Source organism: Streptomyces sp. NPDC020731 (assembly GCF_044334705.1).
Lineage (GTDB): Bacteria > Actinomycetota > Actinomycetes > Streptomycetales > Streptomycetaceae > Streptomyces.
Genome location: NZ_JBIRTN010000016.1, coordinates 1 through 56,693, shown reverse-complemented (window position 1 = coordinate 56,693; position 56,693 = coordinate 1). Strand labels below are relative to the sequence as shown.

The following is a 56,693-nucleotide window of genomic DNA, read 5'->3' as shown; positions in this document are numbered from 1 at the left end:
TCACAGGAAACACCGGGTTTTCCCTGCACAACGGCCTCTACCGTCCGGGCCATGCATTCCGATCCTGCCATCGAAAGCCGCGCCGCCGCGCGCGGCCGTCGCCGCAAACGCCCCGACGGGCCCGGCGAAGGACCCGTCTTCGTCGACTCCTCCGGACGCCGGGCCAGGCTGCTGCGCCGGATCGGCCTCCTCCTGGGGACCGTCTGCGCCGGGTACGCGGTCGTGCTGGGTCTGGCCTTCATGGGCATCGGCACCTCGGTCACGCCGGCCTCGCTGCTGCCGTTCGGGGGCGGGCAGGGGGAAGCCGGTCCCGGTGGCGGCGCGGGTCCGCGCGGCGGGGTGGCCCCGACCGGCACACCGCCCTCCCCGCCGGCCGGTACCCCGAGCGCCACCGCCGTCCCCACTCCCGCGGCGACCTCATGACCGGCACGTCCCCCGCCCGCGGCAGGCGCCGCGCCCCCACCCGCATGGAGCGCGCCGCCGGCCGGGCCGCCGTGCTGCACCGGCCGCGGGTCCTCCTCGCGCTGCTGCTCCTGCTCGCCCTGACCTGCGCGATGCTGCTCGACGGCTATCTGCGCGCCGAGGTCGGCGACGACCAGCGGGTCCGCTCCGGGGCCTCGTCCTCCGAGGTGCCCGACGACATCCTCGACGGGGGCCCGATCCTCACCTTCCCCGGCGGGCAGGCCGAGACCGTCTCCGTCCCGGACCGGACGATCGTGCTCACCTTCGACGACGGACCGGACCCCACCTGGACGCCGAAGGTCATGGAGGTCCTGGAGGAGTACGACGTACCCGGCACGTTCTTCGTGGTCGGCTCGATGGTGTCGCGCCACCCCGACATCGTGAAGGACCTGATCGAGCAGGGCAACGAGGTCGGCGTCCACACCTTCACGCACGTCGACCTGTCGTACCAGAGCGCCGCCCGCGTCACCCGCGAGATGGAGCAGACCCAGCTCGCGCTCGCGGGCGCGGCCGGGATCACCAGCACGCTGTTCCGGGCGCCGTACTCCTCCAGGACGGACGCCATCGACAACTACAGCTGGCAGGTCTACCAGCAGCTCGGCGAGGACGGGTACACCAGCGTCTTCATCGACACCGACAGCGAGGACTGGAAGGAGCCGGGCGTCGCGAAGATCGTCGAAGGGGCCACTCCGGAGGACGGGGAGGGCACCTCGGTGCTCTTCCACGACTCCGGCGGCGATCGCACCCAGACCCTTCGGGCGCTGCCGAAGTACATCGAGAAGATGCAGGCCAAGGGCTACACCTTCACCACCGTCAGCGGCGCCATGGCCGAGCAGCAGCAGCCCGCCGGCGGATCCGGGACGGGCGGTCCCGCCGCCGGTGCTCCGTCCGGCACCGGCAACGGGCTCCAGGCCTCCCACCACCCCGCCACCGGGACGGTCCTCTACGAGGGCAAGGCGCTCGTCGCGGCCGTCACCGTCGCCGAGTGGACGGTGCCCGCGCTCTCGGCCGGCCTGGTGGTCGTGGGCGTGGCCGTCATGGGGCGGTTCGGGCTGATGCTCGTCCTCGCCCGGCGTCACCACCGGCAGCGCAACAGACGCCGCTTCAGCTGGGGGCCGCCTGTCACCCGGCCGGTCAGTGTGATCGTCCCGGCGTACAACGAGAAGGAGTGCATCGGGAACACCCTGCGGTCGCTGGCCGGGAGCACCCATCCGATCGAGATCGTCGTCGTCGACGACGGCTCCACGGACGGCACGGCGGAGCTCGCCGAAGCGCTCGGACTGCCAGGCGTCCGGGTGGTCCGGCAGGAGAACGCGGGCAAGCCGGCCGCCCTGAACAACGGCATCCGCAGCGCCCGGCACGACATCGTCGTGATGATGGACGGCGACACCGTCTTCGAACCGGACACCGTGGGCCGTCTGGTGCAGCCCTTCGCCGACCCGTCGGTGGGCGCCGTCGCGGGCAACGCCAAGGTCGGCAACCGCTCCACGCTCATCGGCGCCTGGCAGCACATCGAGTACGTGATGGGCTTCAACCTCGACCGGCGCATGTACGACCTGCTGCGCTGCATGCCGACCATCCCCGGCGCGATCGGCGCGTTCCGCCGCGAGGCGGTGCTCCAGGCGGGCGGGATGAGCGAGGACACCCTCGCCGAGGACACCGACATCACCATCGCGCTGCACCGCGCGGGATGGCGGGTCGTCTACGAGGAGCACGCCCGCGCGTGGACCGAGGCCCCCCGGTCGCTGCGGCAGCTGTGGTCGCAGCGCTACCGCTGGTCGTACGGCACCATGCAGGCGTTGTGGAAGCACCGCAAGTCCCTCACCGACAGGGGGCCTTCGGGGAGGTTCGGGCGGGTCGGCATGCCGCTGGTGGTGCTCTTCCAGGTCGTCACGCCGGTGTTCGCGCCGCTCATCGACGTGTTCACCGTGTACTCGATGCTCTTCGTCGACTTCCGGGCGGCCCTGCTGGCCTGGTTCGCCGTCCTGGGCGTGCAGCTGGTGTGCGCCGCGTACGCCTTCCGGCTGGACCGGGAGAAGTACCGGTACCTGCTGATGATGCCGCTGCAGCAGCTCGCGTACCGGCAGATGATGTACCTCGTCCTCATCCACTCCTGTGTCACCGCCCTGACCGGTGGCCGGCTGCGCTGGCAGAAGCTGAAGCGGACGGGCGAGGTCGGGATGCCGTCGGGGACGGGCGGCTGATGGGGGCACACCGCAGGGGGGCCGTACGGGCCGGACGTCCGGAGCCGGCGGCCACACCGGCCCCGGCGGCCCCGGCGGGCCGCGACGGGTACTTCGACCTCCTCCGCGCGGTGGCCCTCGTCCGGGTCGTGGCGTACCACACCTTCGGCTGGGCCTGGGCGGGCATGGTCTTCCCGTCGATGGGGGTGATGTTCGGGCTGGCCGGCACCCTGATGGCCGGATCGCTGCGGCGCCCCGCGCTCACGGTGATCCGGAGCCGCGTCCGACGCCTGCTGCCGCCGTTCTGGTTCTGGGGCTTCTTCGTGGTCACCGCGATGCTGGTGCACGGCTGGATGCCGGGGTGGCAGATCGTGTACTGGATCGTGCCGCTCGGCGATCCGCCGGGCAGCGCCTGGGCCGGGCAGGCCTGGGAGATCGTCTGGTACCTGCGGACGTACCTGTGGTTCGTGCTGCTCTCCCCGCTGCTGCTGCGGGTGTTCCGGCTGTCCCCGGTCGTGGTGCTGGTGCTGTCGCTCGTCCCGGTCGTCGTCCTCACGTACGTGTGGCAGCCGCCGGGGGGCCGGCTCGGCAGCGCCCTCACCGACCTCGCGACGTTCCTGTTCTGCTGGCTCCTCGGTTTCGCCCACCACGAGGGGGTGCTCGGGCGGCTGCGCCCCTTCACCGTCGCCGTGGTGTCGTCCGCCGCGCTCGCCTACGGCGGCTGGTACGCCCTCACCCACCGGTCCGCGTACGGCGGCACGTACGACCTGGACGACAACCCGCTCGCGCAGGCCTTCTGGTCGGCCGGATTCGTGACGCTGTTGATGTACGCCAAGGAGTGCCTCCCCGCCGGCTCGACGAGGGCGTCCCGTTCCCGGCTGGTCACCGTGTTCAACGCGCGCGCCGTGACGATCTACCTCTGGCACGAGGTGGCGCTGATCCTGGCCGTGCCGCTGATCGACCGGTTCTGGGAGGTGCCCGCGTTCGAGGCGCATCTGCCGCTGGAGAGCCAGTGGTTCCTGTTCGGCGTCGGCTGGGTCCTGATCGGGGGCTTCGTGCTCGCGTGCGGCTGGGCCGAGGACGTCGCCGCGCGCCGGAAGCCGACGCTTCTGCCGGGTGGGCGGGCTGCAAGAATGGGCGCGTGACCCGCGCATCCCTGGACAAGCAGCCGCACGAAGTCGCCTCGATGTTCGACGACGTCGCGGAACGATACGACCTGACGAACGATGTGCTGTCCCTCGGCCAGGACCGGCGATGGCGCAAGGAGGTCGCGAGGGCCGTCGACGCGCGGCCCGCGCAGAAGATCCTGGACCTGGCGGCCGGTACGGGCACCTCGTCGATGCCCTTCGCCCGCGCCGGCGCCTACGTCGTGCCCTGCGACTTCTCCCAGGGCATGCTGCGGGTCGGCAAGCGGAACCGGGCCTGGCTCCCGTACACGGCCGGCGACGCGACCCGGCTGCCCTTCAAGGACGACGTCTTCGACGCCGTCACCATCTCCTTCGGGCTGCGCAACGTGCAGGACACGGACGCGGCGCTGCGCGAGATGCACCGGGTGACCCGGCCCGGCGGGCGGATCGTCATCTGCGAGTTCTCGCATCCGACGTGGGCGCCGTTCCGCACCGTCTACACCGAGTACCTGATGCGCGCGCTGCCGCCGGTCGCCCGGTCGGTGTCGTCCAACCCGGACGCGTACGTCTACCTCGCCGAGTCCATCCGCGACTGGCCCGACCAGCTCGCGCTGGCCAAACGGCTGAAGGGCGCGGGCTGGTCGAAGGTGGCGTGGCGCAACCTCACGGGCGGTGTGGTGGCGCTGCACCGGGGCTTCAAGGAGAGCTGAGCATCACCGCGTGGGGGAGGGCGGGCTCCTCCAGTTCCCGCTGGAGCCCGCCCGTGGGCGGCACCGGCCCGCGCGGCTCGCGCACCCCTCCGCCGCCCTCGCCCTCACCGAAGTCGAACCACACGTGGATCACGGAGTCCCGCGGCACCTCCGTGCCGGGCTGCGGATACTGGCGTACGACGTAGTCGACGACGGCGAGCCGGAAGTCCGGCCGGTCCGGCGCGCTGACGGACAGCCCCCGCGCCCGGGCCGACTCGCGCGCGTCCACGGCCATCAGCCCGACCAGGCGCGGTACGCGCACTTCGGGTGTCGGGGTCCTGGGTGTCATACGCACGGACGTCACCCCCCAAGCGGTACCGGCAGAGTAGACCCGGTGCCGTGCCCGCCGGAAGCTTCAAGTGGCTTTCCGTGACAATTGACCACTTTGAGTGACGATCCGGTGTCGGGGTCAGAGGTCCAGCCGGTAGCAGTGGCCCTCGCGCGGGGAGGACGGGATCGTGAACGTCTCGGCGAGGCGCATCCCGAGCCGCCGGGTCACCGCTATCGAGCGGGCGTTGCGGGCGTCCACCATCGCCACCACGCCCTTCAGGCCCGTCACCCGCACCCGCTCCAGTGTCTGCCGGGCCGCCGCGGTGACGTACCCCTTGCCCCAGTGCTCCCGCGCGAGCCGCCAGCCGATCTCGATCTCGCCCGTGGGGCCCCAGTCGCGCTCCCACGGCTGGGCGCCGGTGAAGCCGATGACCCGGCCGGACCTGTCGAGCATGCTCCACAGGCAGAAGCCGAGTTGGGCGTCGTGGCGACGCTGGCGGGCGGTGAGCTCCTCGTAGACGGACAGCTCCGCCGGGGCGCCGCCGTGGAACTCCATGACGTCCGGGTCGTCGAAGATCCGGTGCCAGGCGAAGGCGTCCTCATGGGTGGGGACGCGCAGCCGTACAGCGGGGAGAGCTCGGTTCACGGGGCAGCCCTTCAGCCGGGTGATCAATCGTGCTGAATAGACTGCCCATGTCCAGTGCCGGTCGGCACGCAGATTTCGAACTTGGGGAGATCCCGCCGTGACCGAGCCCCTCTCCGACAACACCGCCGATGTGATCGTCGTGGGCGCGGGGCCAGCCGGCTCCACCACCGCCTACCACCTGGCCCGGTCCGGACTCGACGTGCTCCTGCTGGAGAAGACCGAGTTCCCGCGCGAGAAGGTCTGCGGCGACGGCCTCACCCCGCGCGCCACGAAGCAGCTCGTCGCGATGGGCATCGACATCTCCGAGGAGGCCGGCTGGCTGCGCAACAAGGGTCTGCGCATCATCGGCGGCGGTGTCCGCCTCCAGCTGGACTGGCCGGATCTCGCCTCCTTCCCCGACTACGGCCTGGTCCGCAAGCGCGACGACTTCGACGAGCAGCTCGCCCGGCAGGCCCAGAAGGCGGGCGCCCGGCTGTACGAGCGCTGCAACGTGAGCGCGCCCGTCATCGACGACCGCACCGGGCGCATCACCGGTGTGAAGGCCAAGCTCGGCGAGGAGAAGAGGGAAGTCACCTTCCACGCCCCGCTGGTGGTGGCCGCCGACGGCAACTCCACCCGGCTGTCCCTGGCGATGGGCCTGCACCGCCGCGAGGACCGTCCGATGGGCGTCGCGGTCCGCACGTACTTCACCTCGCCCCGCCACGACGACGACTACCTGGAGTCCTGGCTGGAGCTGTGGGACCGCCGCGGCCCGCAGGACCGTCTGCTGCCCGGCTACGGCTGGATCTTCGGCATGGGTGACGGGACCAGCAACGTCGGCCTCGGCGTGCTCAACACCTCCGACTCCTTCAAGGAACTGGACTGGCGCGAGGTCCTCAAGGCCTGGTGCGCCTCGATGCCGGAGGACTGGGGCTACACCCCGGACAACATGACCGGCCCGATCCGCGGCGCCGCGCTCCCCATGGCCTTCAACCGTCAGCCGCACTACACGCGCGGCCTGCTGCTGGTCGGCGACGCGGGCGGACTGGTGAACCCCTTCAACGGCGAGGGCATCGCCTACGCCATGGAGTCCGGGCAGATCGCCGCCGACGTGATCGTCCAGGCCCACGCGCGTGCCACCCCGGCCCAGCGGGAGATCGCGCTCCAGCGCTATCCGCGCGTGCTGAAGGACACCTACGGCGGCTACTACACGCTCGGCCGGGCCTTCGTGAAGCTCATCGGCAACCCGAAGGTCATGCAGATCGCCGCCCAGCGCGGACTGACGCACCCGATGCTGATGAGGTTCACCCTGAAGCTGCTCGCCAACCTGACGGACCCGACGGGCGGCGACGCGATGGACCGCATCATCAACGGTCTGAGCAAGGTGGCGCCGAAGGCGTGACCGATGTGACGGGGTGTTCGATCGTGATCATCACGTAACACATTCGTGGACAACTGTTCGACTTCGGCCGGTGTCGTACGGGACGTAGCCACTCAGGCACGTCCCGTACGACGAAAGAGCCTTCCATGACACAGCAGGCAATCCGGCGGTTAGGGCCGCTCAGAGCCCTGGGGCTGGTGGCCGCCGCGAGTCTGGTCGCGGCCGGCGCCGCGGGCACCGCCCGGGCGGCCGACGCGCCCCTTCCCGTGACCGTCACCGGCGAGGACCGGGTCGATCTGTCACTGCAGTCCGACAACGGCGACCCCTCGGAACCGCAGGTCATGCTGCGACTGAACGCCCCGGGCGAGGAGTTCGAGGGTGACGGTGTCGTCCCGCCCGTGTTCACCGGCGACTACACGATCCGCATCGACGCCACCGAGCTGGCGGGCGTCGCCTCGGTGGAACTCCCCTGCGACGCCGACGGTCTCGTCGCCGTCTGCACGGGCAGCGAGCTGTACGCAGGGCAGCAGTACAACCGGGTCGGCGGCATCCGGCTCGACATCGACGACGACAGCGAGGCCGGGGACTTCGGCAGCATCACCGTCACCGGTGAGGGCAAGGGGCTGGCCTTCACGCCGCTGAGCATCGACGTGCTCGTCGGCGGCCCCGAGTTCGTGAACCGCGAGCTGCCCCCGCCCGGTGATCTGCGGGCGGGCGACACCTACAAGGCACCCGTGGGCCTGCGCAACACGGGCACCATGGCCGCCGAGGGCGCGGTGCTGCGGTTCCACGGCTCCCGCGGGGTGTCCTTCCCCGACTCCTTCGGCAACTGCGCCTACTCCGAGGTGACCACCGGCCCGCTGCTGCGCCAGGGCACCGACGTCATCTGCACCTTCCCGGACACCATCGACGCCGGCACGGCGTACGCACTGGCCGAGCCGCTGAAGGTGAGCACCGCGGACTTCGCGCTGCACGACATCTTCACCTACTCCTTCACGGCCGTCCCCCCGAGCGAGACGGCCGGCCTGCGCGAGGCCAAGGACTACCGGCAGGGCACCGGAGCGGACCTGAAGCTGAAGAAGCTCGCCGGCGCCGACCCCGCGGACTATTCCCGGTACGCGGAACTGGACCTGCCCACGACGAACACCTACGACCTGGAGCTGACCGGCGCCGCGCTGGATGCCGAGGCCGGCGACACCGTCACGGCGGAGATCGGCTTCCGCAACAACGGCCCGGCCTGGATCAGCGCGCTGCGGTCCGGCGGTGAGCCCTTCTCCTTCACGGTGGAGGCTCCCGAAGGGGCGACCGTCACCAAGGCCCCGGAGAAGTGCCGGGAGATCACCGTCGCCGAGGGCGAGAAGGGCTACCGCTGCTGGGTGAGCACCCCGCTCCTGGAGGACGCCGAGCTCGGCTTCCCGTTCGAGCTGCGTGTCGACCGGGTCGTGGAGAACGCCAAGGGCGAGGTGGCACTGCCGGAGTGGGACGACCCCTTCGACTCGGATCACGCGAACAATTCGGCCTGGATCGTCCTGAACGGCCCGGACGAGCAGACGGACGGCGGAACGGGCCAGAACGGCGGCGGCGCCACGCCGTCCGCCTCGCCCTCGCCCTCGCCCTCGTCCGGTTCCGGGCAGGGGGGCACCTCCGGTTCCGGCACGAACGGCACGTCCGGCGACGTCACGGGGACCGGCGTCCAGGGCGGTCTGGCGTCCACCGGCGCCGGCGGAGTGGCGCTGATCGGCGGGGCGGCGCTGCTGGCGCTGGGCCTCGGGGCGGGCGTGACCGTGCTGCTGCGCCACCGCGCACGGCAGACGGGCGGGACCGTCGCCTGAGAGGTGTGAGTGAGCGCCCGCGCGGCGCGAAGCCGTGAGCGGCGCTGTGGACGGCCGGAGTCCGGAGGACGGGCTCCGGCCGTCGGCGTCCGTGCCGGGGCGCCGTGAGGGGCCGTCACGGGGCTGTACGGCGCTCCATCGGCGCGCACCGGTACCGTCAACCCGCCCGGACGACGGGACGATTCGGGCAATCGGGCGATCTTGGCGCGGTGTGCGGGAACGGCGGAGGGCCGCTGCCCCCGAGCGGCAGCGGCCCTTCGATCCATGACGAGGCGCGGCTCAGAGCACGCGCACGGCACCCGACGCGGGGTAGCCGGAAAGGTCCTGGATGACGACGCCCTTGGAGGGGTTGGCGGCGTCCAGGTACTGGCCACCGCCGATGTAGACACCCACGTGGTACGCGGAACCCTTGCCGCCCCAGTACAGGATGTCGCCGACCTGGAGGTTGGACAGCGAGACATCGGTGCCGACCATCGACTGGTCCTGCGAGACGCGCGGCAGGTCGACGCCGGCCTGGCGGAACGCGGCCTGGACCAGGCTGGAGCAGTCCCAGGCGTTGGGGCCCGAGGCGCCCATGACGTAGGCGTCGCCCACCTGCGCCTGCAGGAAGGCGATGACCGTCGCGACGCTGCCGCTGGCCGGCGCGGAGGCGGTCGTGGCGGTGGTGGCGGTGGTGAGGGAAGGGCGCTCGGCGTTGCGGGTGGCGCGCTCGGCGGCGGCCTTGCGGGCCTCCTCGGCGGCCTCCTTCTTCGCCTCCGCCTTCTTCTTGGCCACGGCGAGGTCGGCCTTGGCCTCCTTGGAGGCCTTCTCCGCGGCCGCGTCACGCTCGGCCTGCAGCTGGTAGTTCGCGGCGGCCTGCTGGGTGGCGTCCGCGGACTGGGCGACCTGAGCGGCCAGGTCTGCCGTCAGGGTGGGCAGTTCGAGGGTCTGCGTCACCGGCTCGGCAGCGTTCGCCGAACCCGCCGCGGCCACTGCCAGGGTGCTGAGGACGCCACCGGCAACTCCGGCCCGCATCGCCATCGTGGACGACGCGGTACGGCGGGGCTTCCGGTGGCTGCGTATGTGAGCGGTGTGGGACATAGGGACAACCGGTACCAGGCGCTGCTTCATATCTTCAAGAAACGTGTGCTGCGCCACAGTTGTTCAACCGGGGCTCCGAATCCCGGGCGTGTCGCTTTTTATTGACGCCCTAACGGACATTGCGGGCGCTCGTGATCGGCCCGTGATCACGTACTTTCATCGTTACGTCCGGATTGCCCCGCACTTACCACTGGTTCGACCGGTTGGCCAACCCCTCTTCTCATGCGCCTCTCATGAATGTGACGCAGGTCACGGAACGATTACCCGCACCGTCGCGTCGGGGAGTGCCGGTCGCGCTCCGGCCGGCCGCCGGGATCGACGCGGGGACCGACGGCCGGGGCGACGGCCGAACCGATGGCCGGGGCGATGGCCGGATCACGTCGCCGGGACTTCGTGAACGCGTGCACACGTCCACATCCCGCCTCCGGTCCCCCTGATGTGTGAACGCGCCTCTATCAAGAGATCAAGTCCAACACCAATTTGCATGCGCGGGAAGCCTCTTGATATGGAGATGGACTCCCTGAGCTGCACCGACGAGGCAAAATGTCACCTTTGGTGATCGCCTGGATGCTTGGCGTGTGAAGATCACCGCTCATCCGACTTCATGATCGTTCGTCAGGTGGTGGAGATCACAAAGCTTGTGCAATACCCCGTGTCGCAGATCACAGACCTACGGGCATAGGATGCGGAGCGGTTGGGCTTGTGACCTGCTTCACATGTTCTCGATCTTCGCCGGGGCGGGCGTGGTTCGTGGGGCTGTCGAGGCGGAACGAGCCCGATGCACCACCTCCCCCAGGGGCTCGGCTTCGCTCACCCCCGGGGGGACCCCATAGCAGTCAGTGCCGACTGAGAGGAGCGAGGAGCGGTGAACGCGTATGCGCCCATCCTCGTACTGGGAGCCCTCGGGGCAGGCTTTGCGATCTTCTCCGTGGTCATGGCCACGCTGATCGGTCCGAAGCGGTACAACCGCGCCAAGCTCGAGGCCTACGAGTGCGGTATCGAACCGACCCCCACGCCGGCCGGCGGCGGGCGTTTCCCCATCAAGTACTACCTGACGGCGATGCTCTTCATCATTTTCGATATCGAGATCGTCTTCCTCTACCCCTGGGCCGTCACCTTCGACGCCCTGGGGATTTTCGGGCTCGTGGAGATGTTGCTCTTCGTGCTCACCGTCTTCGTCGCGTACGCGTACGTATGGCGGCGCGGCGGCCTGGAATGGGACTGAGGGGCCTTTAGCCATGGGACTCGAAGAAAAGCTGCCGAGCGGATTCCTGCTGACCACCGTCGAGCAGGCCGCGGGCTGGGTGCGCAAGTCGTCCGTCTTCCCCGCCACGTTCGGCCTCGCCTGCTGTGCCATCGAGATGATGACCACCGGCGCCGGCCGTTACGACCTGGCGCGCTTCGGCATGGAGGTCTTCCGCGGCTCACCGCGGCAGGCGGACCTCATGATCGTCGCCGGGCGGGTCAGCCAGAAGATGGCGCCGGTGCTGCGGCAGGTCTACGACCAGATGCCGAACCCCAAGTGGGTCATCTCCATGGGGGTCTGCGCCTCCTCGGGCGGCATGTTCAACAACTACGCGATCGTGCAGGGCGTCGACCACATCGTCCCGGTCGACATCTATCTCCCCGGCTGCCCGCCCCGCCCCGAGATGCTGATGGACGCCATCCTCAAGCTCCACCAGAAGATCCAGACCTCCAAGCTCGGCGTGAACGCCGAGGAGGCGGCCCGCGAGGCGGAGGAGGCGGCGCTCAAGGCCCTGCCCACGATCGAGATGAAGGGGCTGCTGCGATGAGCGACGCGAACGGTGCCGACGGGTCGAACGGGGTGAACCCCGAGAAGGACCTGTCCGCCGAGAACCTCCCCGGCCAGCGCGGCCAGGGAGGCGAGGAGATCCGCGTCCAGCGCGGCATGTTCGGCGCCGACAAGGGCGGCGACACCTCCGGCTACGGCGGCCTGGTCCGCTCGGTCCGGCTCCCGGGGCCGGCGTCCCGTCCCTACGGCGGTTGGTTCGACGAGGTCGCCGACGAGCTGGAGGGAGCCCTGGAGGAGCAGGACCTGCTCCCGGAGAACGCCATCGGGAAGACGGTCGTTGACCGCGGCGAACTCACCTTCCACATCGAGCGCGAGCACCTGGTCCGGGTCGCGAAGACCCTGCGCGACGACCCCGCCCTGCGCTTCGAGCTGTGCACCGGCGTCAGCGGCGTGCACTACCCGAACGACAAGGGCCGCGAACTGCACGCCGTCTACCACCTGCGCTCGATCACCCACAACCGGCTGATCCGCCTGGAAGTCAGCGCCCCCGACAGCGACCCGCACATCCCGTCACTGTTCTCCGTGTATCCGACGAACGACTGGCACGAGCGCGAGACGTACGACTTCTACGGCATCGTCTTCGACGGTCACCCGGCCCTCACGCGGATCATGATGCCGGACGACTGGCAGGGCCATCCGCAGCGCAAGGACTATCCCCTCGGCGGCATCCCCGTCGAGTACAAGGGCGCCCAGATCCCGGCTCCGGACCAGCGGAGGTCGTACTCATGAGCACTCCCAACCCGTCGCCCGGCCACCACCCCTCATCGAGTCCCTCCGGGACCACCTCCTCGGTGGCCTCCCCTCGGGAGACCACCGAGGGCACCGTCTACACGGTCACCGGTGGCGACTGGGACGAAGTCGTCGAGACCGCAGCCCGCGCCGACGACGAGCGCATCGTCGTCAACATGGGGCCGCAGCACCCGTCCACCCACGGAGTGCTCCGCCTGATCCTGGAGATCGACGGCGAGACGGTCACCGAGGCCCGCTGCGGCATCGGCTACCTCCACACCGGCATCGAGAAGAACCTCGAGTACCGCACGTGGACCCAGGGCACCACGTTCGTGACGCGCATGGACTACCTGACGTCGTTCTTCAACGAGACGGCGTACTGCCTGGGCGTCGAGAAGCTCCTCGGGATCGAGGACCAGATCCCGGACCGGGCCACCGTCATCAGGGTGCTCCTGATGGAGCTGAACCGGCTCTCCTCCCACCTGGTGTGCATCGCCACCGGCGGCATGGAACTCGGCGCCACCACGATCATGATCTACGGATTCCGTGATCGTGAACTCATTCTCGACCTCTACGAGCTCATCACCGGCCTGCGGATGAACCACGCGTACATCCGCCCCGGCGGACTCGCCCAGGACCTGCCGCCCGGCGCGGTGGACCGGATCCGCGAGTTCGTGAAGACGATGCGGAAGAACCTCCCGGAGTACGACAAGCTCGCCACCGGGAACCCCATCTTCAAGGCCCGCATGCAGGACGTCGGCTACCTCGACCTGGCCGGCTGCATGGCCCTCGGCGCCACCGGCCCGATCCTGCGCTCCACCGGCCTCCCGCACGACCTGCGCAAGTCGCAGCCGTACTGCGGATACGAGAACTACGACTTCGACATCCCGACCGCCGACACCTGCGACTCCTACGGCCGCTTCCTGATCCGGCTGGAGGAGATGCGCCAGTCGCTGCGCATCGTCGAGCAGTGCCTGGACCGGCTCCAGCCCGGACCGGTCATGGTCGCCGACAAGAAGATCGCCTGGCCCGCCCAGCTCGCCCTGGGCCCGGACGGACTGGGCAACTCCCTCGACCACATCAAGAAGATCATGGGCACCTCCATGGAGGCCCTGATCCACCACTTCAAGCTGGTCACCGAGGGCTTCCGCGTCCCGCCGGGACAGGCGTACGCGGCGGTCGAGTCGCCCAAGGGCGAGCTCGGGGCGCATGTCGTCTCCGACGGCGGCACCCGCCCCTACCGGGTCCACTTCCGCGACCCGTCCTTCACCAACCTGCAGGCCATGGCGGCGATGTGCGAGGGCGGCCAGGTCGCCGACGTCATCGTCGCCGTCGCGTCCATCGACCCCGTGATGGGAGGCGTCGACCGGTGACCACCTCTTCTTCGGAGCGGTCCGAGCGGGGCGTCAGCCTGGGCATGCCCGAACTGCCCGCACCCGCCTACCCGGACGACGTCCGGGCCCGGCTGGAGACCGACGCGCGCGAGGTCATCGCCCGCTACCCGGACTCCCGGTCCGCCCTCCTGCCGCTGCTGCACCTCGTGCAGTCGGAGGAAGGCCATGTCACGCGCACCGGGATGCGGTTCTGCGCGGACGTGCTCGGCCTGACCACCGCGGAGGTGACCGCGGTCGCCACCTTCTACACCATGTACCGGCGCCGGCCGAGCGGTGACTACCAGGTCGGGGTGTGCACCAACACCCTGTGCGCCGTCATGGGCGGCGACGCGATCTTCGAGGAGCTCCAGGAGCACCTGGGCGTCGGCAACGGTGGGACCACCGACGACGGCAAGGTCACCCTGGAGCACATCGAGTGCAACGCGGCCTGCGACTTCGCGCCCGTGGTGATGGTGAACTGGGAGTTCTTCGACAACCAGACCCCCGAGAGCGCCAAGCGCATGGTCGACGACCTGCGCGCCGGCCGCCCGGTCGCGCCGACCCGCGGGGCGCCCCTGTGCACGTTCAAGGAGACCGCCCGCATCCTGGCGGGCTTCCCCGACGCGCGCGAGGGAGCCGTCGAGGCCACCGGCAGCGCGGGCCCCGCCTCCCTGATCGGCCTGAAGCTGGCCAAGGGGGAGGCGACGCCCGCGCGCGTGGTGCACCCGCGAGGCGAGACGCCCCGGGACACTCCGCCGCACGATCCGTCGCCCACCGAGCACCTCAGCTCGCACGACGCGCCGCAGGACACATCGGCCTCCGACCCCGCCCACCCGTCACCCACCACCACCCGTGATGGAGAGACTTCGCCTCGCCCCTCCAACCCGTCGGGGCCCGTCGCCGAGGAGGGGGAGTGATGACCTTGGCACCCGAACTCAAGGACATGAGCCCGGAGAAGCTGCTCGCACCCGTGCTGTCGGCCTTCTGGGACGAGGACGAGTCCTGGACGCTGGACGTCTACCGGAGGCACGAGGGGTACGAGGGGCTTCGCAAGGCGCTCGCCATGTCACCGGACGACGTCATCGCGTACGTCAAGGAGTCCGGTCTGCGCGGGCGCGGCGGCGCCGGCTTCCCGACGGGAATGAAGTGGCAGTTCATTCCCCAGGGCGACGGAAAACCCCACTATCTGGTGGTCAACGCCGACGAGTCGGAGCCCGGAACGTGCAAGGACATTCCGCTCCTCTTCGCGAACCCGCACAGCCTCATCGAGGGCATCGTCATCGCCTGCTACGCCATCAGGTCGTCCCATGCCTTCATCTATCTGCGTGGTGAAGTCGTCCCCGTGCTGCGACGGTTGCACGAGGCCGTGCGCGAGGCCCACGCGGCCGGCTTCCTCGGCGAGAACGTCCTGGGCAGCGGACTCGACCTCGAACTCACCGTGCACGCGGGCGCGGGCGCGTACATCTGCGGTGAGGAGACCGCGCTGCTCGACTCGCTCGAAGGCCGCCGGGGTCAACCGCGGCTGCGTCCCCCCTTTCCTGCCGTCGCGGGCCTCTACGCGTGCCCGACTGTGGTGAACAACGTCGAGTCGATCGCGTCGGTTCCCGCCATCATGAACCGGGGCAAGGAATGGTTCCGCTCGATGGGCAGCGAGAAGTCCCCCGGCTTCACGCTCTACTCCCTCAGCGGCCACGTCACCAACCCCGGACAGTACGAGGCACCCCTCGGCATCACGCTGCGCCAGCTGCTGGAGATGAGCGGCGGGATGCGTGCGGGCCACCGGCTGAAGTTCTGGACACCGGGCGGCTCCTCGACACCGATGTTCACCGACGAGCACCTCGACGTCCCCCTTGACTACGAGGGAGTGGGCGCCGCGGGTTCCATGCTCGGCACGAAAGCCCTGCAGTGCTTCGACGAGACGACGTGCGTCGTCCGCGCCGTCACCCGCTGGACCGAGTTCTACGCCCACGAGTCCTGCGGCAAGTGCACGCCCTGCCGCGAGGGGACGTACTGGCTGGTCCAGCTGATGCGGGACATCGAGGCCGGCAAGGGACGGATGGCCGACCTCGACAAGCTGAACGACATCGCCGACAACATCAACGGCAAGTCCTTCTGCGCCCTCGGCGACGGCGCCGCCTCGCCGATCTTCTCCTCGCTCAAGTACTTCCGCGAGGAGTACGAGCAGCACATCACGGGCCGGGGCTGCCCCTTCGACCCGGCCAGGTCCACGGCCTGGGCCGACCACCGTACGGAGGTGAACGCATGACTGTTCAGCAGTCCACAAGCGGCTCCGCCGCGGGCGAGCGCCCCTCCGGAGGCGGAGAGGCGGCGGTCCCGCCCGAGGACCTCGTGACGCTGACGATCGACGGCGCCGAGATCAGCGTGCCCAAGGGCACCCTGGTCATCCGGGCCGCCGAGCAGCTCGGCATCGAGATCCCCCGGTTCTGCGACCACCCCGCCCTCGACCCGGCGGGCGCCTGCCGCCAGTGCATCGTCGAGGTCGAGGGCCAGCGCAAGCCCATGGCGTCCTGCACCATCACCTGCACCGACGGGATGGTGGTGAAGACCCAGCTCTCCTCGCCGGTCGCGGAGAAGGCCCAGAAGGGTGTGATGGAGCTGCTGCTCATCAACCACCCGCTGGACTGCCCGGTCTGCGACAAGGGCGGCGAGTGCCCGCTGCAGAACCAGGCGATGTCGCACGGCAACGCCGAGTCCCGCTTCGAGGGCAAGAAGCGCACCTACGAGAAGCCCGTCCCGATCTCCACACAGGTACTGCTCGACCGCGAGCGGTGCGTGCTGTGCGCACGCTGCACCCGGTTCTCCAACCAGATCGCCGGCGACCCGATGATCGAGCTGATCGAGCGGGGCGCGCTCCAACAGGTCGGCACCGGTGAGGGCGACCCCTTCGAGTCGTACTTCTCCGGCAACACCATCCAGATCTGCCCGGTCGGCGCGCTCACCTCGGCGGCGTACCGGTTCCGCTCCCGCCCCTTCGACCTGATCTCGTCGCCGTCGGTGTGCGAGCACTGCTCCGGCGGCTGCGCCACCCGCACCGACCACCGGCGCGGCAAGGTCATGCGGCGGCTCGCCGCGCACGACCCCGAGGTCAACGAGGAGTGGATGTGCGACAAGGGGCGCTTCGCGTTCCGGTACGCGCAGCTGCCGGACCGCCTCGACACGCCGCTGGTGCGCAACCCGGAGGGCGAGCTGGAGCGGGCGTCCTGGCCGGACGCGCTGCAGATCGCGGCGCAGGGTCTGCTGGCCTCGCGCGGTCGCACCGGTGTCCTGACCGGCGGCCGGCTCACCGTCGAGGACGCCTACGCGTACAGCAAGTTCGCGAGGGTGGCGCTCGCCACCAACGACATCGACTTCCGCGCGCGCGTGCACAGCGCCGAGGAGGCCGACTTCCTCGCCGCTCGGGTGGCGGGCCGCGGCCGTGACCTCGACAGCACGGGTGTCACGTACACGCACCTGGAGAAGGCGCCCGCGGTCCTGCTGGTCGGGTTCGAGTCCGAGGAGGAGGCGCCCGGCGTCTTCCTGCGGCTGCGCAAGGCCTGGCGGGGGCACGGACAGAAGACCTTCGCCCTGGCCACGCACGCCACGCGCGGTCTTGAGAAGGCCGGCGGCACGCTGCTGCCGGCGGCCCCCGGCACCGAGACCGAATGGCTGGACGCGCTCGCCGGCGGTGTCGGCCTGGAGGGCGACGGGGCCAGGGCCGCCGAGGCGATGCGGGGCGAGGGCGCGGTCATCGTCGTCGGCGAGCGGCTGGCGGCCGTACGGGGCGGCCTGACCGCGGCCGTCCGGTTCGCCGCCGCCACCGGCTCCCGGCTGGTGTGGATCCCGCGCCGGGCCGGGGAGCGCGGCGCCGTGGAGGCGGGCGCGCTGCCGGCGCTGCTGCCCGGCGGCCGGCCGTCGACCGACCCGCGCGCACGCGCGGAGATCGCCGCCGCGTGGGGCGTCGCCGAACTGCCGCACCGCTACGGCCGCGACACCGGACAGATCGTCGAGGCGGCGGCACGCGGTGAGCTCCAGGCGCTGCTGGTCGCGGGCGTGGAGGTCGCCGACCTGCCCGACCCGGCACGCGCGCGTGCCGCACTCGCGGAGGCCGGGTTCGTGGTGTCGCTGGAGCTGCGGCCCAGTGAGGTCACCGAACTCGCCGACGTCGTCCTGCCGGTCGCCGCGGTCGCCGAGAAGGCCGGCACCTTCCTCAACTGGGAGGGCAGGGTCCGCATGTTCGAGGCGGCGCTCAAGCCCGAGCAGATGACCCGACGGCTCGCGCCCGCCGACGCGCGCGTGCTGCAGATGCTGGCCGACGCCATGGACGTCCATCTGGGACTGCCGGACCTGCGCACGATCCGCGCGGAGCTCGACCGGCTCGGCACCTGGGACGGCCCCCGGGCCACCGACCCGCTGGAGACCGCGGGCGCGCTGCCCCGGCCGGCCGCCGGGGAGGCCGTGCTCGCCGGGCACCGGCTGCTGCTCGACGAGGGTGTCCTGCAACTGGGCGACGAGGCGCTCGCCGGTACCCGGCACGCCGCCCACGCGCGCGTGTCGGCCGCCACGGCCGCCGAGGCCGGCGTCAAGGACGGCGACCTGCTCGCGGTGACCGGCACCGCAGGAACGGTCGAGCTGCCCCTGGCCGTCACCGAGATGCCCGACCGCGTGGTGTGGCTCCCGCTGAACTCCGTCGGCGGCGGCGTCGCCTCCGGCGCCGGGGCGCTGCCCGGCTCACTCGTCCGTATCGGCCCGGCGACGCTCGCCGACGAGGCCACCGAGGAGGTGGAGGCATGAGCTCGTACCTCGCGGCTGAAGACCTCTCGATGTTCGGCACCGACCCCTGGTGGCTGGTCGTCGTCAAGGCGGTGTTCTGCTTCGCCTTCCTGATGGTGACCGTGCTGGTCTCCATCGTCATGGAGCGCAAGGTCGTCGCCTGGATGCAGCTGCGCATCGGCCCCAACCGGCACGGCCCCTGGGGCATGCTCCAGTCGCTCGCCGACGGCGTGAAGCTGATGCTCAAGGAAGACGTCATCGTCAAACGCGCGGACAAGGCCGTCTACGTCCTCGCGCCGATCGTCGCGGCCGTCCCGGCCTTCATGGCGTTCGCGGTGATCCCCTTCGGCCCGGCCGGCAACGAGATCTCGATCTTCGGGCAGCGCACCACCATGCAGCTGACCGACCTGCCGATCGCGATGCTGTACATCCTCGCGGTCGCCTCGGTCGGCATCTACGGCATCGTCCTGGCGGGCTGGAGCTCCGGCTCCACCTATCCGCTGCTGGGGGGCCTGCGCTCCTGCGCGCAGATGATCTCGTACGAGATCGCCATGGGCGCGGCGTTCGCCTCCGTGTTCCTCTACTCGGGGTCGATGTCGACGTCGACGATCGTCGAGCAGCAGACCGACCGCTGGTACATCCTGCTGCTGCCGGTCTCCTTCCTCATCTACATCGTGACGATGGTCGGCGAGACCAACCGCGCCCCCTTCGACATGCCGGAGTCCGAGGGCGACCTCGTCGGCGGCTTCAACACCGAGTACTCGTCGATCAAGTTCGCGATGTTCATGCTCGCCGAGTACATCAACATGGTGACCGTCTCGGCCGTCGCCGTGACCCTCTTCCTGGGCGGCTGGCGGGCCCCGTGGCCGATCAGCACGTTCTGGGAGGGCGCGAACCATGGCTGGTGGCCGATGCTCTGGTTCACGGGCAAGCTCCTTTCGCTGCTGTTCGGCTTCGTGTGGCTGCGCGGCACGCTCCCGCGGGTCCGCTACGACCAGCTGATGAAGCTCGGCTGGAAGGTCCTCATCCCGGTGTCCCTGGTGTGGCTGATGCTCGTCGCCACCGTGCGGGCGCTGCGGAACGAGAACTACGACTTCGCCGACATCGCCCTCTACATCGGCGGTGCCGTCCTCGCCCTCCTCCTGCTGTCCTTCGTCGCCGACCTGTTCCGCGGCAAGGGGAAGGAGGCCGGCCGGCCCGCCGAGGGCCCGCCCGCCTTCGACCCCATGGGCGGCGGGTTCCCCGTACCGCCGCTGCCGGGACAGGAGTCGCCGCCGGTGCCGCGACGCCGTTCGCGCCAGGAGCGGGAGTTGATTGTCAGTGGTGCCCCCGATACTCAGAGTGACGGATCTGTGGGCGGATCCACGGATGGAAAGGAGGCGTCCGATGGCTGAGGAGCCCAAGGAGACCAAGCCCGGTTTCCTGAACCCCGTGGCCGGCTTCGGCGTGACCTTCAAGGCCATGTTCAAGAAGCGGCTGACCGAGCAGTACCCGGAGCAGCAGAAGACCACCGCTCCGCGTTTCCACGGACGGCACCAGCTCAACCGCCATCCGGACGGCCTGGAGAAGTGCGTCGGCTGCGAGCTGTGCGCCTGGGCCTGCCCCGCCGACGCGATCTACGTGGAGGGCGCGGACAACACCGAGGAGGAGCGCTACTCGCCCGGCGAGCGGTACGGGCGGGTGTACCAGATCAACTACGCCCGCTGCATCCTGTGCGGCCTGTGCATCGAGGCGTGCCCCACGCGCGCGCTGACGATGACCAACGAGTTCGAGCTGGCGGACTCCAGCCGCGCCAACCTCATCTACACCAAGGAGCAGCTGCTCGCCGGTCTGGAGGAGGGCATGGTCGACTCCCCGCACGCCATGTACCCGGGCACCGACGAACAGGACTACTACCGGGGCCTGGTGACCGAGGCCGCGCCCGGTACGGAGCAGCAGGCCGCCCACTCCGAGGGCGAGGTCGTGCAGGAGGCCGCCTCGACCTTCGGCCCGGAGGAGCCGGCGTCGGAGAAGGTGATCGGGCGATGACCGGGCAGCTCGCCGCCGCGGCGACTCTCTCCGCCGGCACCTCCACCGGAGAGGCCGTCCAGTTCTGGATCCTCGGCACGGTCGCCGTGATCGGCGCCCTGTGCACCGTCTTCATGAGGCGGGCCGTGCACAGTGCGCTCTGCCTCGCCGGCACCATGATCATCCTGGCGGTGTTCTACCTGGCCAACGGCGCCTACTTCCTGGGCGTCGTCCAGATCGTCGTCTACACCGGCGCGATCATGATGCTGTTCCTGTTCGTGGTGATGCTGGTCGGTGTCACCGCGGCGGATTCCCTGAAGGAGACCATCAAGGGCCAGCGCTGGCTGGCCCTGCTGTGCGGGCTCGGCTTCGGCGTCCTGCTGATCGGCGGGATCGGGAACGCCTCGCTCAGCGAGTTCAACGGCATCGGTGAGGCGAACGCGGGCGGCAACGTGGAGGGCCTCGCGGCCCTCCTCTTCACCAAGTACGTCTTCGCCTTCGAGATCACCGGCGCCCTGCTCATCACGGCCGCCGTCGGCGCCATGGTGCTCACCCACCGGGAGCGTACCGAGCGCGCCAAGACCCAGCGGGAGCTGGCCGAGGAGCGCGTGCGCGGCGGCAAGTACCTGCCGCCGCTCCCGGCGCCCGGCGTCTACGCCCGGCACAACGCCGTGGACATCCCGGGTCTGCTGCCCGACGGCACCACGTCGGATCTCACCGTCAGCAAGACGCTGCGGGAGCGCGGTCAGGTCCGTGACGTGTCGCAGGAGGCGATCAACGACCTGCGGGCGATGGAGCAGCGCGCGGAGGAGCGTCTGGAGCGCCGTGCGGTCGACGCGCCGACCTTCAAGCGGGCCGAGGAGGCGTCGAAGTGAACCCCGTCAACTATCTGTACCTGGCCGCGCTGCTGTTCACGATCGGCGCCACCGGCGTACTGATCAGGCGCAACGCGATCGTCGTCTTCATGTGCGTCGAGCTCATGCTCAACGCCTGCAACCTCGCGTTCGTCGCCTTCTCCCGGATGCACGGCAACCTCGACGGCCAGATCATCGCGTTCTTCACGATGGTCGTCGCCGCCGCGGAGGTCGTGGTCGGGCTGGCGATCATCGTGTCCCTGTTCCGTTCCCGCCACTCGGCCTCGGTCGACGACGCCAGCCTGATGAAGCTGTGAGGGGCTGCTGAATCGTGGAGAACCTGATTGCGCTGCTGGTGGCGGCGCCCCTGCTCGGAGCGGCGGTCCTGCTGTGCGGCGGACGCCGGCTGGACGCCGTCGGCCACTGGATCGGCACGCTGCTCGCGGCCGTCTCCTTCGCGCTCGGCCTGGTGCTGTTCACCGACCTGCTGGGCAAGGGTGCCGAGGAACGCACCGTCACGCAGCACCTGTTCAGCTGGATCCCGGTGGAGGGCTTCCAGGCCGACGTCGCCTTCCGGCTCGACCAGCTGTCGATGACGTTCGTCCTGCTGATCACCGGCGTCGGCTCGCTCATCCACCTGTACTCCGTGGGGTACATGGAGCACGACGAGCGGCGCCGCCGCTTCTTCGGCTATCTGAACCTGTTCCTCGCGGCGATGCTGATCCTCGTCCTCGCCGACAACTACCTGCTGCTGTACGTCGGCTGGGAGGGCGTCGGTCTCGCCTCCTACCTGCTGATCGGCTTCTGGCAGCACAAGCCCGGCGCGGCGACGGCGGCGAAGAAGGCCTTCCTGGTCAACCGCGTCGGTGACATGGGCCTGTCGATCGCGATCATGCTGATGTTCCTGTGGTTCGGCACCTTCGCCTTCGGGCCGGTGCTCGGCACCCTGGAGGAGCCCGGCCTCGCCGGGCAGGCCGGCGAGGGCAAGCTCACCGCGATCGCCCTGATGTTGCTGCTCGCAGCCTGCGGCAAGTCCGCGCAGGTGCCGCTGCAGTCCTGGCTCGGGGACGCGATGGAGGGCCCGACCCCGGTCTCGGCCCTGATCCACGCCGCGACCATGGTGACGGCGGGCGTGTACCTGATCGTCCGCTCCGCGGCCGTCTTCAACGGCGCCCCGGACGCGCAACTGGTCGTCACCATCGTCGGCGCGGTCACGCTGCTGTTCGGTGCGATCGTCGGTTGCGCGAAGGACGACATCAAGAAGGCGCTGGCCGGCTCGACCATGTCGCAGATCGGCTACATGGTGCTCGCCGCCGGTCTGGGTCCCATCGGCTACGTCTTCGCGATCATGCACCTGGTGACGCACGGCTTCTTCAAGGCCGGACTGTTCCTCGGCGCCGGCTCCGTGATGCACGGCATGAACGACGAGGTCGACATGCGCCGCTACGGCGGACTGCGCAAGTACATGCCGGTCACGTTCGTCACCTTCGGGCTCGGCTATCTCGCGATCATCGGCTTCCCGGGCCTGTCCGGCTTCTTCTCCAAGGACAAGATCATCGAGTCGGCGTTCGCCAAGGGCGGCACCGAGGGCTGGATCCTCGGCGCCTGCGCCCTGCTGGGCGCGGCCATCACCGCGTACTACATGACGCGCGTGATGCTGATGACGTTCTTCGGCGAGGAGCGCTGGCGCAACGCGCCGACGCCGTCCCCGGCGGAGCCGGACGTGGAGCCCGCCGCGAAGACACGCGGCGCGTACGAGCCGCCGCACCCGCACGAGTCCCCGAAGATCATGACGATCCCGATGATCGTGCTGGCCGTCGGGTCGGTCGCGGGCGGTGCCTTCTTCAGCATCGGCGACCGCTTCATGCACTGGCTCGAACCCATCACCGGGCACGACCACGGTCACGCGCCGATCAGCGCCATGACGGTGACCGCCGCCACGGTCGCCGTGATGGTCATCGGCGTGGCGGTCGCCTGGGCCCAGTACGGGCGCCGTCCGGTGCCGGCCGTCGCCCCGCGCGGGTCGCTGCTCACCCGGGCCGCCCGGCGCGACCTGCTCCAGGACGACTTCAACCATGTGGTCCTGGTCCGCGGCGGTGAGCACCTCACCCGCTCGCTGGTGTACGTCGACCACACCCTGGTCGACGGGGTCGTCAACGGCACGGCGGCCTCCATGGGCGGCCTGTCCGGGCGGATGCGCAGGCTGCAGAACGGCTTCGCGCGGTCCTACGCGGTCTCCATGTTCGGCGGCGCGGCGGTCCTCGTCGCCGCGACCCTGCTGATGAGGGCGGTCTGATACCGATGTCCTTTCCTCTGCTGACAGCGACGGCGGTGCTCCCGGCCATCGGGGCGATCGCCACGGCCGCCGTACCGGCCGCGAAACGCACGGCCGCCAAGTGGCTGGCCCTGCTGTTCTCGCTCGCCACGCTCGTGCTGGCGATCGTCGTCCTGGTGCGGTTCGACCCGGACGGCGACCGCTACCAGCTCACCGAGTCCCACGCCTGGATCGCGGACTTCGGGGTCCGGTACGAACTGGGCGTGGACGGCATCGCGGTGGCGCTGATCGCGCTGACCGCCCTGCTGATCCCGTTCATCGTCCTGGCGGGCTGGCACGACGCCGACCCGCTGGAGACGGGAAGCAAGAGGTGGCGGCCGACGCAGGGCTTCTTCGCCCTGATCCTGGCCGTCGAGGCGATGGTGATCCTCTCCTTCGAGGCCACCGACGTCTTCCTCTTCTACATCTTCTTCGAAGCCATGCTCATCCCGCTGTACTTCCTCATCGGCGGCTTCGGGGACCGTGCCCACGAGCACGGTGAGGAGACGGCGGCGACGCAACGGTCGTACGCGGCGGTGAAGTTCCTGCTCTACAACCTGGCCGGCGGTCTGATCATGCTGGCCGCGGTGATCGGGCTGTACGTGGTCGCCGGGAACTTCTCGCTCACCGAGATCGCCGAGGCGCGGGCCGACGGCTCGCTGGACATGGCGACGAGCACCGAGCGCTGGCTGTTCCTCGGCTTCTTCCTCGCCTTCGCGGTGAAGGCGCCGCTGTGGCCGCTGCACACCTGGCTGCCCAACGCCATGCAGGAGTCCACCGCCCCGGTGGCCGTGCTGATCACGGCGGTCGTCGACAAGGTGGGCACCTTCGCGATGCTCCGCTTCTGCCTCGGGCTGTTCCCGGAGGCCAGCAAGTGGGCGACGCCCGCCATCCTCGTGCTGGCGGTCATCAGCATCATCTACGGCGCGCTGCTCGCGGTCGGCCAGCGCGACATCAAGCGGCTGATCGCGTACGCGTCGATCTCGCACTTCGGCTTCATCATCATGGGCATCTTCGCGATGACCAGCCAGGGCCAGTCCGGGGCGACGCTCTACATGGTCAACCACGGCATCTCGACCGCCGTGCTGATGCTGATCGCCGGGTTCCTGATCTCGCGGCGCGGCTCCCGGCTCATCGCCGACTACGGCGGTGTGCAGAAGGTCGCCCCGGTGCTCGCCGGCACCTTCCTGATCGGCGGGCTCGCGACCCTCTCCCTGCCGGGGCTCGCGCCCTTCGTCAGTGAGTTCCTGGTCCTGGTCGGCACGTTCACGCGCTACCCGGTGATCGGCATCATCGCCACCTTCGGCATCGTCCTCGCCGCGCTCTACACCCTCGTCCTGTACCAGCGGACGATGACCGGCCCGGTGAAGCCCGAGGTCTCCGCGATGCCCGACCTGAGGGTGCGGGAGATCGCGGTGGTGGCACCGCTGGTCGTGCTGCTGGTCTTCCTGGGCGTCTACCCGAAGCCCGTCACGGACGTCGTGAACCCGGCGGTGGAGCACACCATGTCCGACGTACAGAAGAAGGACCCCCAGCCCGAGGTGGAGGCCGCCAAGTGAGCGCAACAGCCGTCCACAGCCTGTGGACAACGGCGGCCGACCCGATCTCGAAGATCGACGCGCCGAAGATCGAATACGGACAGCTCGCACCCACCCTGATCATCGTCGGAGCGGCGGTCCTCGGGGTGCTGGTCGAGGCGTTCGTACCGCGCAGGTCGCGCTACTACGCGCAGATGTTCGTCGCCGTGGTCGCGCTGGCCGCCGCCTTCGCCGCGGTCGTGGCGCTCGCCGCCGACGGCTACGGCACCACCAAGGCGGGCATCGTGGCGATGGGCGCCATCGCCGTCGACGGGCCGGCCCTGTTCCTCCAGGGCACGATCCTGCTCACGGCCATGGTCGGCCTGTTCACCTTCGCCGAGCGCCGGCTTGACCCGGAGGCGCACGGCAACCGGGTGGACTCCTTCGCCGCGCAGGCCGCGTCCGTACCGGGCAGCGACAGCGAGAAGAAGGCGGTCAAGGCCGGGTTCACCACCACCGAGGTGTTCCCGCTGCTGCTCTTCGCGGTCTCCGGCATGCTGGTCTTCCCGGCGGCCAACGACCTGCTGACGCTGTTCGTGGCGCTCGAGGTCCTCTCGCTCCCGCTGTACCTGCTGTGCGCGCTGGCCCGCCGCAAGCGGCTGATGTCGCAGGAGGCGGCGGTCAAGTACTTCCTGCTCGGCGCGTTCGCCTCCGCGTTCACGCTGTTCGGCATCGCGCTGCTGTACGGCTACTCGGGCTCGATGTCGTACGCCACGATCGCCCAGGTTGTCGACGGCACGGTCCAGGACGTCAACCCGGCGCTCGCCGACACCATGGGCAACGACGCGCTGCTGCTGGTCGGCGCCGCGCTGCTGGTCATGGGCCTGCTGTTCAAGGTCGGCGCCGTCCCCTTCCACATGTGGACGCCCGATGTGTACCAGGGCGCCCCGACGCCGGTGACCGGTTTCATGGCGGCGGCGACCAAGGTGGCGGCGTTCGGCGCGCTGCTGCGGATCCTGTACGTCGTGCTGCCGGGTCTGCGCTGGGACTGGCGGCCGGTCATGTGGGCCGTCGCCATCGTCACCATGCTGGCCGGTGCGATCGTGGCGATCACCCAGACCGACATCAAGCGGCTGCTGGCGTACTCGTCGATCGCGCACGCGGGCTTCATCCTCGCGGGTGTCATCGCGACCACGCCGTCGGGCATCTCGTCCGTCCTCTTCTATCTGGCGGCGTACTCGTTCGTGACGATCGGCGCGTTCGCGGTGGTCACGCTGGTCCGGGACGCCGGCGGCGAGGCGACGCACCTGTCGAAGTGGGCGGGCCTCGGCCGTCGCTCCCCGCTCGTGGCGGCGGTGTTCGCGGTGTTCCTGCTGGCCTTCGCGGGCATCCCGCTGACCTCGGGTTTCTCCGGGAAGTTCGCCGTGTTCAAGGCGGCGGCCGAGGGCGGAGCGGCCCCGCTGGTCGTGGTCGGTGTGATCTCGTCGGCCATCGCGGCGTTCTTCTACATCCGCGTGATCGTCCTGATGTTCTTCAGCGAGCCGCGCCCCGAGGGCCCGACCGTCGCGGTGCCGTCACCGCTGACGATGACGGCGATCGGGGTCGGCGTGGCCGTCACGGTGGTGCTGGGCGTCGCACCCCAGTACTTCCTGGAGCTGGCGGGGGACGCGGGAGTGTTCGTGCGCTGATACGGCCCTCACCAGCACGTCGACTTCGGCCCGGCACCCTTCGGGGGGTGCCGGGCCGAAGTCGTCGGGTGAGCGGCCTGTGGACAACTCCGGAGCTGTCGGTGCGGACCCCTATCGTGGAGGCAGTGGTCGAGGGACGGCTCACGGGGGCACGGTGACGGGCGGTAGTGGCGGGATGACAGTGACGGAGAGTGAGGCGCTGGCCGCGCTGCACCGGGTGTTCGGGTACGACGCCTTCCGCGGTGAGCAGGAAGCGGTCATCGAGCATGTGGTCACGGGCGGCGACGCCGTCGTGCTCATGCCGACCGGTGGCGGAAAGTCGCTCTGCTACCAGATTCCGGCCCTGGTCAGACCGGGTACGGGAGTCGTCGTCTCCCCGCTCATCGCGCTGATGCAGGACCAGGTGGACGCGTTGCGGGCGCTGGGCGTGCGGGCCGGGTTCATGAACTCCACGCAGGACTTCGACGAGCGGCGCGTCGTCGAGGCGGAGTTCCTCGCCGGCGAGCTGGACCTGCTGTACCTCGCACCGGAGCGGCTGCGGCTGGACAGCACCCAGGACCTGCTCTCGCGCGGCAAGATCTCCGTCTTCGCGATCGACGAGGCGCACTGTGTGTCCCAGTGGGGCCACGACTTCCGGCCGGACTACCTCATGCTGTCGGTGCTCGGCGAGCGGTGGCCGGACGTGCCCCGCATCGCGCTCACGGCGACGGCCACGCACGCCACGCACCGGGAGATCACCGAGCGGCTCGGCATGCCGGACGCCCGGCATTTCGTGGCGAGCTTCGACCGGCCCAACATCCAGTACCGGATCGTGCCCAAGGCGGACCCCAAGAAGCAGCTGCTGAGCTTTCTCCGCGGGGAGCACGCCGGGGACGCGGGCATCGTCTACTGCCTGTCGCGCAACTCGGTGGACAAGACCGCCGAATTCCTCAGTCGCAACGGCATCGAGGCGGTGCCGTACCACGCGGGCCTCGACGCGGGGACGCGCGCCAGGCACCAGGCGCGGTTCCTGCGGGAGGAGGGCCTGGTCGTGGTGGCGACCATCGCGTTCGGCATGGGCATCGACAAGCCGGACGTCCGGTTCGTCGCCCACCTCGACCTGCCCAAGTCCGTCGAGGGCTACTACCAGGAGACGGGCCGCGCGGGACGCGACGGGCTGCCGTCCACGGCCTGGATGGCGTACGGGCTCAACGACGTCATACAGCAGCGCAAGCTGATCCAGTCCGGCGAGGGCGACGAGGCGTTCCGGAGGAGGGCCAACCAGCATCTGGACGCGATGCTCGGCCTGTGCGAGACCGTCCGGTGCCGGCGAGGCCAGCTTCTCGCCTACTTCGGCCAGGATCCCGACCCGGCGGGCTGCGGCAACTGCGACACCTGCCTCATCCCGCCGGAGACCTGGGACGGGACCGTCGCGGCGCAGAAGGTGCTGTCCACGGTGGTGCGGCTGCAGCGGGAGCGCGGGCAGAAGTTCGGCGCGGTGCAGATCGTCGACATCCTGCTGGGGCGGCGCACGGCCAAGGTCATCCAGTTCGACCACGACCAGCTGTCGGTGTTCGGCATCGGCGAGGAGCTGAGCGAGGCCGAATGGCGCGGCGTCGTGCGCCAGTTGCTCGCCCAGGGACTGCTCGCCGTCGAGGGGGAGTACGGCACGCTGGTGCTGACCGAGGCGAGCGGGGCGGTGCTGCGGCGGGAGCGGGAGGTGCCGCTGCGCAAGGAGCCGGAGAAGCCGGCGGCGGCCCGGGGCACGAGCAGCCGGGGCGAGCGCAAGGCCAAGGCCGCCGCGGCCGAGCTGCCCGCGGAACTGGCCCCCGCGTTCGAGGCGCTGCGCGCCTGGCGTGCCGAGCAGGCCCGCGAGCAGGGAGTCCCGGCCTACGTCATCTTCCACGACGCCACGCTGCGGGAGATCGCCACGGTGTGGCCCACGTCGGTGGCCGAGCTCGGCGGGATCAGCGGCGTGGGGGAGAAGAAGCTGGCGACGTACGGGGAGGGTGTGGTGGCCGTGCTGGCCGGGCTGACGGCGCCGGGGGACGGCGGTGCCGGGTCCGACGACCCCGGCCGCCCGGACGACTGGCCCGACGTGGACACCGAGCCGGAGCCCGACTGGATGTAGGCGACCGCGTGGTGGGGCTGGACGGGGGTGTTGCGCAGCCCGGCGTCTGCGGGGTGCCGGTGCGCCCACCCGTGCCGCTGGGGGCGCCTCCCAGGCCCTTGAGGCACTGGGGGAGGCACGGCTGCCCGCACTTGAGTCACGGCAGTGCTGTCAGGCCCGGTGCGAAGGTGATCAGCAGGGGGACGAGTGGGACCAGGGCCGCCGCGGCCGTCGTCAGGGCGCGGCGGCGGCGGCCGAGGCGGGGCGGGGGTTCCAGGAGGCGGTCGACGCGTTCGCCGAGCAGGCGGTGGCTGGAGGCGCAGGACAGCACGCCGCGGTGCTGGTTGAGCTCGATCAGCGCCAGTGCCGTGGTCAGGTGGCCGCAGCGGCGGGAGGCCGTGTCGTCGGCGGACAGTTCGACCAGACGATGGGTCTGGTCGCAGAAGTGCGCGAACAGCGGGATGCGGGGGAAGCCGGTGGCCAGTGCGGTGGAGAGGTGCAGCAGCCAGTCGTGACGGGCGCGGGCGTGGCCCCGCTCGTGGGTGAGGACGGCGTCGAGCTGGTGGTCGGTGAGCCGCTGCAGGGCGCCGGTGGTGACGATCAGCTGGGGCGGGCTGCCCGGCATCCACCAGGCGTCGGGGTACTCGTCCTCCAGCACCAGCAGGGGGCCGCGGGCCGCGGGCAGACCGGCGGGCAGATCGGGGGCGCGTTCCCGCAGATGCGCCCTGGCCCGGGTACGACGGGCGCGGGCCTCGACCAGTTCCCGCGCGAGCATCGCCGTCGTCCAGGCCGCCCCACAGGCCAGCAGCACGGTGAGGACGCTCGTCCAGGGCGACGCCGCGGACAGGTCGTACGCCGCGGTCACCGCGGGCGGGGCCGGCGCGAAGAGCTGGGCGCGGACCGTGCCGAAGCCGGCCGCGGCCCCCAGCGCGAGGGCCGTCAGACAGCACAGCAGGACCGTGGCGACCAGGCACTGCCACGCCCACAGGGCGACCACGGGTTCCCGCTCCGGCCACTTCGCCCGGGTCAGCACGCGGGGTACGGGCACGGCGGCCGTCACGGCGACCACGCTCAGCAGGAGCAGGCAGACGGTCATGCCACGGGCTCCGAATCCTGTCGGAAGGGGCGGCTCGGGGGCGTGCGGTTCGTGCGGGGGTGCGTGTTGTGCGGGGGGTGCGGGTCGTGCGGGGGGTGCGGGTCGTGCGGCAGACGAAGGGGGCGCGGCCCGGGCGACGCGCACACCGCCCGATGCCGATTATGACGGCGAAGGGCGGTGTGGGTCAGGTGTCGTGGGGAACGGGCAGGGCCGGGCGGGTCAGACCGTGGGGACCACCCGTCCCGTGACCTCGCCGAGACCCACCCGGACACCGTCCGGTCCCGGCGCCCAGGCCGACAGCGTCACCACGTCACCGTCCTCGAGGAACGTCCGCTTCCCGTCGGGGAGTTCGAGGGCGTCACGGCCGTTCCAGGTCAGTTCGAGGAGCGACCCGCGTTCCCGCTCGGCGGGGCCGCTCACCGTGCCGGAGCCGTACAGGTCGCCGGTGCGCAGACAGGCACCGTTGACGGTCATGTGGGCGAGCTGTTGGGCGGCCGTCCAGTACATGGTGGAGAAGGGGGGCTCGGAGACGACATGACCGTTGACGGTGACGGTGATCCGCAGGTCGTAGCCGCCGGGTTCCTCGTCCGCGTCGTCCAGGTAGGGCAGCAGCTCGTGGGTGCGCTCCGGCGGCGCGACGCGGGCCTCCTCCAGGGCGTCCAGCGGGGTGATCCAGGCCGACACCGAGGTGGTGAAGGACTTGCCGAGGAACGGGCCGAGGGGGACGTACTCCCAGGCCTGGATGTCGCGGGCGGACCAGTCGTTGAGGAGGCAGAGGCCGAAGACGTGGTCGCGGAAGTCGCCGAGCGGCACCGGCCGGCCCAGCTCGGACGGCACACCGACCACGAAGCCGACCTCGGCCTCGATGTCCAGCCGGACGGACGGCCCGAAGACCGGGGCGGCGTCGGTGGGTGCCTTGCGCTGGCCCGAGGGGCGTACGACGTCGGTGCCGGACACCACGACCGTGCCGGAGCGGCCGTGGTAGCCGATCGGCAGATGCTTCCAGTTGGGGGTGAGGGAATCGGCGGCATCGGGGCGGAACATCTTGCCGACGTTCCGGGCGTGGTTCTCGGAGGCGTAGAAGTCGACGTAGTCCGCGACCTCGAAGGGAAGGTGCAGGGTCACCTCGGACAGCGGGTGGAACAGCGGCTCGACGGTCTCCCGGTGCGCCGGGACGGTCACCCACGCCGTGAGCGCCCGCCGCACGTCCGACCAGGCCGTGCGGCCCGCCGCCAGCAGCGGGTCGAGGGCCGGGCGGGCGAGCAGGGAGGCGTACGGCGAGCCCAGGGCGTGTGCCGCCGCGCCGGCGTCGAGGACGTGGTCGCCGAGCCGGACGCCCACGGTCCGCTCCGGCGAACCGGGCGGCGAGAAGACGCCGTACGGCAGGTTGTGCGGGCCGAAGGGATCGCCCTCGGGGACATCGAAGGGGGGCATCGGGTGCTGCCTCGCTTTCGTGTGCGCAGGTGCTCCACGTGTCTGTGGCCGTGCCACACGTTACGGGTGGGACGGCGGTCTTGGGCAGAGCCGACGTGGTGGCGCACCCCGCTTCCCCTTGCGTACCGGAAGTTATCCACAGGACGTGACGCAATCTTGACGGAGCGGTGCGAACAGGGCGACTCTGGGCGGGTGCCGGAAGGTCTCGGGGAGGGGACGTTCCGAAGGCACACTGGGGGGCGGATGGCCATTGGGGAGGCCGGCCCGCGCTCGGCGCGCTCGGGATCGCAGCCGAAACGGCTGGAAGAGACCATGCGCGGTCGGCTCGGCCGGGAGTGTGTGTACGTGCCGTCATGCAGGTTCGGGCTGTTCGTGGCGCTGCGCCACTGGTGCCCGCCGGGCGGCCGGGTACTGATGTCGCCGGTCAACGACGACGTCATCTTCTTCGTGGTGCTGGCGGCGGGACTGCGGCCGGTACAGGCGCCGTTGAATCCGTTCGACGGATCCATCGACATCGACGCCGTGCCCGAGGAGACGTGGGGCTCGCTGTCCGCCGTACTGACGACGAACCTGTACGGCAACCCGGACCCGGCGCCGGAACTGCGGGCGCGCTGCGACGCGTCGGGCATCCCGCTGATCGAGGACGGGGCGCACGCGATCGGCAGCGAGGTCGGCGGGCGGCCGGTCGGGGCCTGGGGCGAGGCCTCCGTTTTCAGCCTCTCCAAGCATGCCGGCGCCCAGGCGGGCGGCATCCTCTCGCTCGCCGACCCGAGCCTGGCCGAGGCGGTGCGGGCCACCTGCGACGAGCTGCTCACCCCGCCCCGGCCTGCGTCCGAACTCGCCTATGCCTTACGGCCGTACGCCGAGGCCGCCGTACGGGGGCTGGGGCTGCGGCGGGCCGCCTGGGCCACGTTGGGGCTGCTGGGGCTGGCGGAGCGCGACGGGATCAGGATGCCGCTGCGTCCGGAGGCACTGGCCCGGGCCGTCGGCGCGGCCCCGGACCTGACCGCGCACGACCCCTGGGTCCGCGTCGACATGCACACCTACCGCCTGGAGTCCGGCCCGCTGCGGCTGCGGCGCATCCGGCGCAGGCTCGGACGGCTGGACGAGGTGCTCCGGTTCTGCCGGGACGGCACCGAACTGCTGCTGTCGACCCGGTGGGCCCGGCCGGGGGAGGGAAGCCGGGCGCAGCCGCTGTTCCGGGTACCGCTGCTGGTGGCGGACCGGGACGCGGCGATCGCGGCACTGGCCCGGCGCGGGATCGTCGTCGGCTACCTCTACGACCCGCCCCTCGACGACTACGCGGGGGAGGAGTTCACCGATCCGTCGCCCGCGCCCGAGGCGGCCCGCTGGTTCGCGCGGCACGCGCTGCCGGTGGACCCGCTGCGGGCGAAGGAAACCGTCGACGTGCTGGAGCGGTCCGGCGCGCGACCGGCCGAACCGCCGGAGGAACTCACGCGGTCCGGCGCGCGGCCGGCCGGACCGCCGGAGGACCTGACACGGCCGGGGACGTCGGCCGACGGGCTGGGGCCGGCCCGTGACTGACATCCGGGTGCACGAGCCCACCGCGGTGCGCGCCGACGGCGGGCCCCGGCCCGCCGGGAACACGCCCGGCTCCGACTCCCTGTTCAAGAACGCCTACTTCCTGATGCTCAGCACGGGCGTGTCCGCCGTCCTCGGCCTGGGGTTCTGGCTCGTGGCCGCCCGCTACTACTCCGAGGACGCCGTCGGCCAGGGCTCCGCCGCGATCGCCGCGATGCGGCTGCTCGCCAGCATCACCGCGACCACGATGATCGGCGCCGTGGTCCGCTTCGTACCGCGTGCGGGCCGTGAGACCGGACGCCTGGTGTGGGGCGTGTACGTGGCGAGTTCGGTGGTCGTCACCCTGGCCGCGGCCGTCTTCCTGCTCACACTCGACCAGTGGGGCCCCTCGTACGCCCCCCTCGGCACACCGATGGCCGGGGCGCTGTTCGTCGCGGCGTGCGTGGCGTGGGCGCTGCTCACCCTCCAGGACGGCGTGCTCACGGGGCTGCGCAAGGCCGAGTGGGTGCCGGCCGGGAACGCGATGTTCTCCGTCGGGAAGCTCGTCCTGCTGGCCGTCTTCGCGAGCGCGCTGCCCGCACTGGGCATCTTCGTGTCCTGGGCCGTGGCCATCGCGTTCTCCACACTGCCGCTCGGCTGGCTGATCTTCCGCCGGCTCATCCCCCGTCAGACCGCCGCCGACCACGACGTGGAACCGCCCGGCCTGCGGTCCATGGGCCGCTTCCTGGCCGGTGACTCGCTCGGCGCGCTGTTCAGCCTGGCGATGATCAACCTGCTGCCGGTGATGGTCGCGGTCCGCTTCAGCGCGGCGGAGAACGGCTACTTCTACGTGGCGTACACCGTCGGCGGCACGATGGAGTTCATGGCCATCAACATGGCCTCGTCGCTCACCGCCCACGCCTCGCACGACCCGCGTCAGCTCGCCGACGGGGTGCGGGGGGCGCTGCGCCGGATGACGCTGCTGCTGGTGCCGGTGGTCGCGGTGCTGGTCGTCTTCGCGCCCTGGATCCTCACGCCGTTCGACGCGGACTACGCCGAGCACGGCTCGACCGTGCTGCGGCTGCTCGCGCTCGGTGCGCTGCCCCGGGTGGTCGTGGAGCTGTACATCGGGGTGCTGCGGGTGCAGGGGCGCACCGGTGTGCTCGCCGCGCTCCAGGGCGCGATGTGCGTGCTGGTGCTGGGCAGCGCGGCCGTGCTGTTCACTCCGGCGGGGATCGCGGGGGCCGGATGGGCGGTGCTGGTCAGCATGACGCTGATCGCGGTCGTCTCGGTGTTCGGGCTGCGCGCGGCGCTGCGCCGCGACGACGCCCCGCCCGCCGACCGGGCCTCCGCCGCGGACTACGGCACCCGCTGGGCGCGGTTGAACGCCACCGCCGGATACGGCACCGGCTGGGCGCGCCGGGCCGCGTACGGGCACAAGGGCCCGGGGGAGGAGGACGAGGACACCGTCACGCTGTTCATCGGCCGCCCCGGCTACGAACGGGAGGCCCTCCAGGCGGACACGCTCGCGTTCGTCGTACGGTCGCAGGCTCCGGACGCGCGGGGGGAGGAACCCGGCCGCGGAGGGCCGTCCTCCGGCGAGGGGACCGACACGGAGGAGGAGACCTCGGGGCCGCGGGAGGAACCGGCCGAGGACGGGAAGACGGAGGACGGGAAGACGGAGCCGGACGTGCGGGACGAGCCGTGCGACCGGGAGGACCGGGAGGACCGGGAGGACCGGGAGGACCGGGAAGGCCGGGAGGACCGGGAGGACCGGGAAAGCAGGGAAGGCCGCGAAGGCCGGGACGGGGCGGACCGGCCCGTCGCGGCCGCCGGGTCGGGGGCCGGTGGCCGCCGGCACGTCTGGAGCGCCCTCCCGCAGCCCGTCCGGCCGGCCCTGCCCGCGCGGGGAGCCGACGCGCCGTCGGAGGTGCCCTCGAAGGAGGGGCGGGTCCCCGCCGGGGCGAGCGTCACGCCGTGGGCCGGCGAGGCGCGCCCCGTCGTGCCGCCGGCGCCCGATGGGGACTCCGACCGCCGGCTCGGAGGAGTCCTCTGGTCCCTGCTCGGCCTCGCCATCCTCGTCTTCTGGATCTCGGTGCGCGGGCTCCCCTGGTTCGACGGGGGCGACGGGGGCGACGGTGGTGAGCCCACGGGGCGCCGGCTGCTGGAAGGGCTGCCGCTGCCCGCGCTCGCCGCGGGGGGACTGCTGTTCCTGGTCTTCGTCGCCTCGGTGACGTTGTGCGGGCGGCCGGACCACCGGCTGTCCGGCACCGCGCTGGGTGCCGCCCTGGTCGCCCTGCACGCCGCACCCGTCGCCCTGGGGTGGGAGCCCGAGCCGGTGGACGGGGCGTCGTACTCCGAGGCGGCCGGTTTCCTCGCCGAGGGGGTGGGGCTCACCGGGCCCGGTCCCCTGCTGCGGTGGGCACCCCTGGTGTTCCAGCTGCTGTGTCTCGTACCGCTGGGGCTGCTGCTCGCACGCGCGGCCGGGCGGCTGAGGTGGCCGGTCTGCTGGGGTGTCCTGTATCTCGTCGCGGTGGCCGGCTGGGTGTGGCGGCAGGCGCTCGCGCCGGTCGCGCCGCCGCTGCTGGTCGTGCTCCTCGGACTCCTGCTGCTGAGCCGGGCATGGCCGGCGCCGGGACCGGCGCCCCACGGCGGACGGAACGGCCCGCCCGGCCACTGAGCCGAACCGCCGCGCGGTACTCAGCGGGGCGGCACGGGCTGCTGGAAGTACCCGTTCCGCCCCGCTTCCCGGTAGCCGTCGAGCCCCGGGCCGCCGTTGACGGTCAGATCGCACTCGGGTTTCCCGGAGGTCGGCCGGTTCCAGTGCACCAGGGCCTTCACCTCCGGGAGCTTCTTCACGGCGCCGGGGATCTCGGTGTACCAGTCGCGCTGGCGCCGCGGGTCGTCGGCGTCGGGCGCGGTGGCGAACTCCGCGAGCATCACCGGTTTGTCGTCGGTGACGTTCGCGCGCAGCCATTCGTAACTGGGCTGCTGGCTGCGCAGGAAGTCCTTCCAGTCGGTGGTGTCGTGGCAGCCGTAGTAGTTGTACTGGTCCATCGCGATCCAGTCGACGTACTCGTCCCCGGGGTAGAGGGCCTTCATCTCCTTCGCGCCGCCGAGGTAGCCGGAGACGGTCCACACCCACACGACGTTGTCGGCCCCCAGTTCACGGAACCGGTCGTGGAGATGGCGGTACGCCGCGACGAACTCCTCCGGGGTGCCTGCGCCCTCCTTGATGCGGGCGTCGGTCTCCTGGTCGAAGGAGAAGAAGACACGTTTGCCGTAGGCCTTGAGGCGCCGGATCTGCGGGTCGAGGATCTCCTCGTCGTACTTCCCCGAGGCGATGTTCTTCCAGCCGAGCTGGGTCTCCGTCCAGTTCTCGTGGTGCGGCTCGGTCCAGACGGTGGACTCCCAGGCCAGCATGAGCAGCCGGTCCTTGCCGAGTTCCTGTTCGTCGGGGGTGAGCAGCTGCCCGTCGAGCTCGGTGCCCGACATGTCGTGGTAGTTGTAGACGAGATCGAGCTTGCGGCCGATCCTCTTCTCGAAGCCGGTCACGGCGTCCTCGAGCGAGCCGTTCGCGGCGTACGGCACATAGGCGCCCCACCAGGCGCCGCAGGGCGGCACCAGTGTGTCGGTGGGGGCGCAGGGGCCGGTGGGCACCTCCCCGGAGGCCGCGTTGTCGGGTGTGGCGTCCCCGGAGGACTCCGGATCGTCGGAACGGCCGGCCCAGATCCCGAGCCCGGCGAGCAGCGCGGCCACCGCCACCAGGACGACCGCCGTGCAGCCGCGCCTCGCACGCCCCATGCCCCTCACCCCGTGCCACTTGGTCGGTTTGCGCCGTCGGTGCGGCCCCGTCATGTGCCGCCCCTGCCGGCGGGCCTGCGCCTGGCGCGTTCCGCCGCGCCGCGCCGCGCGGCGGGCAGTGGCAGCCCCGGCAGGGCCGCGGCGATCGTGGTGAAGACGGCGAGCGAGACGAGGAAGGCGGTCATCGAGAAGCCCTCCACCAGGAACAGCGAGGTGGCGGTGAGCACGCCGAGCGAGAGACTGAACGGCGCGGCGAGCGCGACGGCCTCCAGCCTGGCTCCGGCGGCCAGCCCGCCCGGCTGCGGATACAGCGCCGCGCAGCCCGGACCGAACAGGGTGAAGAGCAGCACCGGGATCCAGCGCAGTGGTGAGGGGCCGGGCACGGCGGTGGCGGCCAGCGCGAGCCAGCCCGAGACCGCGACGAGGACTCTGAGGTGCGTCGGGGTGACCCGGACGGCGTTCATGGACTGGCCTTCATCGTCACTTCGATCACCTTGTGGTCGTTGCTCGGGCGGCCGGGCGGTACTCCAGGACGATGCCGTAGGGACGGCTCTCGACGGTCCGGAAGAGCGGCGAGGCCGACAGCTTCGAACGCAGCGTCTCGAAGCCGCCGGGCGGCAGCAGGCCCTCCCCGGCGGTGTAGACGTCCTGGGTGCGGGTGAGGACGACGTACGTCCTGGTTCTCGGCGGAATCCCGTCGGCGAGGTAACCGGCCGGGTCCTTCAGCATCTTCTCGTTCTCGGGCAGCTCCTGCTCGGCGAAGAACCAGTGCTCGAGGCGGTCGTACCGGTGCAGCGCCTGCGGGAAGGAACCGCTGGTGGCGAGGATCAGCGAGCCGTCGGGGGCGTTGTCGAGGGCCCGTGTGACCAGCGCGGTCTCCTCGGGCGGCGTGTAGTACATCTTCTCCTTGCCGTAGTAGGACGGCAGGAAGCCGGCCGGCAGCACCAGCAGGACGGCGGGCAGGACGACGGCCGAGATCCTGCGCCGCAGCACCTTGGCCCGGTCGTCGCGGGTGCCCCCGACGGCCGGTACGAGCGCGGCGGCGGCGAAGAAGGCCGCGCCGGGAAGCCCGAACAGATAGACACGGAAGAGCATTTCGCCGCCGTAGTCGTTGACGGCGAACAGCGGGACCGGGGCGGCGGAGACCAGCAGCAGCGGCAGCGCGCTGCGGACCAGCCGCGGCCGCAGCACGAGGGCGGCGCCGGCGAGCGCGGCGACCGCGAGCACCATCAGCACGTTGGCGGTGCCCGCGAGTTCGGGCCCGGGGCCGGTCAGCTGCCCCGCGTAGCCCGCGCGGGAGTTCTGCGTCAGCTCGCCGATCGACTCCTTGAGCGTGGAGAGCGTCTCGACGAACAGCGGCCGGCCCATGGTCAGGTCCCACGTGAGCATCAGCAGCGCGGTGACGGCCAGCAGCCCGTAGTTGCGGTAGCGGCGCGTGAGGCTGAGCGCGAACAGGCAGATGCAGAGCATCACCGGGGTGAGCTGGTGCGTGGCGTTGACGGCGGCGATCAGTGGGGCGAGGATCACCACGCAGATCGCGCGCTGCCGGTTCCCCGTGGGCGGCGGCACGGGGGCGGCGGCCGGGTCGAGGAAGGTGCGGTCGCGCAGCCGCCCGGCGGAGCCGGGGCGCACGAAGTGCCGCAGCACCACCGCGACGACCGTCAGATGCAGCAGGTACGCGAGCCCCTGCGGGGCGAAGTAGTCCTGGCCCACCCAGTTGGCGAGCTGGAAGATCCACACAGCGGTCCACACCAGCCGCCAGTCCTGGCAGAAGGTGCGGTAGATCAGGACGAGCACCGGCATCATCAGCAGGCCGAGGACGATCGGCGCCCAGTTGACGTACGCGGCGGCGTTCTCCACGCCGAAGGCACGCACCAGGCCGGCGTTGAGGGTGAAGAAGCCCGGCCACTGGTCGTACGCGGACATGTTGCCCGACAGTGCCGCTCCCGGCCGCAGTTCACCGTTGGCGAGCAGTGTGTCGACGACGGCGTCGTGCTTGGAGGCCCACGGGTAGCGCACGGCGTCGTACAGCATCGCCGGTGGTGCCTTGAGCGCGAACAGCAGTGCGGCGCAGTGCGCGGCCGGCCACCAGGGCGCGGTGCCCGCGCGCCGCAGACCGAGGACGAAGCCGGCGGTGAGGACCAGCAGTGAGAGGTAGTAGGCGGCCGGCAGGCGGTCCAGCAGGCCGTAGTCGCCCATCTCCCGGAAGCCGATGCGGGGCAGCGCGTGGAACCACAGCCCGGCGGCGAGCAGCAACGTCAGCAGGCCGGCGTCGGGCGGACGGCGCGGGATCGGCCAGGACCTGCGGCCACCACCGGTGCCCCGCCCCCGGTCCTCCGGGCCGGTGGCCGGGTCGCGCGTGGGCAGCGCACTGCTCTCAGCGGTCGGTACGGGCACATGTTGCTGCACGCCGAGGCTCCCCTCCCCCAGACCGAGTATAGGAATTACCGCTGTTTTTCACATCAAAATCGTCAGACTCGTCTCAACCGGCGAAGACGGGACCGTGCACGGCGGCGCGGGCCCGGCGGTACCAGCGCCAGGCGATGGTCCTCGGCCCGTCCCGGTACGGGGCGATCCGCGCGCCGCCGCCCGCCAGCCAGGCCTCGACGTCGGCGACGGTGTGGCCGCGGCGGACGATCAGGCGGGCGATGCGGTAGCGCTCGTCCCGGTCCGAGCTGAGCGCGTGCCGCACGGCGGTCGCCGTCCGGTAGCCGGCGCGGGCGGCCATGGCGCGCACCCGGGGGCTGTTGTAGCCGTGCGGATAGGCGAGGTGGGGGACGGGATGGCCGAGGGCGTCCTCCAGCACGGCCTTGGAGTCCAGCAGTTCGGCGCGCAGCTGCTTGGTGGTCAGGGTGTCCAGCTGGGCGTGGGTGACCGTGTGGCTGCCGATCTCCATGCCGGACCGTTCCAGCTCCACCGCCCGGTCCAGGGTCATCATCGGGGCGGGCGGCAGCAGACTGCGGCCGCCGGGGGCGATGGCGCCGGTGGTGAGGTACGCGGTCGCGGGCAGCGCGCGCTCGGCCAGGGCGTCGGCGGTGGGGCCGGGCAGGTCGGCGAAGCCGTCGTCGAAGGTGAGCAGCACCGGCCGGGGCGGCAGGGCGGCCCGCCCGGCGAGGTGCCCGGCGAGGGCGCTGATGGTGACGGGCGTGCGGCCGCTGGCCACGACGGCGTCGAGATGGGCCGCGAACTCCTTGGGCGTGACGGTGAACTCGGCGATCCAGTCCGGCGGATCGTCCATCACCGCGTGGTACAGGAAGACGGGTATGGCCGGGTTCATCCCGTCCCCCGTCCCGCGGTGTTCCCCAGCGCTCGCCGCGCCCGCAGATATCCGAGCGGCCCGTACACCATCCCCTTGCGCTGCAGCCGCGACAGACGGCGTGGCCAGGGATGGGTGCGGGTGTCGTGCGCCCCCGGCGCACCCCCGCCGGCGTCCGTGTCGCGCACCTCGGTCAGCGCGCGGGCGCGGGCGAGACCGCGCGGCAGCCGGGCGAGGAAGGCGGGCAGCAGCGCGGGCCGGTTGACCAGGACCGCGGTGAGGTAGGCGGTGAGACCGGCGCCGTAGCCGTACGCCTGGGTCTCCAGGTCGGCCCAGGTCTCCCGGTGGTGGTGCCACACCAGCGCGTACGGCGTGTAGTGCAGCCGGTGCCCCTGGGCGAGGACGCGCACGAAGCCGTACAGGTCGTCGCCGCCCCGGGCGGGTGTTCCGGCGCCGGTGGCCGGGTCGAAGCCGCCGACGGCACGCAGCACCTCCGTACGGAAGGCCATGTTCGCGCCGGAGCCGAAGCGGCCCGCGGTGAAGGGGAACAGCGGCTCGTCGCGGGGCGGGTTCCGGGGGTCGTACGTCGTCGGCGTGAAGCCCTTCGCGAAGCCGCCGTGGCTCTCCAGCAGGACCTGGGCCGGGGTGTGCAGCCGGGCGGGCAGGATCAGGCCGGTGGCGCAGCCGAGCCGGGGGTCGGCGGCGAAGGGCGCGGTCAGTTCGGTGAGCCAGCGGGGATCGGCGACCACGTCGTCGTCGGTGAACGCGACGACCTCGCCCCGCGCCACCGCCAGCCCCCTGTTGTGCGCGACGGCGAGTCCGGGCACCGGCTCGCACACGTACCGCACCCGCTCGCCGTACTTGCGTTCCACCAGCTCACGGGTCTCGTCGGTCATGGGCGCGTTGTCGACGACCACGACCTCGAACCGCGGATGCTCCTGCGCGAGCAGCGAGTCCAGCGCCCGGGCGAGCTGTCCGGCCCGCTCCCGGGTGGCCACGACGACCGAGGCGTACGGCGGCTGCCCGCCGCCCTTCGCCTGCACGGCCTCCCGCACCGCCCCGGAGGCCGCCTCCGTCAGCACCGCTCGCGGGTCCGCGCCCTCCGGTACCCGTGCCAGCAGGGTCCCCACCGGGCGGCCTGCCCGTCTGAGCAGCAGGAACACCTCGCCGTGGGTCACCGGCGGGCTGCCCGGGCCGGGTCTCGGCGCGGGCTCGTCCTCGTCCAGGTCCAGTTCGGCGACCTGCACCGCGCCGATCGCCAGGAACCGCCGTATCTCCTCCTGCGTACCCGCTCTTCGGGACACCCGCCCTCCCCCTCCTCGCGACTCACGACCGGCGCAGCCGTGCCGCGCCCTTCAGGGTCCGCGCCGCCAGCGCCGCCAGGCGCGGACGGGTGCGGACGAAGCTGTGCGTGCGGCGTGCGGGCTCGCGGCTCAGCCGGTGCAGCGCGGCGCCCACGCCCGGACGGGTCGCCGCCCCCTCGTAGACGGCGAGTTCGCCGGTCTTCAGCGAGTCCTTGTACGCGGCAGGACCGCGCCCCAGGTCGAGCATCACGATGCCCTCGGCCGCCGCCGCCTCGGCCATCCGCAGATGCAGCACGAGGCCGGGCGAGTACTTCGCGAACTCCGGTTCGTACGAAGGGAACCAGCAGGCCAGGACGGACGCCGACCGCAGCCCGAAGTGCGCGGCGACGGGGCGGTCCCCGGCGTACAGGACCGACAGCGTGCCCGTGCACTGGGCGGCCCGGGTCCCGGCGAGCCGGCCCACGAGCCGGGTGATCCACTCCCGCGCGAACCGGTCGCGCCGCCCGGTCCTGCGGTACTGCGCCGACTTCCACTCCATGAGCGCGCGCAGCGCGGCCGGGTCGCGTTCGTCGAAGACGAACCGCACGGCACCGGCCTGGCGGCCCAGCCTGCGTTCCTTGGCCAGCGTGGTCTTCAGGAACTTCGGCGACCGGGTGCGCAGCACCGACTCGTACGTCTCGTAGCCCTTCTCCACGTCGATGACGTACGTGGCGTGTTCCTCGACCGCGTACGGCAGGAACAGCCCCTGGTCCGCCTCCAGGTTGTCGAAGGCGAAGCTCGACACCGAGCAGCCCCGCAGCAGTTCACCCGTCTCCGGGGCGACACCGGGACCCAGGATCGCGCCCTGGCAGTCCGACACCCCGAGCCCGATCGCCCGGCCCTGCCCCAGCACACCCCGCTCGTACGGCAGGAAACCCGCCGGCTGCGCGCCCTCGTACAGCACGGCGACCCGGGCCCCCGGCCGCACCCGGGCCACGGCGATGCTGAACTCCGGTTCCATGAACGGGTTGCGCGGTGCGTCCGTCGCGGCGCGCAGTTCCCGCCAGCGCTCCCGCTCCCCCTCGCCGAGTTCCTCGGGCCTCAGCACGCGCATGCGTCCACTGCTCACCTGACCCCCCGATCAAGTCCCCCCTGGACTCTTGGAAGGTACCGCCCGGGACCGGGCGGACGGTAGATAGCGGACCATGTTCTTGCCAAACGGGGAAAGAGTCCTGAACCGGTCCTTACCTGGCGTCCGAAGAAGGAGAAGCGCACCGAAAGCGAGCGCAAACGGGCACGGTGAATCGGTCCGTCGGGTTGTCCGTATTCTCTGATCATGGCCGCACCCACCGCTTTCTCGCTCATCGCCACCGACCTGGACGGGACGCTGCTGCGCGGCGACGACACCCTCTCCGACCGGTCCCTCGCCGCGCTCGCGCGGGCGGGGCGGGCCGGTGCGCAGCACCTCGTGGTGACGGGGCGCCCGGCCCCCGGAGTGCGGCCGCTCCTGGACGATCTCGGTTGCACGGGGCTCGCGGTGTGCGGACAGGGCGCGCAGGTGTACGACGCCGGCGCGGACCGGCTGCTGTGGTCCGTGACGCTGGACCGGGAACTGGCGGAGACCGCCCTCGGCAAGATCGAGGCCGAGGTGGGGGAGGTGTACGCCGCGGTCGACCAGGACGGGGTCGACGGGCTGACGCTGATCGAGCCCGGCTATCTGATGCCGCACCCGACGCTGCCCGCGGTGCGGGTCGAGCGGCGCGGTGAACTGTGGGACCGGCCGATCAGCAAGGTGCTGCTGCGCCACCCGGAGCTGTCCGACGACGCGTTGGCGGCGGCGGCCCGGTCGGTGGTCGGTTCACTGGCCACGGTCACCATGTCGGGGCCGGGCACCGTGGAGCTCCAGCCGTGCGGGGTGACCAAGGCGACCGGGCTGGCGCTGGCCGCCGAGCACCTGGGGGTGAGCCCGGCGCGGACGATCGCCTTCGGCGACATGCCGAACGACATCCCCATGTTCGACTGGGCGGCCCACGGCGTCGCCATGGCCAACGCGCACCCCGAACTGAAGGCGGTGGCGGACGAGGTCACCACGTCGAACGAGGACGACGGCGTGGCCGTTGTCCTCGAGCGACTGTTCGGCGGGGCGGTGACGCTCGCCCGTCAGCGGGTGGCTCAGTACGCGCCGAAGACGTTGTCGATGGAGCCGTAGCGGTCGGCGGCGTAGTTGCAGGCCGCCGTGATGTTCGCGACCGGGTCGTACGGGTCGAAGGCGGTACCGGGCACGTGGTAGGCCGCGAAGGTCGGGTCGATGACCTGCAGCAGGCCCTTCGACGGGGTGCCGGCGGCGGCGTTGGAGTCCCAGTTGTTGATGGCGTACGGGTTGCCGGAGGACTCGCGCATGATGTTGCGGTGGATGCTCTCGTAGCTGCCCGGGATGCCGTTCTGCGCCATGATCGACAGCGACTCGCGGATCCAGCCGTCGAGGTTGTCCGGGTACGCCGTCACGGAGGCGGCGGTCGTGGTCGGGGCCGTGGTGGCCGCGGAGGCGCCGGTGGCGCCGAACAGCGGCAGGGCGACCACGGCGACGCCGGTGCCGGCGACGGCGAGGGAGCGGACGAGACGGCGGTTGCCGAAGCGGCTGAGCTGACCAAAAGCAGGCATGTCTGGGTTCCTCTCCTACGCCTGCGAGGTGAGCTGTCGGGTTCGGGCGGGAGAGTGCCCGGCCGTGCCCCTGCGGGCATGGCTTCACCCCTAGCCGTTCCGGCGCGTGTCCGGTCCGGCGGCTTACCTGGGTCCCCCGCTCCTGCCGTCTTGGATGATCGTCGTCGGTTGATGCGGGCGGCGGCAGGATTAGGCGTCCACCCGGCAGGCCCGGAACGTATGCGAGAGCACATGTCGGGAACAAGTGTGGACATCACACAAGGCACCGTTTGATCTTCCGATGGGGGTTTTGGGGTGCTTGATCCTTCGCGAATGCCAAGGGTCAACTCGGCGCCGTGGAAGGGGAGAAGGGGAGTGGTGGCCGGTGGCGGGGGTATCGGGTCACGCGTGACCCACTTCACTGGGGATCGCCTGTGGGCGCATTTCTCGCCAAGAGGAATTAGCTCAGCATTTGCGGCAAATCGGACGTCGGGGCGGGCAGGATGGTTCGCGTGACGAGGTGGGGCCCGGGAGGCGGGCCGGGAGCCGGGGTGAGGAGTGGATCGCCGCGTCGGGGAAAGTCGGGGAATGTCCGTTGTGATCAGCCGATCAAAAGCACTCCGCTCCTGATCCCGTATCGCCCTGCCCGTAACCCCGGGCGCTGGCGGTGATCGAAACATGACCGGATACGCTGACTTGAGTGATGGCAGCGACCTATCGACATTCCGTGTAACCGCCAGTGGACACCAGCAGACAGGAGACCCCTCGTGACCGTCGTCGGGCCGTTCGGGCTGAGCGTGCGGGACCAGGCTCTGGAAGCCGATGTCCAGGCCGGAATGACGGCTGTCGAGGAAGGGCTGCTCGAGGCCACCAAGAGTGAGGTCCCCTTCATCACGGGAGCCGCCCAGCACCTGGTGCGGGCCGGCGGCAAGCGGTTCCGCCCGCTGCTCGTGATGCTCGCCGCCCAGTTCGGCGACCCCTACGCGCCCGGTGTCGTGCCCTCGGCCGTGGTCGTGGAGCTCACCCATCTGGCCACGCTGTACCACGACGACGTGATGGACGAGGCCGAGGTGCGGCGCGGCGTCGACAGCGCGAACGCCCGCTGGGGCAACTCCGTCGCGGTCCTCACCGGCGACTTCCTCTTCGCCCGGGCCTCGCACATCCTGGCCGACCTCGGCCCGGAGGCCGTGCGGGTGCAGGCCGAGGCGTTCGAGCGGCTGGTCACCGGGCAGATCCTGGAGACCGCGGGACCGCAGGACGGCCGCGACCCGGTCGACCACTACCTGGACGTGCTCGGCGGCAAGACCGGCTCGCTGGTCGCCGTCGCCTGCCGGTTCGGCGCGATGATGTCCGGCGCCGACGAGACGGTCGTGGACGTGCTGACCCAGTACGGCGAGCGGCTCGGCGTCGCCTTCCAGCTCGCCGACGACGTCCTGGACATCGCCTCCGACTCCCACGAGTCCGGCAAGACCCCCGGCACCGACCTGCGCGAGGGCATCGCCACCCTGCCCGTGCTGCGGCTGCGCGAACGGACGGCCCGGCTGGGTCTTGCCGACGACATCGCCCTGTGCGAGCTGCTCGACTCCGACCTCACCGACGACGCCCGGCACGCCGAGGCGCTGCGGCTGCTGCGCGTCCACCCCGCGCTGGAGCAGGCCCGCCGGGACACCGTGCGCTACGCCGAGGAGGCACGCGCGGTGCTGGCCCCGCTGCGGGAGTGCGAGGCGAAGACGGCGCTCGTGCAGCTGTGCGACGCGGTGGTGCACCGCGCGGGCTGAGCCGGCCCGAACTCCCCTGCGACCCCTACTGGTCGGGGGAGGAAACCGCCCTCCGTGTCATACCCCAGCAGTACGTGGAGTTGCGTCCGGGGTCTGACGATTCCGCCCGCCGGATTTGGTCGGATGGACCACGACGGACAACACCACTTCTCACCGATTCGGGTGAGAATGGCGGCTCAGGGTGAGACTGGTGCGAGGTCACGAGACGACAAGCCGCCGCCGACCACGGAGGTAGGGCACACATGGCACCGTACGAATCCGAAGACATGACGACCGAGGGGGAGGCCGACGAGCCGCGCACGCGACGGCGCAGGGCCGCGCGGTACGTCGTCCCGGTCACCGTGATGGGACTGGCGGCCGCGACCATCGGTCTCGTCCCCGCGCTCGCCGACTCCGGCGACCCCGACCTGCCGGAGATCACCGCCGCGCAGCTGATAGAGAAGATCGCGCAGTCGGACGTCGAGCAGCTGTCCGGCACCGTGAAGATCACCACGGACCTCGGTCTGCCGAACCTCGGCGGCCTGGAGAGCGGCCTCGCGTCCGGTGCGATGGGACAGGGCGAGGACGGCGGCTCCTCGGCCGACCCGTCCGCCAAGCTCACCGAGCTGGCGTCCGGCACGCACACCCTGCGCGTCGCGGCCGACGGCCCGGACCGGCAGAAGGTGTCGCTCCTGGAGAACGCCGCCGAGTACAGCCTGATCCACAACGGCAAGGACGTCTGGGGCTACGACAGCGCGTCCAACGAGGTCTACCACGGCACGGTCGACGAGTCCGGCGAGGACCGGGAGCAGCAGCCCCCGGCCACCCCGAAGGACTTCGCCGAGGAGGCGCTGAAGTCGGTCGACGACACCACGTCCGTGACCGTCGACGGCACCGCGCAGGTGGCCGGCCGGGACGCGTACAAGCTGGTCGTCAAGCCCAGGCAGTCCGGCTCCACGGTCGGCGCGATCAGCATCGCGGTCGACCACGAGACCGGTATGCCGCTGAAGTTCACCCTCACCCCGTCGAGCGGCGGCGCGGCCGTCGTGGACGTCGGCTTCACCAAGGTCGGCTTCGACCGGCCGGCCGCCTCGACGTTCGAGTTCACCCCGCCCAAGGGCGCCGAGGTGACCGAGGACGGCGAACTCGACCAGGGCCGGGAGCACTCCGGGAAGCCGGAGAAGGGGCCGAAGCCCGAGGAGGACCTGGGCAAGGGCCTCGACGGGCTGAAGATGCTCGGCGAGGGCTGGAACTCCATCGCCACCTTCGACACCGGCGCCGAGGGCGGCCTGCCCACCGGCGAGGCCGGCGGTGACCTCGGCGGCTTCCTCGGCTCGCTCGGCGACCGGGTCGAGGGCGACTTCGGCACCGGCACGGTGTTCAGCACCCGCCTGGTGAACGCCCTGATCACCGAGGACGGCAAGGTCTACGCGGGCGCCGTCACCAAGGACGCGCTCGTGAAGGCGGCCGACGCGGGGAAGTAGGGCCCCGGGACCTTACGACGTGACAGGGAACGAGGGAACCGATGGGCAACGCGTCCGCCGAGGAGCCGGACGGCGCGCACACGGGTGACGGTGTCGTCATCGCCACCCGTGCGCTCACCAAGCGCTACCGCGGCGGACAGCTCGCCGTCGACGGTCTGCACCTGACCGTCCCGGCGGGCAGCGTCTTCGGCTTCCTCGGCCCCAACGGCTCCGGCAAGACCACCACCATCCGCATGCTGATGGGCCTGATCGAGCCGACCTCCGGCACGGCGCACGTCCTGGGGCGCCCCGTGCCGCGCTCCGCGCGCGCCGTGCTGCCCCACGTCGGCGCCCTCATCGAGGGCCCGGCCCTGTACGGCTTCCTCTCCGGCCGGGACAACCTCCTGCGCTACGACGCCGCCGACCCGACCGCCGACCCGCGCACCCGGCGCACACGCGTCGCCGCCGCCCTGGACCGGGTGGGCCTCACGGCCGCGGCCGGCAAGAAGGCGAAGGCGTACTCCCTCGGCATGAAGCAGCGCCTCGGCCTCGCGGCCGCCCTGCTCCAGCCGCGCCGGCTGCTCGTCCTGGACGAGCCGACCAACGGACTCGACCCGCAGGGCATGCGGGAGATCCGCACGCTGGTGCGCGAGTTGGCCTCGGACGGCACCACTGTCTTCCTCTCCTCCCACCTGCTCGACGAGATCGAGCAGGTGTGCACCCACGTCGCCGTGATGGCCCGGGGCCGGCTGATCACCCAGGGCCCGGTGGCCGACCTGGCCGCGGGCGCCCGGGGCCGGCTGGTGGTGACCACACCCGACCCGGCGGACGCGGCCCGGGTGCTGAAGGAGCAGGGGGTCGCCGATGTCGTCGTGGCCGAGGAACAGGTGACCGGCGAGGTGCCCGAGCGCGACCTCGCCGAGGTGAACGCGGCGCTGGTGACGGCAGGCGTCCGGGTACGCGGCTTCGGGGCCGAACGGGCCTCGCTGGAGGACGCGTTCATGGCGCTGACCGGGGAGGGCTTCGATGTCGCAGGCTGAAGCGGTGCGGAGGGTGAGCCCGCTGTGGACCCTCGGACTGTTCCGCAGCGAGCTGCTCACCACTTTCCGGCGCTGGCGCACCCTCGCCCTGCTCGGGGTGCTGGCGGCCGTACCGGTCCTGGTCGGCATCGCCGTACGGATCGAGACCGGTGACGGCTCCTCGGCCGGTGGCGGCGGGGGAGGACCGGCGTTCATCTCGCAGATCACCAACAACGGCCTGTTCCTGGTCTTCACCGCGCTCGCCGCCACGCTGCCGTTCTTCCTGCCCATGGCGATCGGGGTCGTCGCGGGCGACGCCATCGCCGGCGAGGCGAACGCCGGCACCCTGCGCTACCTCCTGGTCGCCCCCGCGGGCCGCAGCCGCCTGCTGCTCACCAAGTACGCGACGGTCATGGCCTTCTGCCTGGTCGCCACGCTCGTGGTCGCCGTGTCGGCCCTGATCACCGGCGCGCTGCTGTTCCCGCTGGGCGATCTCACGACCATCTCGGGCACCCGGATCAGCTTCTCCGAGGGTCTGGCCAGAGCCCTGCTGATCGCCCTGGTCGTCGCCGTGTCGCTGATCGGGGTGGCGGCGCTCGGCCTGTTCGTCTCGACGCTGACCAACAGCGGTATCGCGGCGATGGCGACCACGGTCGGGCTGCTGATCACGGTCCAGATCGTCGACCAGATCCCGCAGCTGCACGTCCTGCACCCCTACCTGTTCTCCCACTACTGGCTGTCCTTCGCCGACCTGATGCGCGAACCGGTCTACTGGGAGGACCTGACGAAGAACCTCGGCCTCCAGGCGCTCTACGCGGCCGTCTTCGGCTCGGCGGCCTGGGCGCGGTTCACGGCGAAGGACATCACCGCGTAGGAAAAGTGGTGGCATGGGCGGGCCGGGGCGTGTGACGGTTCGGCCCATGGGCAACTCACGGGCGTGCCCCGTCCTGCGGACCACCGACGCGGCCGAGGCGTACCGGCAGGCCAAGCGGCTGTGCGCGCTGCTGGAGCACATCAACGACCGGATCCGGCTCTTCGCCGAGATGCGCACGCCGCGTGAGGTGAGGCGGATGACCGTACTCGTCCCCGCGGATGACTTCGACTACGTGGACACCCGCAAGGACCCGGTAACGGGTGAGAGCCTCTTCTTCGGCCTCGACGTGACGACGCTGGACGACGCCGAACTGCGGACCCACCTGCCGTTGTCCTTCAGCGAGGACGTCGAGCGCGGGGACGTCGAGGAGAGATTCCTGGCGGCCCTGGGCGACGGCATGGCCTCCATCGAGTGGAACGGCCGTTGGCCGGACGACCCCGAGACGGACTCGTACGGGCATTGGAACTATGACGGGGTCCAGGTCATGCTCCACGGCGATACGGCCCAGTACGACAAGTGGACCGAGGAGCACACCGTCTTCGTCCATGTGACCAAGAGCGGCGATCTTGACCGAGCCCGGAAGCTCGCCGCCCACATCGGCAGCGAGGTCCTGGGCGAGGCACAGCTCGGCTGGTGAGGCGTCGCCGGGATCAGCCGGCCTCGTAGGGGAAGCGGGCGAGCGGCGCGTCCTGCGCGAAGAACGTCTTGGCCCGCGCCAGCGCCTCCGCGTCCCTCAGCACGTCACCCGGCCTGCTGCCGTTGCCGAGCAGCACCCCGCCGAAGCGCATCCCCATGTACGCCGCCGAGTTGTTCAGCGTGCCGACCAGCGGGCCGGCGACCTCCGGCTCCTCGTGCGCGAGCGCCGTGACGCCCCACAGGGTGCGCCCCGCCATGGCCGCCTTGAAGTCCAGGCCGGGGGTGCGCAGCCAGCCCGACCAGTGGTCCAGGTAGCGCTTGGTCTGCGCGGACACCGAGTACCAGTACAGCGGTGAGGCGATCACCACGTCCGTCGCCGCGAGGGTGGCGTCCAGGAGCCGGGCCACCGGGCCCTCGGTGGGGCGGACGTGGTCGCTGTCGTGGCGCAGGTCCTCGAAGTCGGGCAGGGGGTGGCCGGTGAGGTCGATCCACTGCTGCTCCACGTCCGGGGGCAGCTGTTCGGCGGCCCGGCGGGCCAGCAGTTCGGTGTTGCCGTCGGGGCGGGCGCTGCCCAGGACGAAGAGAAAACGGCGGGCCATGGTCATCTCCAGATGCTCGGCGTACGCCAATTGCAGGCTCTTGCATCATATGCGCATACAACTAAATGTCCAAGGAGGTTCAGACGGCCGCCCCGCGACGCTCCGCCTCCCGTGCCACGGCGAGCAGCAGCTCCTCCCGCCCGCGCGGTGCCACCAGCTGGAGCCCCGCCGGGCAGCCGTCGGCGCCGAACCCGGCCGGGATGCTCAGCGCGGGGTGCCCGCTGACGTTGAACGCCCAGGTGAGCGCGGTCGAGTAGACGTCACCTGGGCCCTCGTGGCCGTGCGGTGCGGTGGGTGCTGTGGGGGTGAGCAGTAGCCCGGTGCCGGCGAGGAGGCGGTCCAGACGCCGGTCGTTCTCCGCCCGGACGCGGTGGGCCCCGGTCAGATCGGCACCGGGGGTGCGCAGGGCCAGCCATGCCGGGCCGGGGTCGAGGAGCTCCGGCGGCGACGAGGGCCGTACGAGCCGTACGACCCCGGTGTCGACCAGCCGGTCCACCGCCGCCCGGGCCAGAGCGACGGGTTCCGCGTCGGGACCGGCGAAGCCGAGGTCGGGGGACCAGGAGGCGGCGACGGGGAAGGCCGCGGGGATCCCGGCCGCGGCGGGCCGCCCCGACACCACCCGCCACCAGGCCGCCGCGTCCGCGGCCGTGCGGGTCAGGACCCCGGGCGCCGCGAGCCCTGTGCGGTCGGCCGAGGGGAGCCGGCCGCCCGTGACCTTCAGCCCGACGACCCCGCACCACGCCGCCGGGATCCGCACCGAGCCCGCGCCGTCGCCGCCCGTCGCCAGCGGCACCAGCCCGGCCGCCACCGCCACCGCCGCCCCGGCCGAGGAGCCGCCCGGCGTACGGTCCGCCCGCCACGGGTTGACGGTACGGCCGTGCGCCCCGAACCCCCAGGTCTGCCAGGGAGTACCCGGGCCGGGCACCGAGGTGGCGCCCACCGCGACACAGCCGGCCGCGAGCAGCGGGACCGCCGTGCGCAGTCCGTGCCGCCCCTTGACCGCGACCGGCACCCCGGCCAGCGGCAGCCGCTGCCCGGCGGCGACCCGCGTGTCCACCTCGCCGGCCCGCCGCAGCGCCTCCTCACCCCACACCTCGAGGAACGCGCACAGTCCCGGATCGGCCCGCTCGATCCGCTCCAGCGCCTCCGTGACCACGTCCACGGCCCGCAGTCTCCGTCCGCGCACGGCGGAAGCGATCTCCTCCGCACGGTCCCCGCTCAGCGCATCGCGCCCGTCAGACGGGCCAGCGGCTCCGTCTCGCGGGGCGGCCGGCCGGCCAGGTCGCCCAGCCGCCACTCGTTCACCCACGGCACGCGGTACACGTCGATCACCGACTCGACGAGCCGGATCCGTTGGGCGAGGGGGCGCGGCAACCGTCCCGGCGCGTCCGCCACCAGGACCACCGCGTTCAGGTCGAGTCCCCGCGGCGCCTCGCCGCGCCGGACCATGTCCACCGCCGGGACCACGGCGTCCAGGCCGGCCGCGTGGGTCCGGGCGACGAGCAGCACCGAAGGCGGACCGGCGGGGCCGGGCCAGGCACGTCCGCTGTCATGACCGCCGTAGACCGCGGCGAGCGTGGAGACGCCCGCGCCGCCGTGCAGGCCGACCCAGGAGAAGCGGCGGGCCGTCGCCCGGGCGTGGGCGGGCTCCGGCGGGGCCGTCTCCGGTATCGTCACCGGCCCTCGGATCCAGATCTCCGGTCCCTGTCCCATGTCCCCTCTCCTGCTCGCCACCTCGATCTTCATGCCGCCGGACGGACGGGGAACCGGCGCGGACGGCCGTTGGGACGAGCCTGTGACAACGCGGTGACGTGAGAGGCGCGAGCGAGCGGACAGACTCGACAACAGGTGTACGACCCGAATGAGGGAACGATGTCTCGACTCAGCCGCGAGAAGAAGCGGGAACAGCAGCAGGCCGCACATGCGGCGAACCTTGCGGCAGCGCCGATCGACGTCCATGTCCCCGTGGGCGGGGCGGGTACGGGCGGGGCGTCGGTCGGCGGGGTGACGGTGATCGCCGGGCCCGGCGAGGAGATCCAGCAGGCGGTGCTGAACCGCCTCCACCGCATCGCCATCGCCTCCGGTCACGCCGTCCTCGCCATCGTGCACGACGAACGCATCGGCTGTGTCGTCCCGCTCCGGGTCGACCCGGACGGCTCCAGCCACTTCACGGCGCAGCCGGTCCTGACGGGAGCGGCGCAGGAGTCCTCCGGCCAGGACCGGCCGACGCACCTTCTGCGTCCCGTACCCGAACCGGCGCCCCTGCGGGACGCCGCCCCCACCTTCGAGCTGCGCCCCGTCCCCGAGTCGGAGGCTCCCCGGGACGCCGTACCGACGTTCGAGCTGCGGGCCGTCCCCGGGTCGGCGGAGATCACGCCGCCCGGCACGGTCGCGCCCCCGACGGGCGAGTTCGGCCCGCCCCCGCCCATGGACGCGAGGCCGCGCCCCGACCGGCCCCAGGCGCACGAAGCCGCACCCGAGCCCGCGTTCGACCCCGACCCCAAGCCCACCCCGCCCCGTGGTTTCGACGCGGTGGCGGAGGCGGTGCTCGGTGACGAACCCGCCGCCGTCGGCGAGAGCCACCTCGCCGAACCCATGGCCCGGGTCAACGACGCCGTCCGGACGGGCAGGATCGACGCGGCGGCCCGGCTGGCCGAGGAGACCGTCGCGGAGGCCTCGGGAACCCTGGGGCCGGAACACCCGGAGGTGCTGCGGCTGCGTGAACTCGCCGCGTACATCGCCTACCTGGCCGGTGAGCCGCTGCGCGCCTTCCGGATCTCCCTCGACCTCGCCGTGATCTGCCGCCGCGCGGGGGACGCGGAGGCCGCCTACGGCAACGTCCGCAGCGCGGCGACCGCATGGCGCGCGGTGCGCGACCCGCTGCTCGGACTGGAGCTCGGGCACGAGCTGATCACCCTGTGGACCGGGCTCACCGCCGAGGACGGGCCCGCCGCCGACGAGATCGAGGAACTGGAGTCCGCCCGCGCCCGCATGGGCCGGCTGACCGAACGCGCCCGCGCACAGCAGCCCTGAGAAGCCGCTGCCCCAGGGGAAAATCAGGCGAAACCCCTAATGCAGACAGAACTCATTGCCTTCCGGGTCCGCCATCAGGAGCCATCCTCCGGAAGGCTCCTCCACCCGCCGCAGCACACGCGCGCCGAGCCCCTCCAGCCGTGCGAGCTCCTCCTCGCGGCGCCCCGGACCGGGGTGCAGATCGAGATGCAGCCGGTTCTTGACCGTCTTCTCCTCCGGTACGCGCTGGAACAGCAGCCGCCGTCCACGGCCGGTGCCGCTCTCCTCGTCGTACGGGTCGTCGGGGTGCCGTACCGCCGTCAGGTCGCGCCACGCCCGGCGGCCGTGGGACTCGACGGTCAGCCCGGTGGGGACGGCGCCCGCGCCCAGCAGTCTTTCGATGAGCGCGCTGTTGTCCTCCACCACGTACCGGAGCGCGGCGGCCCAGAAGTCGGCCTGCGCGTGCGGGTCGGCCGCGTCGATGACGACCTTCCAGTGCACGGGGGCGGCCGGTGTCGGTGTCTGCGTCATGGGACCAGTTATAGGGCTTCCCGCTGACAACGACCGGCTCTACCGCCGGGCCTCCAGCTGATCCGCCTCGGCCGCGACGGGTCCGCTCCCGTCGTGGGCCGCCGCGCTCACCGTGCCGGCCGGCGCGCCGGTCTTCCCGGTGAGCGCACGGGCGGTCCGGCGGGCGGTGCGCAGCGCGTTCCAGGTGAGGAGGACGAGCGCCAGCCACACCAGCGTGAAACCGGCCCAGCGCTCGGGCGGCATGGCCTCCTTGAAGTAGAGGACGCCGAGCAGGAACTGGAAGACCGGCGTCATGTACTGCAGCAGCCCCAGTGTGGACAGGGGCACACGGATGGCGGCCGCGCCGAAGCACGCCAGGGGCAGCGCGGTGACGATCCCGGCGGCGACGAGCAGCAGCGCGTGTCCCGTCCCCTCGGTGCCGAAGGTGGCGTCGCCCCGGGCGCCCAGCCACACCAGGTAGCCGAGTGCGGGCAGGAACTGGATCGCGCTCTCGGCGGCCAGTGACTCGACGCCACCGAGGTCGACCTTCTTCTTCACCAGCCCGTAGGTGGCGAAGGAGAAGGCGAGGCAGAGCGAGATCCACGGCGGCTGGCCGTAACCGACGGTGAGGACGACCACGGCCGCGGCGCCGACCCCGACCGCCGCCCACTGCACGGGCCGCAGGCGCTCCTTCAGCAGGAGCACGCCCATCGCGATGGTGACCAGCGGGTTGATGAAGTAGCCGAGGGAGGCCTCGACGACGTGGCCCGAGTTCACGGCCCAGATGTAGACGCCCCAGTTCACGGTGATGACCGCCGCGGCGACCGTGACCAGCGCCAGCCTGCGCGGCTGCCGCAGCAGCTCGCCGAGCCAGGCCCAGCGGCGTATGAAGAGCAGGGCGGCGCCCACGAAGAACAGTGACCAGACCATCCGGTGGGCCAGGATCTCCACCGCTCCCGAGGGCTTGAGCAGGGGCCAGAACAGTGGGACGAGCCCCCACATCCCGTACGCCGCGAAGCCGTTCAGCAGTCCTGTGCGCCGCTCTGCGGCCGACTTCCCGGTCACGGGGCCCTCCTTCGTGTCCGATGCGTGCCCTGTCCTCCGCGAGGCCCGCGCGCGATGCCCGCCGGACGACGGTAACGCCGGACACCCTCGCGTGTCATGTCCGTACCGGCATACGGTCATGACGTGCGGGGGTGGCAGGGGCGACGGCCCTCCGGGTCAGCCCTTGAGCGCGGCGGCCACGGCCTCGGCGAGCGGGGTGGTCGGGCGGCCGGCCAGCCGGGACAGGTCGCCGCTGTCGACCACGAGCTCTCCCTTCTCGATCGAGGCGTCCACACCCGCGAGGACGGCGGCCACCGGCGCGGGCACGCCGGCGCCGGCCAGGATTCCGGTGAGCGCCTCGACGGTGACCGGGTTGTAGACGATCTCCTTGCCGGTCTGCCGGCTCAGCTCGGCCGCGTACTCGGCGAAGCTCCACGCCTCGTCGCCGCCCAGCTCGTACGTCTTGTTCTCGTGCCCCTCGCCGGTCAGTACGGCGACGGCGGCGGCCGCGTAGTCGGCCCGCGAGGCGGAGGAGATGCGGCCCTCACCGGCGGCGGCGAGGACCGCGTCGTGCTCCAGCACCGGGGCGAGGTTCTCGGTGTAGTTCTCGTGGTACCAGCCGTTGCGCAGCAGCGCGTACGGCACGCCCGAGCCCAGCAGTGCCTCCTCGGTGCCGCGGTGGTCGTCGGCGAGCGCGGCGGTCAGGGGGCCGGGGGCGCTGGTGTACGCGAGCAGGGCGACACCCGCGGCCTTCGCGGCGTCGATGACGACCCGGTGCTGGCCCACCCGGCCCTTGTCGAACTCGTTGCCGGAGATCAGCAGGACCTTGTCGCCGGCCGTGAACAGGCCGTCGAAGGTCTCGGGGGCGTTGTAGTCGGCGACCGCGATCCGCACCCCTCGCTCGGCGAGGTCCGACGCCTTCTCCGCGTTGCGGACGACGGCGGTGACCTGCTCGGCCGGGACCTTCTCCAGCAGCTGTTCCACGACGTGACGGCCGAGGTTTCCGGTGGCGCCGGTGATGACGATGCTCATGATGCAGAACTCCTGTGGGGACGCGTTTGCGGGTATGCCACTCACCCTAGGAGTTGCGCTAACTAATGGAAAGTACCCACTTTGGAGTAAGGTACTGGCATGGCGGTAAGTGATGGTGGACGACGGGGCGAAGCCGAGGCGATGTGCCCGCACCGGCTGGTCCTGGAGCATGTGACCAGCCGCTGGGGCGTGCTGGTGCTGATCCGGTTGCTGGAGCGGCCGTACCGCTTCAGCGAACTGCGCCGGGCGATCGGCAGGGTCAGCGAGAAGATGCTCACCCAGACCCTCCAGACCCTGGAGCGCGACGGCATGGTCCACCGCGACGCCAAGCCGGTCATCCCGCCCCGCGTCGACTACTCCCTCACCGACCTGGGCCGCGAGGCGGCCGAGCAGGTGCGCGACCTGGCGCTGTGGACCGAGAAGCGCATGGCCGACGTCCTCGCCGCCCGGCAGGCGTACGACGAGACCCGGACGCCGTAGAGCACCCGGGCCTCGTTTCGGCCGTCGGTGGGTGTTCAGCCCACGACGGTCCAGGTGTCGCCGCCGGTGAGGAGTGCGGCGAGGTCGCCCTTGCCGTGCTGTTCGACGGCGGTGTCGAGCTGGTCGGTCATGAGGGTGTCGTAGACGGGCCGGTCGACGGAGCGCAGGACGCCGATGGGGGTGTTGTGCAGGGTGTCGGGGTCGGCGAGGCGGGAGAGCGCGAACGCGGTGGTGGGGGAGGTGGCGTGGGCGTCGTGGACGAGGACGTCGGCCTCGTTGTCGGCCGTGACGGTGACGATCTTGAGGTCGCCGGTGGCCCGGTCGCGTACGACGCCCTTGGATCCTTCGGCGCCGAAGCGGATGGGCTGTC

The 56,693-nt window shown here is 71.5% G+C and carries 49 protein-coding genes, 1 pseudogene and 1 riboswitch; of the genes and pseudogenes, 31 read left to right on the top strand and 19 right to left on the bottom strand.

Annotated elements, in window-relative coordinates; genetic code table 11:
• Window positions 1–51: 51 nt before the first annotated feature.
• From ACH4VX_RS24110 to ACH4VX_RS24095, 4 genes are read left to right on the top strand one after another with little or no spacing between them, the layout of a single operon-like run.
• Window positions 52–423: a hypothetical protein gene (locus ACH4VX_RS24110; protein WP_398369969.1), complete on the top strand. Its 372-nt coding sequence runs from the start codon at window positions 52–54 to the stop codon at window positions 421–423.
• Window positions 420–2,666, top strand: coding sequence for a bifunctional polysaccharide deacetylase/glycosyltransferase family 2 protein (locus ACH4VX_RS24105; protein WP_398369968.1), 2,247 nt, complete (start codon window positions 420–422; stop codon window positions 2,664–2,666). Before ACH4VX_RS24110 ends, ACH4VX_RS24105 begins: the two co-directional genes overlap by 4 nt.
• Window positions 2,666–3,790: an acyltransferase gene (locus ACH4VX_RS24100; RefSeq protein ID WP_398369966.1), complete on the top strand. Its 1,125-nt coding sequence runs from the start codon at window positions 2,666–2,668 to the stop codon at window positions 3,788–3,790. Before ACH4VX_RS24105 ends, ACH4VX_RS24100 begins: the two co-directional genes overlap by 1 nt.
• On the top strand, window positions 3,787–4,482 hold the full coding sequence (locus ACH4VX_RS24095) for a demethylmenaquinone methyltransferase (RefSeq protein WP_398369964.1): 696 nt from the start codon (window positions 3,787–3,789) through the stop codon (window positions 4,480–4,482). Before ACH4VX_RS24100 ends, ACH4VX_RS24095 begins: the two co-directional genes overlap by 4 nt.
• On the opposite strand, the gene ACH4VX_RS24090 is transcribed toward ACH4VX_RS24095, so the two are convergent.
• Window positions 4,469–4,810 carry a PASTA domain-containing protein gene (locus ACH4VX_RS24090; RefSeq protein WP_398369963.1) on the bottom strand — a complete coding sequence of 114 codons (342 nt, stop codon included), beginning with the start codon at window positions 4,808–4,810 and terminating at the stop codon, window positions 4,469–4,471. The genes ACH4VX_RS24095 and ACH4VX_RS24090 overlap by 14 nt on opposite strands.
• Before the next feature lie 120 nt (window positions 4,811–4,930).
• Window positions 4,931–5,437: a GNAT family N-acetyltransferase gene (locus tag ACH4VX_RS24085; RefSeq protein ID WP_398369961.1), complete on the bottom strand. Its 507-nt coding sequence runs from the start codon at window positions 5,435–5,437 to the stop codon at window positions 4,931–4,933.
• A 97-nt stretch (window positions 5,438–5,534) separates the two neighbouring features.
• Here ACH4VX_RS24085 and ACH4VX_RS24080 point away from each other — a divergent pair, with 97 nt between their 5' ends.
• Together ACH4VX_RS24080 and ACH4VX_RS24075 are read left to right on the top strand one after the other, a co-directional pair.
• The gene (locus tag ACH4VX_RS24080; protein WP_398369960.1) at window positions 5,535–6,818 is read left to right on the top strand and encodes a geranylgeranyl reductase family protein; all 1,284 of its coding nucleotides are present in this window, start codon (window positions 5,535–5,537) and stop codon (window positions 6,816–6,818) included.
• 125 nt (window positions 6,819–6,943) lie between these two features.
• Entirely contained in the window at window positions 6,944–8,629 is a 1,686-nt protein-coding gene (locus ACH4VX_RS24075; RefSeq protein ID WP_398369958.1) for a hypothetical protein, read from the top strand.
• 279 nt (window positions 8,630–8,908) lie between these two features.
• On the opposite strand, the gene ACH4VX_RS24070 is transcribed toward ACH4VX_RS24075, so the two are convergent.
• The gene (locus ACH4VX_RS24070) at window positions 8,909–9,739 is read right to left on the bottom strand and encodes a C40 family peptidase (protein ID WP_398369957.1); all 831 of its coding nucleotides are present in this window, start codon (window positions 9,737–9,739) and stop codon (window positions 8,909–8,911) included.
• Between the two features lie 835 nt (window positions 9,740–10,574).
• Between ACH4VX_RS24070 and ACH4VX_RS24065 the strand changes: the two genes are divergently transcribed.
• From ACH4VX_RS24065 to recQ, 15 genes are all read left to right on the top strand, one after another.
• Window positions 10,575–10,934 (top strand): NADH-quinone oxidoreductase subunit A, encoded by a 360-nt coding sequence (locus ACH4VX_RS24065; protein ID WP_003974383.1) that lies wholly within the window; start codon window positions 10,575–10,577, stop codon window positions 10,932–10,934.
• Between the two features lie 13 nt (window positions 10,935–10,947).
• A complete protein-coding gene (locus tag ACH4VX_RS24060; RefSeq protein WP_010041554.1) occupies window positions 10,948–11,502 on the top strand; it encodes an NADH-quinone oxidoreductase subunit B family protein in 555 nt (184 codons plus the stop codon).
• On the top strand, window positions 11,499–12,251 hold the full coding sequence (locus ACH4VX_RS24055) for an NADH-quinone oxidoreductase subunit C (RefSeq protein ID WP_398369954.1): 753 nt from the start codon (window positions 11,499–11,501) through the stop codon (window positions 12,249–12,251). The genes ACH4VX_RS24060 and ACH4VX_RS24055 overlap by 4 nt, the downstream gene beginning before the upstream one ends.
• Window positions 12,248–13,624, top strand: coding sequence for an NADH-quinone oxidoreductase subunit D (locus ACH4VX_RS24050; RefSeq protein ID WP_398369953.1), 1,377 nt, complete (start codon window positions 12,248–12,250; stop codon window positions 13,622–13,624). The genes ACH4VX_RS24055 and ACH4VX_RS24050 overlap by 4 nt, the downstream gene beginning before the upstream one ends.
• Window positions 13,621–14,541 (top strand): NADH-quinone oxidoreductase subunit NuoE, encoded by a 921-nt coding sequence (gene nuoE / locus ACH4VX_RS24045; protein ID WP_398369952.1) that lies wholly within the window; start codon window positions 13,621–13,623, stop codon window positions 14,539–14,541. Before ACH4VX_RS24050 ends, nuoE begins: the two co-directional genes overlap by 4 nt.
• Window positions 14,541–15,890 carry an NADH-quinone oxidoreductase subunit NuoF gene (nuoF, locus tag ACH4VX_RS24040; protein ID WP_398369950.1) on the top strand — a complete coding sequence of 450 codons (1,350 nt, stop codon included), beginning with the start codon at window positions 14,541–14,543 and terminating at the stop codon, window positions 15,888–15,890. The genes nuoE and nuoF overlap by 1 nt, the downstream gene beginning before the upstream one ends.
• Window positions 15,887–18,415 carry an NADH-quinone oxidoreductase subunit G gene (locus ACH4VX_RS24035; RefSeq protein ID WP_398369949.1) on the top strand — a complete coding sequence of 843 codons (2,529 nt, stop codon included), beginning with the start codon at window positions 15,887–15,889 and terminating at the stop codon, window positions 18,413–18,415. The genes nuoF and ACH4VX_RS24035 overlap by 4 nt, the downstream gene beginning before the upstream one ends.
• Entirely contained in the window at window positions 18,412–19,788 is a 1,377-nt protein-coding gene (gene nuoH / locus ACH4VX_RS24030) for an NADH-quinone oxidoreductase subunit NuoH (protein ID WP_398369947.1), read from the top strand. Before ACH4VX_RS24035 ends, nuoH begins: the two co-directional genes overlap by 4 nt.
• The gene (gene nuoI / locus ACH4VX_RS24025; RefSeq protein ID WP_398369945.1) at window positions 19,781–20,422 is read left to right on the top strand and encodes an NADH-quinone oxidoreductase subunit NuoI; all 642 of its coding nucleotides are present in this window, start codon (window positions 19,781–19,783) and stop codon (window positions 20,420–20,422) included. The genes nuoH and nuoI overlap by 8 nt, the downstream gene beginning before the upstream one ends.
• Window positions 20,419–21,276, top strand: a complete 858-nt coding sequence (locus ACH4VX_RS24020) for an NADH-quinone oxidoreductase subunit J (protein WP_398369943.1) — start codon at window positions 20,419–20,421, stop codon at window positions 21,274–21,276. The genes nuoI and ACH4VX_RS24020 overlap by 4 nt, the downstream gene beginning before the upstream one ends.
• On the top strand, window positions 21,273–21,572 hold the full coding sequence (gene nuoK, locus ACH4VX_RS24015) for an NADH-quinone oxidoreductase subunit NuoK (RefSeq protein ID WP_004927567.1): 300 nt from the start codon (window positions 21,273–21,275) through the stop codon (window positions 21,570–21,572). Before ACH4VX_RS24020 ends, nuoK begins: the two co-directional genes overlap by 4 nt.
• Window positions 21,573–21,586: 14 nt before the next feature.
• A complete protein-coding gene (nuoL, locus tag ACH4VX_RS24010; protein WP_398369941.1) occupies window positions 21,587–23,551 on the top strand; it encodes an NADH-quinone oxidoreductase subunit L in 1,965 nt (654 codons plus the stop codon).
• A gap of 5 nt (window positions 23,552–23,556) precedes the next feature.
• Window positions 23,557–25,128, top strand: a complete 1,572-nt coding sequence (locus ACH4VX_RS24005; protein ID WP_398369939.1) for an NADH-quinone oxidoreductase subunit M — start codon at window positions 23,557–23,559, stop codon at window positions 25,126–25,128.
• Window positions 25,125–26,774: an NADH-quinone oxidoreductase subunit NuoN gene (gene nuoN / locus ACH4VX_RS24000; RefSeq protein ID WP_398369938.1), complete on the top strand. Its 1,650-nt coding sequence runs from the start codon at window positions 25,125–25,127 to the stop codon at window positions 26,772–26,774. The genes ACH4VX_RS24005 and nuoN overlap by 4 nt, the downstream gene beginning before the upstream one ends.
• A gap of 175 nt (window positions 26,775–26,949) precedes the next feature.
• On the top strand, window positions 26,950–28,884 hold the full coding sequence (gene recQ / locus ACH4VX_RS23995; RefSeq protein WP_398369936.1) for a DNA helicase RecQ: 1,935 nt from the start codon (window positions 26,950–26,952) through the stop codon (window positions 28,882–28,884).
• Between the two features lie 136 nt (window positions 28,885–29,020).
• Here the strand turns inward: recQ and ACH4VX_RS23990 are convergent, their stop codons facing one another.
• Together ACH4VX_RS23990 and fahA are read right to left on the bottom strand one after the other, a co-directional pair.
• Window positions 29,021–29,959: a M56 family metallopeptidase gene (locus ACH4VX_RS23990; RefSeq protein WP_398369934.1), complete on the bottom strand. Its 939-nt coding sequence runs from the start codon at window positions 29,957–29,959 to the stop codon at window positions 29,021–29,023.
• A 219-nt stretch (window positions 29,960–30,178) separates the two neighbouring features.
• Entirely contained in the window at window positions 30,179–31,393 is a 1,215-nt protein-coding gene (gene fahA, locus ACH4VX_RS23985; RefSeq protein ID WP_398369933.1) for a fumarylacetoacetase, read from the bottom strand.
• 243 nt (window positions 31,394–31,636) lie between these two features.
• Here fahA and ACH4VX_RS23980 point away from each other — a divergent pair, with 243 nt between their 5' ends.
• The gene (locus tag ACH4VX_RS23980) at window positions 31,637–32,938 is read left to right on the top strand and encodes a DegT/DnrJ/EryC1/StrS family aminotransferase (protein ID WP_398369931.1); all 1,302 of its coding nucleotides are present in this window, start codon (window positions 31,637–31,639) and stop codon (window positions 32,936–32,938) included.
• On the top strand, window positions 32,931–35,594 hold the full coding sequence (locus ACH4VX_RS23975) for a lipopolysaccharide biosynthesis protein (RefSeq protein WP_398369930.1): 2,664 nt from the start codon (window positions 32,931–32,933) through the stop codon (window positions 35,592–35,594). The genes ACH4VX_RS23980 and ACH4VX_RS23975 overlap by 8 nt, the downstream gene beginning before the upstream one ends.
• 20 nt (window positions 35,595–35,614) lie before the next feature.
• Here the strand turns inward: ACH4VX_RS23975 and ACH4VX_RS23970 are convergent, their stop codons facing one another.
• From ACH4VX_RS23970 to ACH4VX_RS23945, 6 genes are all read right to left on the bottom strand, one after another.
• The gene (locus ACH4VX_RS23970) at window positions 35,615–36,718 is read right to left on the bottom strand and encodes a glycoside hydrolase family 26 protein (protein ID WP_398369928.1); all 1,104 of its coding nucleotides are present in this window, start codon (window positions 36,716–36,718) and stop codon (window positions 35,615–35,617) included.
• A 50-nt stretch (window positions 36,719–36,768) separates the two neighbouring features.
• Window positions 36,769–37,182, bottom strand: a complete 414-nt coding sequence (locus ACH4VX_RS23965) for a hypothetical protein (RefSeq protein ID WP_398369926.1) — start codon at window positions 37,180–37,182, stop codon at window positions 36,769–36,771.
• A 25-nt stretch (window positions 37,183–37,207) separates the two neighbouring features.
• Window positions 37,208–39,127 carry a hypothetical protein gene (locus ACH4VX_RS23960; RefSeq protein ID WP_398369924.1) on the bottom strand — a complete coding sequence of 640 codons (1,920 nt, stop codon included), beginning with the start codon at window positions 39,125–39,127 and terminating at the stop codon, window positions 37,208–37,210.
• A 73-nt stretch (window positions 39,128–39,200) separates the two neighbouring features.
• Entirely contained in the window at window positions 39,201–39,995 is a 795-nt protein-coding gene (locus tag ACH4VX_RS23955; protein ID WP_398369922.1) for a polysaccharide deacetylase family protein, read from the bottom strand.
• Complete coding sequence (locus tag ACH4VX_RS23950) at window positions 39,992–41,278, bottom strand: glycosyltransferase (protein WP_398369920.1); 1,287 nt, start codon at window positions 41,276–41,278, stop codon at window positions 39,992–39,994. Before ACH4VX_RS23950 ends, ACH4VX_RS23955 begins: the two co-directional genes overlap by 4 nt.
• 22 nt (window positions 41,279–41,300) lie before the next feature.
• On the bottom strand, window positions 41,301–42,371 hold the full coding sequence (locus tag ACH4VX_RS23945; protein WP_398369919.1) for a GNAT family N-acetyltransferase: 1,071 nt from the start codon (window positions 42,369–42,371) through the stop codon (window positions 41,301–41,303).
• Window positions 42,372–42,593: 222 nt separating this feature from the next.
• Here ACH4VX_RS23945 and ACH4VX_RS23940 point away from each other — a divergent pair, with 222 nt between their 5' ends.
• Window positions 42,594–43,466, top strand: coding sequence for an HAD family hydrolase (locus tag ACH4VX_RS23940; RefSeq protein ID WP_398369917.1), 873 nt, complete (start codon window positions 42,594–42,596; stop codon window positions 43,464–43,466).
• Here the strand turns inward: ACH4VX_RS23940 and ACH4VX_RS23935 are convergent.
• The gene (locus ACH4VX_RS23935) at window positions 43,430–43,918 is read right to left on the bottom strand and encodes a transglycosylase SLT domain-containing protein (protein ID WP_398369916.1); all 489 of its coding nucleotides are present in this window, start codon (window positions 43,916–43,918) and stop codon (window positions 43,430–43,432) included. The genes ACH4VX_RS23940 and ACH4VX_RS23935 overlap by 37 nt on opposite strands.
• A gap of 5 nt (window positions 43,919–43,923) precedes the next feature.
• Window positions 43,924–44,092: riboswitch (cyclic di-AMP (ydaO/yuaA leader) on the bottom strand.
• Window positions 44,093–44,664: 572 nt separating this feature from the next.
• Here ACH4VX_RS23935 and ACH4VX_RS23930 point away from each other — a divergent pair.
• The 5 genes from ACH4VX_RS23930 to ACH4VX_RS23910 all read left to right on the top strand — a co-directional run bounded on the left by ACH4VX_RS23930 (window position 44,665) and on the right by ACH4VX_RS23910 (window position 49,647).
• Window positions 44,665–45,675 (top strand): polyprenyl synthetase family protein, encoded by a 1,011-nt coding sequence (locus tag ACH4VX_RS23930; RefSeq protein WP_398369914.1) that lies wholly within the window; start codon window positions 44,665–44,667, stop codon window positions 45,673–45,675.
• A 242-nt stretch (window positions 45,676–45,917) separates the two neighbouring features.
• Complete coding sequence (locus tag ACH4VX_RS23925; RefSeq protein WP_398369912.1) at window positions 45,918–47,138, top strand: outer membrane lipoprotein carrier protein LolA; 1,221 nt, start codon at window positions 45,918–45,920, stop codon at window positions 47,136–47,138.
• Window positions 47,139–47,179: 41 nt separating this feature from the next.
• On the top strand, window positions 47,180–48,157 hold the full coding sequence (locus ACH4VX_RS23920) for an ATP-binding cassette domain-containing protein (RefSeq protein ID WP_398369910.1): 978 nt from the start codon (window positions 47,180–47,182) through the stop codon (window positions 48,155–48,157).
• Window positions 48,144–49,010, top strand: coding sequence for an ABC transporter permease (locus tag ACH4VX_RS23915; protein ID WP_398369908.1), 867 nt, complete (start codon window positions 48,144–48,146; stop codon window positions 49,008–49,010). Before ACH4VX_RS23920 ends, ACH4VX_RS23915 begins: the two co-directional genes overlap by 14 nt.
• Before the next feature lie 46 nt (window positions 49,011–49,056).
• Window positions 49,057–49,647, top strand: a complete 591-nt coding sequence (locus ACH4VX_RS23910; protein WP_398369906.1) for a hypothetical protein — start codon at window positions 49,057–49,059, stop codon at window positions 49,645–49,647.
• 13 nt (window positions 49,648–49,660) lie between these two features.
• On the opposite strand, the gene ACH4VX_RS23905 is transcribed toward ACH4VX_RS23910, so the two are convergent.
• The 3 genes from ACH4VX_RS23905 to ACH4VX_RS23895 all read right to left on the bottom strand — a co-directional run bounded on the left by ACH4VX_RS23905 (window position 49,661) and on the right by ACH4VX_RS23895 (window position 51,958).
• Window positions 49,661–50,245, bottom strand: a complete 585-nt coding sequence (locus ACH4VX_RS23905) for a flavodoxin family protein (RefSeq protein WP_398370170.1) — start codon at window positions 50,243–50,245, stop codon at window positions 49,661–49,663.
• Window positions 50,246–50,324: 79 nt separating this feature from the next.
• On the bottom strand, window positions 50,325–51,467 hold the full coding sequence (locus ACH4VX_RS23900; protein ID WP_398370169.1) for an amidase: 1,143 nt from the start codon (window positions 51,465–51,467) through the stop codon (window positions 50,325–50,327).
• Window positions 51,464–51,958, bottom strand: coding sequence for a DUF6668 family protein (locus tag ACH4VX_RS23895; protein ID WP_398369904.1), 495 nt, complete (start codon window positions 51,956–51,958; stop codon window positions 51,464–51,466). The genes ACH4VX_RS23900 and ACH4VX_RS23895 overlap by 4 nt, the downstream gene beginning before the upstream one ends.
• Window positions 51,959–52,117: 159 nt before the next feature.
• Here ACH4VX_RS23895 and ACH4VX_RS23890 point away from each other — a divergent pair, with 159 nt between their 5' ends.
• Window positions 52,118–53,278 carry a tetratricopeptide repeat protein gene (locus tag ACH4VX_RS23890; protein WP_398369903.1) on the top strand — a complete coding sequence of 387 codons (1,161 nt, stop codon included), beginning with the start codon at window positions 52,118–52,120 and terminating at the stop codon, window positions 53,276–53,278.
• 36 nt (window positions 53,279–53,314) lie between these two features.
• On the opposite strand, the gene ACH4VX_RS23885 is transcribed toward ACH4VX_RS23890, so the two are convergent.
• The 3 genes from ACH4VX_RS23885 to ACH4VX_RS23875 form a co-directional block, all read right to left on the bottom strand.
• On the bottom strand, window positions 53,315–53,788 hold the full coding sequence (locus ACH4VX_RS23885) for a VOC family protein (protein WP_398369901.1): 474 nt from the start codon (window positions 53,786–53,788) through the stop codon (window positions 53,315–53,317).
• 39 nt (window positions 53,789–53,827) lie between these two features.
• Complete coding sequence (rarD, locus tag ACH4VX_RS23880; RefSeq protein WP_398369900.1) at window positions 53,828–54,832, bottom strand: EamA family transporter RarD; 1,005 nt, start codon at window positions 54,830–54,832, stop codon at window positions 53,828–53,830.
• Between the two features lie 156 nt (window positions 54,833–54,988).
• The gene (locus tag ACH4VX_RS23875) at window positions 54,989–55,843 is read right to left on the bottom strand and encodes an SDR family oxidoreductase (protein ID WP_398369898.1); all 855 of its coding nucleotides are present in this window, start codon (window positions 55,841–55,843) and stop codon (window positions 54,989–54,991) included.
• A 99-nt stretch (window positions 55,844–55,942) separates the two neighbouring features.
• Between ACH4VX_RS23875 and ACH4VX_RS23870 the strand changes: the two genes are divergently transcribed.
• On the top strand, window positions 55,943–56,323 hold the full coding sequence (locus ACH4VX_RS23870; RefSeq protein ID WP_398369896.1) for a winged helix-turn-helix transcriptional regulator: 381 nt from the start codon (window positions 55,943–55,945) through the stop codon (window positions 56,321–56,323).
• A gap of 35 nt (window positions 56,324–56,358) precedes the next feature.
• Here ACH4VX_RS23870 and ACH4VX_RS23865 read toward each other — a convergent pair.
• Window positions 56,359–56,693: pseudogene (locus tag ACH4VX_RS23865) on the bottom strand (2-oxoacid:ferredoxin oxidoreductase subunit beta); the annotation flags it as partial.

Bases quoted from the DNA above. Each gene is read 5' to 3' on its own strand.
- ACH4VX_RS24055 (WP_398369954.1), top strand. From the start codon at position 11,499: ATGAGCGACGCGAACGGTGCCGACGGGTCGAACGGGGTGAACCCCGAG.
- ACH4VX_RS24105 (WP_398369968.1), top strand. From the start codon at position 420: ATGACCGGCACGTCCCCCGCCCGCGGCAGGCGCCGCGCCCCCACCCGC.
- ACH4VX_RS23870 (WP_398369896.1), top strand. From the start codon at position 55,943: ATGGCGGTAAGTGATGGTGGACGACGGGGCGAAGCCGAGGCGATGTGC.
- nuoI (WP_398369945.1), top strand. From the start codon at position 19,781: ATGGCTGAGGAGCCCAAGGAGACCAAGCCCGGTTTCCTGAACCCCGTG.
- ACH4VX_RS23920 (WP_398369910.1), top strand. From the start codon at position 47,180: ATGGGCAACGCGTCCGCCGAGGAGCCGGACGGCGCGCACACGGGTGAC.
- ACH4VX_RS24070 (WP_398369957.1), bottom strand. From the start codon at position 9,739: ATGAAGCAGCGCCTGGTACCGGTTGTCCCTATGTCCCACACCGCTCAC.
- ACH4VX_RS23895 (WP_398369904.1), bottom strand. From the start codon at position 51,958: ATGGGACAGGGACCGGAGATCTGGATCCGAGGGCCGGTGACGATACCG.
- ACH4VX_RS23980 (WP_398369931.1), top strand. From the start codon at position 31,637: ATGGCCATTGGGGAGGCCGGCCCGCGCTCGGCGCGCTCGGGATCGCAG.
- ACH4VX_RS23915 (WP_398369908.1), top strand. From the start codon at position 48,144: ATGTCGCAGGCTGAAGCGGTGCGGAGGGTGAGCCCGCTGTGGACCCTC.
- ACH4VX_RS24100 (WP_398369966.1), top strand. From the start codon at position 2,666: ATGGGGGCACACCGCAGGGGGGCCGTACGGGCCGGACGTCCGGAGCCG.
- ACH4VX_RS23970 (WP_398369928.1), bottom strand. From the start codon at position 36,718: ATGGGGCGTGCGAGGCGCGGCTGCACGGCGGTCGTCCTGGTGGCGGTG.
- nuoH (WP_398369947.1), top strand. From the start codon at position 18,412: ATGAGCTCGTACCTCGCGGCTGAAGACCTCTCGATGTTCGGCACCGAC.
- ACH4VX_RS24110 (WP_398369969.1), top strand. From the start codon at position 52: ATGCATTCCGATCCTGCCATCGAAAGCCGCGCCGCCGCGCGCGGCCGT.
- ACH4VX_RS23935 (WP_398369916.1), bottom strand. From the start codon at position 43,918: ATGCCTGCTTTTGGTCAGCTCAGCCGCTTCGGCAACCGCCGTCTCGTC.
- ACH4VX_RS23885 (WP_398369901.1), bottom strand. From the start codon at position 53,788: ATGACGCAGACACCGACACCGGCCGCCCCCGTGCACTGGAAGGTCGTC.
- recQ (WP_398369936.1), top strand. From the start codon at position 26,950: ATGACAGTGACGGAGAGTGAGGCGCTGGCCGCGCTGCACCGGGTGTTC.
- ACH4VX_RS24020 (WP_398369943.1), top strand. From the start codon at position 20,419: ATGACCGGGCAGCTCGCCGCCGCGGCGACTCTCTCCGCCGGCACCTCC.
- ACH4VX_RS24005 (WP_398369939.1), top strand. From the start codon at position 23,557: ATGTCCTTTCCTCTGCTGACAGCGACGGCGGTGCTCCCGGCCATCGGG.
- ACH4VX_RS23925 (WP_398369912.1), top strand. From the start codon at position 45,918: ATGGCACCGTACGAATCCGAAGACATGACGACCGAGGGGGAGGCCGAC.
- fahA (WP_398369933.1), bottom strand. From the start codon at position 31,393: ATGCCCCCCTTCGATGTCCCCGAGGGCGATCCCTTCGGCCCGCACAAC.
- ACH4VX_RS24050 (WP_398369953.1), top strand. From the start codon at position 12,248: ATGAGCACTCCCAACCCGTCGCCCGGCCACCACCCCTCATCGAGTCCC.
- ACH4VX_RS23955 (WP_398369922.1), bottom strand. From the start codon at position 39,995: ATGAACCCGGCCATACCCGTCTTCCTGTACCACGCGGTGATGGACGAT.
- ACH4VX_RS23905 (WP_398370170.1), bottom strand. From the start codon at position 50,245: ATGGCCCGCCGTTTTCTCTTCGTCCTGGGCAGCGCCCGCCCCGACGGC.
- ACH4VX_RS23940 (WP_398369917.1), top strand. From the start codon at position 42,594: ATGGCCGCACCCACCGCTTTCTCGCTCATCGCCACCGACCTGGACGGG.
- ACH4VX_RS23990 (WP_398369934.1), bottom strand. From the start codon at position 29,959: ATGACCGTCTGCCTGCTCCTGCTGAGCGTGGTCGCCGTGACGGCCGCC.
- ACH4VX_RS24090 (WP_398369963.1), bottom strand. From the start codon at position 4,810: ATGACACCCAGGACCCCGACACCCGAAGTGCGCGTACCGCGCCTGGTC.
- ACH4VX_RS23945 (WP_398369919.1), bottom strand. From the start codon at position 42,371: ATGCGCGTGCTGAGGCCCGAGGAACTCGGCGAGGGGGAGCGGGAGCGC.
- nuoF (WP_398369950.1), top strand. From the start codon at position 14,541: ATGACCTTGGCACCCGAACTCAAGGACATGAGCCCGGAGAAGCTGCTC.
- ACH4VX_RS24035 (WP_398369949.1), top strand. From the start codon at position 15,887: ATGACTGTTCAGCAGTCCACAAGCGGCTCCGCCGCGGGCGAGCGCCCC.
- ACH4VX_RS23890 (WP_398369903.1), top strand. From the start codon at position 52,118: ATGTCTCGACTCAGCCGCGAGAAGAAGCGGGAACAGCAGCAGGCCGCA.
- ACH4VX_RS23910 (WP_398369906.1), top strand. From the start codon at position 49,057: ATGGGCAACTCACGGGCGTGCCCCGTCCTGCGGACCACCGACGCGGCC.
- ACH4VX_RS24075 (WP_398369958.1), top strand. From the start codon at position 6,944: ATGACACAGCAGGCAATCCGGCGGTTAGGGCCGCTCAGAGCCCTGGGG.
- ACH4VX_RS23965 (WP_398369926.1), bottom strand. From the start codon at position 37,182: ATGAACGCCGTCCGGGTCACCCCGACGCACCTCAGAGTCCTCGTCGCG.
- ACH4VX_RS24060 (WP_010041554.1), top strand. From the start codon at position 10,948: ATGGGACTCGAAGAAAAGCTGCCGAGCGGATTCCTGCTGACCACCGTC.
- ACH4VX_RS23875 (WP_398369898.1), bottom strand. From the start codon at position 55,843: ATGAGCATCGTCATCACCGGCGCCACCGGAAACCTCGGCCGTCACGTC.